A 54496-nucleotide genomic window follows, 5' to 3' on the forward strand; every position below is an offset into this window, starting at 1 on the left:
GAGCTCGTGCAGCAGGGCAAGGTCAAGCAGCTCGGGCTGAGCGAGGTGACCGGGGACGAGCTCCGCGAGGCGCACGCCGTGCACCCGATCGCGGCCCTCCAGTCCGAGTGGTCGCTCTTCAGCCGGGACGTTGAGCGCAGCGCCGTGCCCGCGGCCGTCGAGCTCGGGGTGACCCTCGTGCCGTACTCGCCGCTCGGCCGCGGCTTCCTGACCGGGGCGTTCGCCGACGCGGCCAAGGACCTGGGGGAGGACGACTTCCGCAAGCACCAGCCGCGCTTCACCGGTGAGAACGCGAAGACCAACGCCGCACTGCTGGAGCCGGTGCACAAGATCGCGGCGGCGCACGGCGTGACGGCCGCGCAGGTCGCCCTGGCCTGGGTGCAGCAGCGGGCCCAGGTACACGGCCTGACCGTGGTGCCGATCCCCGGTACGCGTAAGCGGAGCCGTCTGCTGGAGAACGTGGCGGCGACCCGGCTCACGCTGACCGAGCAGGAGCTGGAACTGCTGGAGCCCATCGCGGGCCAGGTGGCGGGGGACCGCTACCCGGACATGAGCAACACGGCCACCGCGCGGGAGTAGCACCTCAGGCCAGCCGGAGCGCGAAGACCGCGAAGCCCGCCGCGAGCAGCCCGGCCGCTGCCCGGCGGGCGTTCGCGGTCCGGCCGGTGGTCTGCCAGGGCGCCTCGAACCTGCGGGCGTACCGGGAGATCAGCACGAGCAGGCCCGCGAACACCGGCATCCACGCCAGCCGTGCCAGGATCCAGCCGATCGAGTCCGGGTCCGTGGTCAGCCCGGGCACGGCGCCGGCGAAGGAGGCCGGGACGGCGGCGGCCAGCATCGCCGTCTGGTGCCAGCACAGGATCGTCATCGCCGACAGGTTGACGACCACCACGGGCGCCCACAGCGCGGGGCGGCGCAGCGCCCGGCCGATCCGGCCGTGCAGCAGGACCGCCGCACCGCTCTGTGCCGAGGCCAGCGCGAGGACCAGCAGCGACGGCGGATGCGAATTGGTCCGGGCCTCGCCGGGCACGCCGACCATCGAGGCCGGGTAGTGGAAGGCGAGCAGCAGCACGGCGAAGAGGGCCGTGCCGCCGACGAGCAGGAGCCGGGCACCTCGCCGGGAGAGGCGGCCCTCGCCCCAGCTGACGCCGAGCTGATAGGCGAAGAGCCAGCCGGGCAGGATGTTCAGCAGGCTCAGCCAGGACGGCACGGCGTCCGCGAACGGCCCGTAGCGCAGGAAGTCGACCGCGGCGACCGAGCCGATCAGCGGGGCGGCCGCCCAGCCGCCGAGCCGCCGGGCCAGCCGTACGCAGTACGGCGTGAGTGCCGTGACCACGGCGTACACACCGACGAACCAGAGCGGCTGGATCACCAGCTTCGCCCCCGTACGCAGGGTGTCCTCGGGGACGCCGGCGGCGTACAGCACCGGGATCATCAGCGCCCACACGGCGGTCACACCGAGCACGGGCCTGCCCAGCCGGGCCATCCGGCCGCGCAGCCACGCGCCGGTGGTGGACGGACGGCGGTGGTAGGAGAGGACGGAGGCGTAGCCGCCGACCAGGAAGAACACGCCCAGCATCTGGAGCACCCAGCTCACCGGGGAGAACACGGCGAACGTGGAGAGCGGGCTGGCGTTGTGCAGGCCGCCCTCACTGTCCAGGCCGAACCCGCCGAGCAGCCAGTGACCGGCCGGTACGGCCATCAGCGCCAGGGCGCGCAGCCCGTCGACCGCGCGGTCGCGGTGGGCGGGAGTGCTCGCGTCGATCCGGGAGACCAGCTGCCGGGCGCTCATCGGGAGACCCCCTGGGCGATCGTGGTGAAGGCGGTGAGCGAGTCCGTGCCCGGGGCGAAGTAGCCGGTGTGGCCCTCGGCGTCCTCCGCGGGCACCCGTCGCGCCCCGAACCCCTCGCCGGCCGGGTCGGCGCCGTGACCCAGACCCGCCACCCGGACATGCGGCACGTCGTCGATCCAGTCGGTGTCGTCCTTGGCCGCCCAGACGCGTGCCCCGGTGTGCAGACCGGCCACGTCGTCCGCGCGCATCCCGGGGGAGCCGAGCACGACCAGGTCCGTGGCGCCGAGGCCGGAGGCCGCGAGCCCGCACACCACCGAGCCGTAGCTGTGGCAGAACACGACCGGCGCGGGCAGCCCGTCGGCCGCCAGCCCCGCCGTGAACCGGGTCAGCCGCTCCGCCCCGGCCTCGGCCAGCGTGCCCGTCGCGGCGTCCAGCCCGAGGCCGACCGGGGTGGTGTAACCGGCCCAGGCGATCACCGCGCTGCCCGGACCCGTGCCGGCGTACAGGGACTTGGCCATGCCCGCAGGGGTGCCGTACACATCGCCGCGCCGGTCGAAGGTCCCCGCGTCGATGTCCGAACCGGGCACCACGACGGACACATGCCGCGCGGAGCGCAGGTCCCCGAACACCTCGGCGACCTGGCCGCGCCCCCGCGGGTCGAAGGCGAGGATCTGCCGGCCGGGCGCGGCGAGTCCGGCGTACCGCGCATCGTCGGAGGCGCTCAGCGCAAGGGCGTTGGCGCGGTAGCGGAGCTCCAGCGGCGCCCCGTCCAGATTGCCGACGACCGACGGATGCCGCTCCAGCAGCACCTGCTGCTCGGCCGCACTCAACCCCCGGAAGAACGCTCGCACTTGCTCGGGCGTCGCACGGCCCGGATCCGGCAACTCCCGCCCCAGCACCCCGTCGGCACGCCACGAGGCGCTGCCGGGCGGTGGCCCCGTCACCGCCCGCTGCGTGTTCCCGGACGCCCAGCCGGCCGTCCCCGCCACCACGGTGGTCGCCAGTGCGACCGCGGCCAGCGTCCTCGCGAATCGGCGCATCGTGCCCTCCCCTTACGGATCCGGCGCACCGTTCGGTGTGCCGGAGAGGAAGGTAGGAAGACGATGGGTGACAGGGCGTCACACCGGGGAGCCAACCGTCCGGTGCTACCGGGGTAGGGGGTGTACGGGGGGACAGCCCCCCGTCGAGCAGGGGGCCGGCGGCAGGGGCGGCTACGCCTCGCCCGGAGCCACCAGCCCCGACTCGTACGCGAAGATGACGGCCTGTGCCCGGTCCCGGAGCCCGAGCTTCGCCAGCACCTTGCCGATGTGCGTCTTCACCGTCTGCTCGGCCAGCACCAGCCGCGCGGCGATCTCCTGGTTCGACAGGCCCCGGGCGATCAGCTCCAGGACCTCCGTCTCGCGCGGTGTCAGACCGTTCAGCCGCAGCGCCGGCCCGCCGGACGGCGGAGCCGGGCGCTGCCGTGCGAAGTCCGCGATGAGCCGCCGCGTCACGGACGGCGCGAGGAGCGCGTCGCCCGCCGCCACGACCCGCACCGCCGAGATCAGGTCCGCCGGCGGTGCGTCCTTCAGGAGGAACCCGGACGCGCCGGCGCGCAGCGCCTCGTAGACGTAGTCGTCGACGTCGAACGTGGTGAGCATCAGGACCTTCGGCCGGTGCACCACCCCCCTCGGCGGGCTCAGCAGCTCGCGGGCGGCGGCCAGTCCGTCCATCTCCGGCATCCTGACATCCATCAGGACGACGTCCGGGTGCACCGACCTGCTGACGTCGACGCCCTGGCGCCCGTCCGGGGCCTCGCCCACCACGTCGATGTCGCTCTGCGCCGACAGCAGCGCGGCGAACCCGGCCCGCACCATGGCCTGGTCGTCGACGATGATCACGCGGATGGTCACGATTCCTCCGGAGTCACGGATGGAGAGGGCGGCCGGTCCGGTGGCAGCGGGAGCCGCGCGGCCACCCGGAAGCCCCCGTCCGGCAGGGGCCCGGTGTCGAGTGTGCCGCCGGTCAACCGTACGCGTTCCCGCATGCCGACCAGCCCGTGTCCCGTCCCCGACGTCTCCAGCGGCGAACCCGGCTTCCCCGCCTCCTCGTTCACGACCAGCACCGTCAGATGACCGTCGCGCGCCGTGACCGACACCCGGGTCCGCGCGCCCGGCGCGTGCCGCACCACATTGGCCAGCGCCTCCTGCACGATGCGGTACGCCGACAGGTCCACCGCCTGCGGCACTCCGCCCCGCTCCAGCGCCTCCCGCACGTCCGTCGCCATCGACAGCTCGGCCGGGAGCCCCGTCCGTACCGTCGCCTCCACCAGCTGCTGCACCCGGTCGAGTCCGGGCTGCGGGGCGAGTTCGCCCCGGCTGCCGTCGCTGCGCAGGACCGACAGCAGCCGGCGCATCTCGGCCAGCGACTCCCGGGCCCCGGCCGCGATCGAGGCGAACTCCGCCCGCGCCTCCTCGGAGAGCCCCTCGACCCGGTACGGCGCCGAGTCGGCCTGCACCGTGATCACCGACATGTGGTGCGCGACCACGTCGTGGAGCTCGCGGGCGATCCGGGTGCGCTCCTCCAGCAGCGTGCGCTGCGCCCGCTCGGCCTCGCTGATCGTCTCCTGTTCGACGAGCCGTCGCTGGGCCTCGCTCCGCTCGCGTACCGCCGCCCCGATCACCAGCACCGCGCTGCTGAGGATGAACAGGAGGAGCGCGCTGGTGTTGCCGTGCGAGGTCCTGAACAGATACAGCAGAAGGCCCCCCGCGCCCGTCGCCAGCCAGACGCCGATGGCTGTCCGCCGGCTCTCCCGCAGCCCGAGGGCCAGCAGCACGAAGAGGTAGCCGACAAGGCCCGGAGGGGTCCACGGCCAGAGGGCGTCGGGGCGCAGCCCCTGGCCCAGCAGCACCAGGGCGCCCACGATGTCGGCGCCGAAGACGATCCACCAGGCCTGCAGCGGCCGGTGGGCCAGCATGAGCAGGGGAGCGGCCTGTCCGACGGCCAGGGCTCCGGCGAGCGCGCCGGGCACCCCGTAGTCGTTGGCCAGCACCTGGATCGTGACCGGGATGAAGATCGCGGTGAGCGCGACCACAGCCACGTACGGCAGCAGCCGCAGCCAGCGCCTCGGGGAGTCGGCGAACAGCGGGGTCGGCGGGTGGGACGCGTGGGACAGCCCGTGGGCGAGCTCGCGCAGATTGCGGCGGGCGGCGCTCAGCAGACCGTCGGTGGGCGGGGGCCCGGTGGGAGATGGGGGCATGATCGGGTCAGAGTAGGCGCGGAGTGTGCCGGGTGGCGTCATACCGGGGGGTGGACCGCCGGCCGCCCGCCCCGTACCCAGGTAGGGGACGGTGCCGTTCCGGGAGCGGGACGGCGGGGTGCGGCCTACAGCTCGGCGAGGAGCTCCGCCTTCTTCGCGCTGTACTCCGCGTCCGTCACCAGGCCCGCCTGGTGCAGGTCCCCGAGGTGGCGTATCCGTTCCGCGATGTCCGCGGGGTCGCGCCGCGCGCCGCCCACCGGGACCGGCGCGGTCGCGACCGGCACCGACTGGGTGCGGCGGACGGACTCCAGGACCGCCGCGGCGAAGGGCAGCGACTCGTGCACCGGCCCGTAGCCCAGGCCGAACACCACAGCGGCGGGATCCTGGTCCGGCTGGGCGCGGACGGGCGTCCCGCCGGGCACCGGGTCCGGTCCGGGTCCGTCCGCGTCGGAGTCCGCCGCCGCGCCGCGTGGCAGCAGCCGGAGATATCCCTCGAAGGCCTCGGGTGAACGCCACTCGATCCCGCCCAGCTCCGCCACGGGGAACGTCTGGTCGCCCGCCTTCCACTTGGCGCTCGACGCCCCCGTCCAGAACCACCGGAAGGAGACCAGGGCCCCGTCGAATCCGGCCCGGCCGTCGTACGCCTTGAAGTGCATCGGCGCCTCGGGCGCCGTCACCATGAAGCGTTCGGCGGGCAGGGACGCCTCGGATCCGAGCAGGGCGCGCAGCTCGTCGGCGTAGTACTCGGCGAGCGTCTCGCGTTCGGCGGGCAGCACCAGGCGGTAGGGGTCGTTCCCCTCCTTGAGCTGCCCGGCCGCAGCCGCGAGCAGTGGATCGGCACCTGGTCTCGGCACCGCGCGCAGGACCACCGTGCCCCGCTTGCCCGGGGTCAGCGTCACCGAAGACAACGCCGCGTACGGAATGCGGCGTTCACGCAGACTCTGGAAGAGCCTCGGCGTGCGGATTCCCCGTTCGAAGCGGATGAGCACGGAGTCGGTGTCGAACTCCCAGGTGGCATGAATTCCGGCCAGCACATCACCCATGTGCCTCATCGTATGTGGCACAGGCCCGCACGTCCCCCCTTCGGTACAGGCGCAATCGCGACCAAGCAGGCAGGCCGTTCGCCGCTCTCTACGCGCGTCAGACGTCTTTCTACGCGCGTCAGACCTCTGTCTCACCGGAAATCTCCCGATGGCACGCACCATCCGAGCTCGCACAGCTGACCGAGTCGTAGGCGCCCACGCCGATCGCGGCGAAGTTGCTGAGACTCTCCGTGCCCGGCTCGAAATAGCCGCTGTGCCCGATCGCGCCGTTCGCCGACACGATCCGCGCGCCGAAGGCCGGGTCGACCGGGTCGGCGCCGTGTCCGAGCCCGCCGACCGCCATGTTCGGCACGTCCGCGATCCAGTCGTCGCTGTCCCGCATCGCCCAGACCCTGGCCCCGGTGTGCAGGGCGCCGGCGCTGTCCGCCCGCATCCCGGGACTGCCGGCCACCGCGATGTCGGACACCCTGGACGGCAGCTCGCGTGCGGCCACGCCGCACAGCACGGAGCCGTAGCTGTGGCAGAACAGCGAGACGTCCGACGTGCCGGGCAGCGCGTCCAGGAGTCCGTTCAGCCGCTCCGCGCCCTCCGCCGCGAGCCCGCCCAGCGCGGAGTCCATGCCGATCCCGACGGGCGCCGTGTAGTCGGCCCACGCGATGACCGCCGTACGCGAACCGGGGAGCGCCGAGCGCTCCGCGGCGTACAGCGACTGCGCCATGCCGACGGGCGCCGCGTTCTTCTTGATGCCGGTGCGCTCCAGCGTCAGGAGATTCGTGTCGACCCCCGGGACGACGACCGAGACCCGCTCGGCCCGGTCGAGGTCGCCGAGCACCTCGGCCGCCCGGCCGCGGCCCGACGGATCGAAGGCGAGGAACTGCCGGTCGCCGGAGAGCATGGACCGGAAACGTGCCAGCCGGAGCGCGGCCTGATGGCGCCCGTCCGGTGAGAGACGTGTGTCCTGTGTCCGTTGTTCCTCGGCCGATTCCGCCTGCACCAGCGCGTGCCGGTTGGCCCGGTAGCGCAGGGTGACCGGAGCGCCGTTCAGATTCCCCACCACCAGCGGGTACTTGTCGGCCAGGGCGACCTGCTGGCCCACCGTGAGCGTCGCGAAGAAGTGCGCCAGCCGGTATGCCGGGGCGCTCACGTCCGGGAGGGCGTGACCGGCTATGCGGTCCTTCGCCCAGGATGCGAGCGCCGTCTCGCGCGGCGCTGACGAGTGCTGATGACGCACAGCGGTCCATCCGGTGGTCGCCAGCATCACGAACACGACCGCGATGGCGAGCAGAGCGCGCCACGCGGTGAGAGTGGGGGAGGAGTCGAAGGAAGTCACTGCGCCCCACCCTAGGAGACGCGCGCGTGGCGCCGTGGCAGGGGTGACACGGATCACTCGACCGCGGGGAATTGACCGTCCGTCTCTTACGCTCCGTGTGCGCCGGATCCACAATCCGACGCGGTCGAAGCCCGTCGCACACGCGAATCGGCATGCGGAGCAGGGGCATTGTGAGTTCGGCCATGCGGAAGCGGTGAGGGGTGCGGCACAGCTGTGCGGTCCGCGTAAACCTGCCTACGCGGCGCGCCAGCTCCCGGAGAGCGCAGGTCCGAGCTGGTCCAGGTGGAGTTCGGTCAGTTCCCGGAGCGCCTCCACCCCCGCGTCCTTCCGGCGGCCCCACAGCTGTCCGGTCATCCGCATCACCCCGGAGAACGCCGCGACGGCCACTCGGGGGCGCGGATCCGCCTCCGGGTCGATCCCCTCACGCTCCGCGATCAGCATGGCGGTCTGGTGCTCCAGGCCGATGTGGCGGCGCATATGGGCGGCGTGCAGCGCGGGAGTCGACTCGATCACCCGGTAGGCGCGCATCTGGAGTTCGACCGTGACGTCGTCGTCGCTCTCGGCGATGGTCTTCCAGGCGTCCAGGGCCGCCCGGCGCATTGCCTCGAAAGGGGCTTCCGTGGCGGGACGTTGACGCAGCTCCGCGAGGAAGCGCGCGTCCACCGCCTCCTGGACGGCGAAGGCGACGGCTTCCTTGTTGGCGAAGTAGCGGAAGAAGGTGCGCTGGGAGACGTCGACGGCGTCGACGATCTCGTCCACCGTCGTCCGGTCGTAGCCCTGTGTGGTGAAGAGCCTGAGGGCGGTGTGCAGCAGGGCTTCGCGGGTGCGCCTCTTCTTCCGTTCGCGCAACCCCGTCGGAGCCCCCGGCGTGGGAACCCCGGTTGTCTGCCTGCGTGTCACGTACCGGACCCCTTTTCCCTGCTTTTCCCTGATCAGCCTACCTGTGAGCTACGTGACAGTTACTGTCTTGTGAATTGGTTTGTCAAGTGTCAGTAGCTGACATAACGTCCTGCGCATGACTAGTCAGACCACTGTCGAGAAGGCACCGCGGGAGCCCGAAGACACCCTTGTTCCCGCACCGGTGAAAGGGCTGCGCGGCCATCCCTGGCTGACGCTCTTCGCCGTCGCCATCGGCGTGATGATGGTGGCGCTCGACGGCACGATCGTCGCGATCGCCAACCCCGCCATCCAGCAGGACCTCGGCGCCTCGCTCGCCGACGTCCAGTGGATCACCAACGGTTACATGCTCGCCCTCGCGGTCTCCCTGATCACCGCGGGCAAGCTCGGTGACCGTTTCGGTCACCGGCAGACGTTCCTCATCGGCATCGCGGGGTTCGCCGCCGCGTCGGCGGCCATCGGCTTCTCCGGCAGCGTCTCCCTGGTGATCTTCTTCCGGGTGCTGCAGGGACTCTTCGGCGCGCTGCTGATGCCGGCGGCGCTCGGCCTGCTGCGCGCCACCTTCCCCGCCGAGAAGCTGAACATGGCGATAGGCATCTGGGGCATGGTGATCGGCGCCTCGACCGCGGGCGGGCCCATCCTCGGCGGCGTGCTCGTGGAGCACGTGAGCTGGGAGTCCGTCTTCTTCATCAACGTCCCCGTCGGAGTGATCGCGCTCCTCTTCGGCCTCGTGATCCTCAGGGACCACCGCGCCGAGAACGCCCCGAAGTCCTTCGACATCGGCGGCATCGTCCTCCTGTCGCAGGCGATGTTCTGCCTGATCTGGTCGCTGATCAAGGGCTCCGAGTGGGGCTGGGGCGACTGGAAGACCCTCGGCTTCCTCGGCGCCGCCCTCGTCCTGTTCCTCGTGTTCGCGCTCTCCCAGAAGAACGTCCGCGAGCCGCTGATCCCGCTGGCCATGTTCCGCTCCGTGCCGCTGTCCGCCGGTGTGGTCCTTATGGTGCTGATGGCGTTCGCCTTCATGGGCGGCCTGTTCTTCGTCACCTTCTACCTGCAGAACGTCCACGGCATGAGCCCCGTCGACAGCGGTCTGCACCTGCTGCCGCTGACCGGAATGATGATCGTCGGCTCACCGCTCGCCGGCGCCGCGATCACCAGGTTCGGGCCGCGTGTGCCGCTGGTCGGCGGCATGGTGTCCGTCGCGATCGCCATGTTCGGCATGTCCCAGCTGAGCATCGGCACCGGGACGCTGACCATGTCGCTCTGGTTCGCGCTGCTCGGCTTCGGCCTCGCGCCGGTCATGGTCGGCGCGACCGAGGTCATCGTGGGCAACGCCCCGATGGAGCTCTCCGGTGTCGCGGGCGGACTCCAGCAGGCCGCCATGCAGGTCGGCGGAAGCCTCGGCACGGCCGTGCTCGGCGCCGTCATGGCCGCCCAGGTCGACGCGAAGCTCGACGACAACTGGAAGGCCGCGGAGCTCCCGCCGGTCGACTCGGCGCAGCTGGACCAGGCCTCCGCCGCCATCAAGGTCGGTATGCCGCCGATCGCACCCGACACCCCGCCGGAGATCGCGGCGAAGATCACGGGCGTCGCCCATGACACCTTCGTGTCGGGCATGAGCTCGGCCTTCATGGTCGCGGGCATCGTCGCGGTGGCCGCCGCCCTGGTCGCCACGCTCACCAAGCGGGGCAAGAACGCCGAGGCCGGAATGGGCGCGGGCCACATCTGAGCCCTCGAAGACACCTGGCCCGCTCCGGGCCGCACCTGTGCCCCAGGCGTCAACACAGCGCACCCGACAGCCCCGCCGGACAGTTCCGGCGGGGCTGTCGCCTATCAGGGTGGTCCGCAGGCCGGCCCCTTCCCGGCCCATACTTCCGCAGGTCAGAGTGCGGACATGGCGAGCCGCCCGGCTCGCTCGACCACGGGGGTTGATCCACCATGCGCAAGACCGTCCTCGCCGCCACCCTGGCGGCCACCGCACTCGTCCCGGCCACGGCCCTGTCCTCCGGCGCCGCGCCGGCCGCCCACCACGGACCCGCCGGCCAGGAGCGCTCCCGCAGCGCCCCGCAGTCCGCCCCGGCGGGGCTCGCGCCGTGCGGCGCGGGGCAGCTCTGTCTCTGGGCGAAGTCCGACTTCACCGGGGACAGGCAGGTCCATGAGCTGTCCACCGTGGACATCGAGAGCTGCGTCCCCCTCCCGGAGGGACGCCACGCCCAGGCGCTCGTCAACCGCACCGGGCGGCCCGTCACCACCTATCAGTCGGCCGAGTGCGCGGAGACCGGCGAGTTCGAGACGTACCCGGGAGGCGGCACCTGGGTACCCAGGTCGCCGTACGCGGTCCGGGCCTTCAAGATCTGGGAGAGCTGAGCGAACGCCGAAGGGCGGCGGGCCAGGGCCCGCCGCCCTTCTTCCGGAACCGTGGGCTCCTTACGCGTCGCCACCCTCCGGGCCGGGGCCCGCGGCGGCCACGTCCAGCAGCTCGTAGCGGTCCAGCGCCGTCTTCAGCGCCGAACGGTCGATCTTGCCTTCCTTGGCCAGCTCCGTCAGCACCGCGAGCACGATCGACTGCGCGTCGATGTGGAAGAAGCGGCGGGCCGCTCCCCGCGTGTCGGCGAAGCCGAAGCCGTCCGCTCCCAGCGACTGGTAGGCACCGGGAACCCAGCGCGCGATCTGGTCGGGCACGGAACGCATCCAGTCCGAGACCGCCACGAACGGGCCCTCGGAGCCGGAGAGCTTCTGCGTCACGTAGGGGACGCGCTGCTCCTCCTCCGGGTGGAGCAGGTTGTGGCGCTCCACGTCCACGGCCTCACGGCGCAGCTCGTTCCAGGAGGTCGCCGACCAGACGTCCGCCTTCACGTTCCACTCGTCGGCGAGGATCCGCTGGGCCTCGACCGCCCACGGGACCGCCACGCCGGACGCCAGGATCTGGGCCGGGATCTCGCCCTGCTCACCGGCGCGGTAGCGGTGCACGCCCTTGAGGATGCCCTCGACATCCACGTCGGCGGGCTCGGCCGGGTGCTGGATCGGCTCGTTGTAGACGGTGAGGTAGTAGAAGACGTCCTCGCTGTCCTCGCCGTACATCCTGCGCAGACCGTCCTTGACGATGTGCGCGATCTCGTACCCGAACGCCGGGTCGTAGGAGACACACGCCGGGTTCGTCGAGGCGAGCAGCTGGGAGTGGCCGTCGGCGTGCTGCAGCCCCTCACCGGTCAGCGTCGTACGGCCGGCGGTCGCGCCCAGAACGAATCCGCGCGAGAGCTGGTCGGCCATCTGCCAGAACTGGTCACCGGTCCGCTGGAAACCGAACATCGAGTAGAAGACGTACACCGGGATCAGCGGCTCACCGTGCGTGGCGTAGGCCGAGCCCGCGGCGATCAGCGAGGCCGTGCAGCCGGCCTCGGAGATGCCGTCGTGCAGCATCTGGCCGGTCGGCGACTCCTTGTACGCGAGGAGGAGCTCACGGTCCACGGACTCGTACTGCTGACCGAGCGGGTTGTAGATCTTCGCGCTCGGGAAGAACGCGTCCATACCGAAGGTGCGGTACTCATCGGGTGCGATCAGCACGAAGCGCTTGCCGATCTCCTTGTCCCGCATGAGGTCCTTCAGTACACGGACGAACGCCATGGTCGTGGCGATCGACTGCTGACCCGAACCCTTCTTCGCGGTCGCGTACGCCTTGTCGTCCGGAAGGGGCAGCGGCTTCGCCCGCACCACACGCGTCGGGACGTAACCGCCCAGGCCCTGGCGGCGGTCGTGCATGTACTGGATCTCTTCCGAGTCGCGACCCGGGTGGTAGTATGGCGGGTTGCCGTCCTCCAGCTGCTTGTCCGCGATCGGGATGTGCAGACGGTCACGGAAGCGCTTCAGGTCGTCCGCCGTGAGCTTCTTCATCTGGTGGGTCGCGTTGCGGCCCTCGAAGTTCGGTCCGAGCGTCCAGCCCTTGACCGTCTGCGCCAGGATCACCGTCGGCTGCCCCTTGTGGGCCTTGGCCGCCGCATACGCCGCGTAGACCTTGCGGTGGTCGTGACCGCCGCGGCCCAGGTGCAGGATCTGGTCGTCGGACATGTCCTTGACCATGTCCCGCAGCCGCGGGTCGTCACCGAAGAAGTGGTCACGGATGTACGCCCCGGTCTCGGTCGCGTACGTCTGGAACTGGCCGTCCGGGGTCGTGTTCAGCTTGTTGACCAGGATGCCCGTGCGGTCCTGCGCGAGCAGCGGGTCCCAGGTGCGGTCCCAGACCAGCTTGATGACGTTCCACCCGGCGCCCCGGAACTGCGACTCCAGCTCCTGGATGATCTTGCCGTTGCCGCGCACCGGGCCGTCGAGGCGCTGCAGGTTGCAGTTCACCACGAAGGTGAGGTTGTCCAGGCCCTCACGGGCGGCGATGGAGAGCTGGCCGAGGGACTCGGGCTCGTCCATCTCGCCGTCGCCGAGATAGGCCCAGACGTGCGACTTGGAGGTGTCGGCGATGCCGCGCGCCTCCATGTAGCGGTTCATCCGCGCCTGGTAGATCGCACCGAGGGGGCCGAGGCCCATCGAGACGGTCGGGAACTCCCAGAAGTCCGGCATCGACCGCGGGTGCGGGTAGCTGGAGAGCGCGTGGCCCGCCTTCGACTTCTCCTGGCGGAAGCCGTCGAGCTGGGCCTCGCTCAGCCGGTCGAGCAGGAAGGCGCGGGCGTAGATGCCCGGGGACGCGTGCCCCTGGAAGAAGATCTGGTCGCCGCCCAGGCCGTCGTCCTTGCCGCGGAAGAAGTGGTTGAAACCCACGTCGTACAGCGAGGCGGAGGAGGCGAACGTGGCGATGTGGCCGCCGACACCGATCCCGGGGCGCTGGGCGCGGGAGACCATCACCGCGGCGTTCCACCGGGTCGCGTTGAGGACCTTGCGCTCGATCTCCTCGTCGCCCGGGAAGAAGGGCTCGTCCTTCGTGGCGATCGTGTTGACGTAGTCGGTGCTGCGCATCTCGGGCACGGCCACGCGCTTCTCGCGCGCGCGCTCGATGAGCCGGAGCATCAGATAGCGGGCCCGCTCACGGCCGCGCTCGTCGACGGCGGCGTCGAGGGAGTCGAGCCATTCCTGGGTCTCTTCAGGATCGAAGTCCGGGACCTGGCTCGGAAGGCCGCCAATGATGATCGGGTTGCGATCGGATCCGGAAGCCACGCTGTTCCTTCGCTGTTCGGTGGTGCTCTTCGGGGGCCTGTACGCGGGGAACGTACCCCCGGGCGGCTGCTGCACGCCGCCTCCATCGTGTACCGCGAGGAGCCGGACGTCATCTCTACTGTGGGGTAACACGAGGTTCCAGGACGCCGTGTCCGGGCACCAGTACCAGCAGCGCGAGAGCAGTCCTGCCCAAACCGCAACCATACGCCCAACCCGGCCAAGCGTTCCCAAAGCCCGTTCGAATCCGAATGCCGGAGCGAAACGGCATAAGCTGAGGAAGGACGTAAGACCGACAGGCGGTCGGTCTAAAGGGTCCGGACACCATTTCCGGCCCCGCGAGAGACATGCCGGTAGTTGCGGCGACGTGGCAGGGAACGTCACCGTTTAGGCGGTCTCGGACGCCGGGTACTTGCGCGATTCGCCGAGCCCGTGTGGACTACGGCCAATGCCCCGCGCACGCGCGTGGCTGAAGCATTTTCCGAAACATGATCAGGAGGCAACCCGTGAGCGCGACCGCGGACCACGCGGAGGAACGGACCAACACGGCCGCAAGGCTTGGGTTCGAACCCGGACAGGTGGTCCAGGAGATCGGCTACGACGACGACGTCGAGCAGGAGCTCCGTGAGGGCATTGAGGCCACAATCGGCCAGGAACTCGTCGACGAGGACTACGACGACGTCGCTGACGTCGTCCTGCTCTGGTTCCGTGACGAGGACGGCGACCTTACGGACGCGCTGGTGGATGCCATTGGTCTGATCGAGGACGGCGGGGCGGTCTGGTTGCTGACGCCCAAGACCGGCCGCGACGGATACGTCGAACCGAGCGACATCAACGAGGCTGCCCAGACAGCTGGTCTCGCCCAGACCAAGAGCATCAGCGCGGGCAAGGACTGGACGGGCAGCCGTCTGGTCACTCCCAAGGGGGCCCCGGCCAAGCGCTGAGAGCTCTTTCACCACCGCGGGCCCCCGACGGCATCACGCCGTCGGGGGCCTTCGTACGCGCCGGTGCGGACCTGCCCGGGTACCGCCCGGGACGCTGCGTAGGGTGGGTGTCACCCGGACGGCCCAGGCCGGGGAAGTGTGACGTTCGTGAAGGGATGCGTATTACATGGCGATCGAGGTCGGCACGAAGGCTCCGGATTTCGAGCTGAAGGACAACCACGGGCGCACCGTGAAGCTCTCTGATTTCCAGGGTTCTCACGGTGCCAAGAACGTGGTGCTGCTCTTCTACCCCTTCGCCTTCACCGGTGTCTGCACGGGGGAGCTGTGCGCGCTCCGCGACGAGCTGCCCAGGTTCGAGAACGACGACACCCAGCTGCTCGCCGTCTCCAACGACTCGATCCACACCCTGCGCGTCTTCGCCGAGCAGGAGGGGCTGGAGTACCCGCTGCTCTCGGACTTCTGGCCGCACGGGGAGACCTCGCGGGCATACGGCGTCTTCGACGAGGACAAGGGCTGCGCGGTGCGCGGCACGTTCATCATCGACAAGGAGGGCGTGGTCCGCTGGACCGTCGTCAACGGCCTGCCGGACGCGCGTGACCTGAACGACTACGCCAAGGCACTCGACTCGCTCTGATCCCGGGCGCTCCGGAGTCCGTGATGTGCGGGATCCGGGGTTTGCGACCTGCCGGATGCGGGGATCTCCTGGCGGCGACCGGCCAAAAGCCTGTTTTGGCCGGGAACCGGTCACTAGGATCCAATCGTTGATCCGATGCCAACGCACGACGGGGGCGCTGGTGTCTGCCGGCCCTCTCAAAACTTTTGGAGGACTCGTGGGAGTCAGCCTCAGCAAGGGCGGCAACGTCTCGCTGACCAAGGCCGCGCCGAACCTGACCGCGGTCATCGTGGGTCTGGGCTGGGATGCCCGGACGACCACCGGCGGTGACTTCGACCTCGACGCCAGCGCGCTGCTGACGAACGTCGAGGGCAAGGTCGGCAGCGACGGGAATTTCGTCTTCTTCAACAACCTCAAGAGCCCCGACGGCTCGGTCGAGCACACCGGCGACAACCTCACCGGTGAGGGCGAGGGCGACGACGAGGTCATCAAGGTCAACCTGGCCGGCGTCCCGGCCGACGTCGACAAGATCGTCTTCCCGGTCTCGATCTACGAGGCCGAGAGCCGTCAGCAGAGCTTCGGCCAGGTCCGCAACGCGTACATCCGCGTGGTGAACCAGGCCGACAACAGCGAGCTCGCCCGCTACGACCTGAGCGAGGACGCCTCGACCGAGACCGCCATGGTCTTCGGCGAGCTCTACCGCAACGGCGCGGAGTGGAAGTTCCGTGCCATCGGCCAGGGATATGCCTCGGGTCTGCGCGGCATCGCGCAGGACTTCGGCGTCAACGTCTGAGCCGGTCCGGAGGATCCTCCGGACACCCACAGCTCCATCGCGTCCGGCGCCGCACCATGTGCGGCGCCGGACGCGCTCGGCAGAGCGCCCGCGTCCGTCTGGCGCCCTGCCGGGCCGCAATACCGTCCATCGACTCGGGGAGGACACACCATGGGCGTCACGCTCGCCAAGGGAGGCAACGTCTCCCTCTCCAAGGCCGCACCGGATCTCACTCAGGTGCTGGTCGGGCTCGGCTGGGACGCACGATCCACGACGGGAGCCGACTTCGACCTCGACGCCAGCGCACTGCTGTGCCAGTCGGGCCGGGTCCTCGGCGACGAGTGGTTCGTGTTCTACAACAACCTCACCAGCCCCGACGGCTCCGTCGAGCACACCGGCGACAACCTCACGGGGGAGGGTGACGGCGACGACGAATCCGTCATCGTGAACCTCACGCAGGTGCCGGCGCACTGCGACAAGATTCTTTTCCCGGTTTCGATCCATGAAGCCGACAATCGTGGGCAGACATTCGGTCAGGTGGCCAATGCCTTCATCCGCGTGGTGAACCAGGCGGACGGCCAGGAGCTGGCACGGTACGACCTCAGCGAGGACGCGTCGACGGAGACGGCGATGATCTTCGGTGAGCTCTACCGCTACGGCGGCGAGTGGAAATTCCGTGCAGTCGGACAGGGGTACGCGTCAGGGCTGCGGGGCATCGCTCTAGACTTCGGGGTCAACGTTTCGTAAAGCCGCGCACGGCGCGGGGGAGCCCCGTACTCAACCGGGGGAGACCCGTTACATACACGATGGGGTAGCCAGTGCTTCTGAAAACCTTCGGCTGGTCGTTCGCGGTTACCGCGCTCGGCCTGGTCGCAGCGGTGTTCTACGGGGGGTGGCAGGCATTCGGCGTCGTCGCGATCCTGTCGGTCCTGGAGATCTCGCTGTCCTTCGACAACGCGGTGATCAACGCCGGAATCCTGAAGAAGATGAGTGCCTTCTGGCAGAAGATCTTCCTCACCGTCGGCGTGCTCATCGCGGTCTTCGGTATGCGGCTGGTCTTCCCCGTCGTGATCGTGGCCATCAGCGCCCAGCTCGGACCCATCGAGGCCGTTGATCTCTCGTTCAATGACCCCGAGCGGTACAAGGAACTGGTGACGGACGCCCACCCGTCCATCGCCGCCTTCGGCGGGATGTTCCTGCTCATGATCTTCCTCGACTTCATTTTCGAGGACCGTGACATCCAGTGGCTGCGCTGGATCGAGCGCCCGCTCGCCAAGCTCGGCAAGGTCGACATGCTGTCGGTCTGCGTCGCGCTGATCGTCCTGCTGATCGCGGCCATGACCGTCGCGACCCACGCCCACCAGCACGGTGGCGGGCACGCCGACAAGGCCGAGACCGTGATGCTCTCCGGCATCGCGGGTCTGATCACGTACCTCGTGGTCGGCGGTCTCTCCGGATTCTTCGAGAACAAGCTCGAGGAGGAGGAGGAACGCGAGCACGAGGCCGAGGAAGAGGCCAGGAAGTCCGGCAAGTCCCCCTCCGCGGTGGTCCTCGCCGGCAAGGCCGCGTTCTTCATGTTCCTCTACCTCGAGGTCCTCGACGCGTCCTTCTCGTTCGACGGTGTCATCGGCGCCTTCGCCATCACCAACGAGATCGTCCTGATGGCGCTCGGCCTCGGTATCGGCGCCATGTACGTCCGTTCGCTCACCGTGTACCTGGTCCGCCAGGGCACCCTGGACGACTACGTCTACCTGGAGCACGGCGCGCACTACGCGATCGGCGCCCTCGCGGTCATCCTGCTCGTCACCATCCAGTACGAGATCAACGAGCTCATCACCGGTTCTGTCGGGGTCATCCTGATCGCCTGGTCCTTCTGGTCCTCGGTGCGGCGCAACAAGGCGATCGCCGCGGCCGGCGGCGACGGCTCCGATTCCAAGGCGGAAGTGTCCTCCGGGGTGTGACCCGGTAAGGATTGAGGAACGCTCTCTCTGCGGGGCGGCCACGGTGGCGGTTCTCCGGGAACACCCGGACCCGGCCCGGAGGCCGCCCCGCAGTGACGTGCGGGGTGTGAGCCGCAGGTGCGGGGCCGGGCGGTACTACCGATACAAATGGGGGTTGGGATGGCCTTCTGGGACGGCCTGTTTCCGCGGCGGGCCGCGCAGTTCGAGTCGGGTAACTCCGCGACGAACTCGATCGTGCTCTCCAAGCGCAACGCCACGGTCTCGCTGAACAAGCAGGGCGCCCTGTCGGGCAACCTGCGCGTCAACCTGTCGTGGCGGATGCGTACGTCGGACTTCGGCGGAAGGTCGCGGCAGAGCGGCCGGCTGCTGCGTCCACTGAAGCTCTTCCAGCCCGACGTGGTCCAGGCGCACACCCAGGGCATGGTCAACGTCGACCTGGACCTGGGCTGCATGTACGAACTGGCGGACGGCACCAAGGGCGTTGTGCAGCCCCTGGGCAACCTCATCGGTGACCTGAACGTGGCGCCGTACATCAGGCTCAGCGGTGACGACCGCTTCGGGGCGCCGTCGGGCGAGACGGTCTACGTGAACCTCGACAAGCGCGACGAGCTCAAGCGCCTGCTGTTCTTCGTGTACATCTACGACCAGACTCCGGCCTTCGACCGTACGCACGCCAAGGTGACGCTCTATCCGGGCAACGGCCCGCGCATCGAGATCGAGCTGGACGAACGGGCCCCGCAGGCCCGCTCCTGCGCGGTGTTCACGGTGGAGAACGTCAAGGGCGAGCTGATCGTGCGCCGCGAGGTGAAGTTCGTGTACGGCTTCCAGTCGGAGCTGGACCGGATGTACGGCTTCGGCATGCAGTGGGGACGCGGCTACAAGACGCGGGCCTGAGTGCGCGCCGTGAAGGGCGGCTGCGCCTCCGGTTCACGACCGGAGGAACTGCGGGCCCTGCGGGGGAAGCACGAAATTCGGGTCCGCGGCGTGCGCCGCCGCCGCTGCGGGCTGCGGGTAGCCGTACGTCGGCTGGGCCGGGGCGGGCTGCGGGTAGCCGTAGGCGGGCTGAGGGGCCGCCGCGGGCTGCTGCGGGTAGCCGTAGGCTGGCTGGGGCGCCACGGACGGCTGGGGGTAGCCGTACGCGGGCTGCTGGTGCTGGACCGTGGCCTGGGAGTCGGGCGAGGGCGCGGTGGCCTCCGGCGCGGACCCGTCGGGAGCGCTGGGCACGGCCGCCGGACCGGCTTCGGAGGCCGCCTCCGCCTCGTCCACCGAGATCCCGAAGGCGGTGGCCAGCCCGACGAGGCCCGTCGGGTATCCCTGCCCCACCGCCCGGAACTTCCAGCCGTCACCGCGCCGGTACAGCTCGCCGCAGATGATGGCCGTCTCCTCGCCGGTCTCCGCACGCACATCGAACATCGCGAGCGGCTCACCGTCGGCGGACGCCGCGTCGTACAGCGATATCCGCAGGTCCGTCACGCGTTCGAACGCCTCTTCGTCGCAGGACGCGGCGATGACCACCTGCTCCACGGAGGGGTCGAGCGCCGACAGGTCCGCCTCGATCGTGTCCGTGAGCCCTTCGGGAGCGCTGCGCTTGGGCAGGCGCCGCACGAGGCCCGACGGGTGCCGCGGCTGGTTGTAGAAGACGAAGTCCTCGTCGGAGCGCACTTGCCCGGAGGGGCCGATCAGCAGGGCGGAGGCGTCCACATCAGGGACCCCGGCCCCCGGGGTCCATCGCAGCACGGCCCGTACGGCCATGGCGTCGAGAGGGACGTTCGAGCCCTTCAGCATCGCGTGCGTCATGGCGGTCATCCTGCCTGCTGGGGTGGTGTCCGGACAACGCGGGGGTACGAACCAGTAGGCCAGGCAGGGTTCGCGAGGGGCACGCAGGCGCGCCGCACGGGGTATGAGATACGCCGGGGACACCTGAAGTTCATAAGGACGGGGAACCGGCGACACCTCCCCGAACGTACTATTACCGGCCATACGTTTATCCGGCCCATCAGGCAGTACGGGGGAATCACATGCGTCATTTCGGGCATATCTCGCCCGCTGTCCGGGAGGATCTGTTCTTCAGGGAGCCGTGTGCATTCGACGCGGATTCCTCCTCCCGCCTGCTGTCCACGGCCCTCGGGGCCACGCTCTACAGCCCCGCGAACCGGCCCAGGCTGGCCGATGACGTGATCAAGCAGGGCGGTCAGGGTGTGGTCTCCATGGTGCTCTGCCTGGAGGATTCCATCGACGACGCCGAAGTGGTCGGTGCCGAGGCCAACCTGGTCCGGCAGTTCGCCGACCTCGAGGCGCGGGACGCCGACGTGCCGCTGCTCTTCATCAGGGTCCGCGAGCCGGAGCAGATTTCCGACCTCGTACGACGGCTCGGCAGCTCCGCCCGATTGTTGTCCGGATTCGTACTTCCGAAATTCACGGAGGAGCGGGGCGAGCTCTTCCTGGAGGCGCTCACCGCGGCCGAGGCGAGCGGCGGGCACCGGCTTTTCGCGATGCCCGTCCTCGAATCGCCCGAGCTGCTGCACCTGGAGACCAGGGGCGAGACCCTGCGGGGAATCTCCCGCACCGTCGACAAGTACCGCGACCGGGTCCTGGCGCTGCGGCTCGGCGTCACCGACTTCTGCTCCGCCTACGGTCTGCGCCGGGCCCCCGACATGACGGCGTACGACGTCCAGATCGTCGGCGCCGTCATCGGCGACGTCGTCAACGTCCTGGGCCGGTCGGACGGCACCGGCTTCACCATCACCGGTCCCGTGTGGGAGTACTTCCGGCTCCAGGAGCGGATGTTCAAGCCTCAGCTGCGCCGCAGCCCCTTCGGGCAGGCCGAGGAGCTGCGCACCGCGCTCATCGAGCACGACCTCGACGGGCTGCTGCGTGAGATCGAGCTGGACCGGGCCAACGGCCTGCTCGGCAAGACCTGCATCCATCCGTCGCACGTCCTGCCTGTGCACGCGCTGTCGGTGGTCAGCCACGAGGAGTACAGCGACGCGCAGGACATCCTGCGGCCGGAGCGGGGCGGCGGCGGAGTGCTGCGCTCCGCGTACACGAACAAGATGAACGAAGTGAAGCCCCACCGCGCCTGGGCCGAGCGGACCCTCCTGCGGGCCGAGGTCTTCGGCGTGGCCCGCGAGGACGTCGGCTTCGTGGAGCTCCTGGCCGCCGGCGTGACGGCCTGAGCGCGGACATGGGCGTATACGGGCGAGCGGACGAGCAGATACGGGAAGAAGAGGCAGTGGACGTGGAGTGGTCGGGTAACTGGGTCGCGGAGCGGCTCGGGGTCGAGCTCGTCGGCGACGGGGAGCTCCGGGAGCTGCTGGGCCTCGCCCTGCGCCGCAATCCCAAGCGGGCCCACCTGCTCGTGTCGAACATCCTGGGCAAGCACGTGCCGCAGCGGCCGTCCGTCGTCCACGGCGTGGGCTTCGAGCTCGGCGAGCGGGTGCGGAACCTGCTGGGGGAGGCGGAGGCCCGCCGCGCGGTCGTCCTCGGCTACGCGGAGACGGCCACGGGCCTCGGCCACGCCGTCGCGGACGGGCTCGGGGTGGCTCCGTACCTCCACTCGACCCGGCGCCCCGTCGCCGGCGTCGCACAGGCCGGCGGTTTCGAGGAGGCGCACTCGCACGCCACCTCCCATCTGCTGCTGCCGGAGGACCCGGACCTGCTGAGCGCGTCGGCGGAGGGCTCGCCGCTGGTCCTGGTCGACGACGAGTTCTCCACCGGCAACACCGTGCTCAACACCGTCCGTGCCCTCCACGCGCGCTACCCCCGCGACCGGTACGTCATCGTCGCCCTGGTGGACATGCGCTCCGAGGCCGACCAAGGGCGGCTCGCCGAGTTCGCCGAGGAGATCGGTGCGCGCGTCGACCTGGTGGCCCGCGCCCGGGGCACCGTGCGCCTGCCCGACGGAGTCCTGGAGAAGGGCCGGGACCTGGTGGCCGCGCACGAAGCCGGACATGCGCCGGACGAGCCCCCCGCGCCACGGACCGCCCCCGCACGCGTCGCCCTGGACTGGCCCGCCGGCGTACCCGACGGCGGACGCCACGGCTTCACGCCCGTCCACCGCGCGGCCCTGGAAGCCGCTCTGCCGGGCATGGCCGCCCGGATCGCCGACGCCGTGGGCGACGCCCGCAAGGTGCTCGTCCTCGGCTTCGAGGAGCTGATGTACGCGCCCCTGCGGCTCGCCACCGCGCTGGAGGACGCCACCACGGCCGAGGTGCGCTACTCCACCACCACCCGCTCGCCCGTCCTCGCCGTCGACGACCCCGGCTACGCCATACGCAGCCGCCTCGTCTTCCCCGCCCACGACGACCCCGCCGACGGGCCGGGCGACCGGTACGCGTACAACGTCGCGGGCGCGGGCTTCGACGCCGTCGTCGTGGTGGTCGACTCCACCGCCGACACCCCCGCCCTGCACGCCCCGGACGGGCTGCTGGCCCGGCTCGCCGGCCACACCGACCAGGTCGTGCTCGCGGTCGTCCCCTCGTACGTGCCGTCGCCGACCCCCCACAGGCAGGAAGCCGCCATGCTGCCCGAACCCCTCCGGGGACCCGCCTTCTCCTCCTACGCGGCGGACGACGTCGGCTGGCTGCTCCAGGACCTCTCCGACACAGCCCTGGAAGCCCCCACCGAGGAGCGCGAGGAGGCGATCCAGAGCGGCGGCGCACACTACGCCGAGTCGCTGCCAGTCGAGTACCAGCCCAGCCCGCAGTACCAGGAGCTGTTCAAGGCGGCCCTGGACACCTCGGCGGCCCGCATCGCACGGGCCGTCGGCACCGTCACCGAGACCGTCCTGGCGGAGAGGGGCCCCCGCCCCGTCCTGGTCTCCCTCGCCCGGGCCGGCACCCCCGTCGGGGTCCTCATGCGCCGGTGGGCCCAGCACCGGCACGGCCTCGACCTGCCGCACTACGCCGTCTCCATCGTCCGGGGCCGGGGCATCGACGCCAACGCCCTGCGCTGGCTGGCCGCCCACCACGACCCGGCGGACGTCGTCTTCGTCGACGGCTGGACCGGGAAGGGCGCCATCACCCGCGAACTCGCCGCCGCCCTGGAGGAGTTCGGCGGCTTCAACCCGGAGATCGCCGTACTGGCCGACCCGGGCGGCTGCGTACGGACGTACGGGACGCGCGAGGACTTCCTCATCCCGTCCGCCTGCCTCAACTCCACGGTGTCCGGGCTGATCTCCCGTACGGTCCTGCGCTCCGACCTGGTCGGCCCGCACGACTTCCACGGCGCGAAGTTCTACAGCGAGCTCGCCGGCGCCGACGTCTCCGGCCTCTTCCTGGACACGGTCGCCGCCCGCTTCGACGAGGTCGGCGACGCGGTGGACGCCGAGGCGAAGGAGCTGCTCGCCGCGGACCGCGCCCCCACCTGGGAGGGCTGGGCCGCCGTCGAACGCATCAGCGAGGAGTACGGCATCCACGACGTGAACCTGGTCAAGCCCGGCGTGGGCGAGACGACCCGGGTGCTGCTGCGCCGCGTTCCCTGGAAGATCCTGGCCAAGCGGGGAGCCGGCGCCGACCTCGACCATGTGCGGCTGCTCGCCGAGCAGCGCGGCGTCCCGGTCGAGGAGGTCGGAGAACTCCCGTACACCTGCGTCGGACTGATCCACCCCAAGTACACCCGCGGCGCCACCGGCGCGGACGGCACGGCGGTGACGGCGAAGTGAGCGAGACCGCGAACACGCCCGACGACGCGACCACGGGCACCTCCGGGGACGACCCCGTGACGCTGGTGGCCAGCGACCTGGACCGCACCCTCATCTACTCGGCGGCCTCGCTCCAGCTGACCATGCCGGACGAGCAGGCCCCCCGCCTGCTCTGCGTCGAGGTCTACGGCGGCGCCCCCCTCTGCTACATGACGGAGACGGCCGCAGCACTGCTCGACCAGCTGGCCCGCACCACGGTGTTCGTCCCGACCACCACCAGGACCCGGGAGCAGTACGGCCGCATCCACCTGCCCGGGCCCGCCCCCCGGTACGCCATCTGCGCCAACGGCGGGCACATCCTGGTCGACGGCGTCTCCGACCCGGACTGGCAGGCCCATGTGGCCCGCCGTATCGCCGGGGAGTGCGCCTCCCTCGGCGAGGTCCGTGCCCACCTCCAGGCGGCGGGCGACCCCTCCTGGCTGCTCAAGGAACGGGTCGCCGAGGACCTCTTCGCCTACCTCGTCGTCGACCGCGGAGCCCTCCCCGAGGGCTGGGTCAAGGAGCTGTCCGCCTGGGCGGACACCAAGGGATGGACCGTCTCACTCCAGGGCCGCAAGATCTACGCCGTCCCCAAGCCGCTCACCAAAAGTGCCGCCATGCACGAGGTGGCCCGCCGCAGTGGTGCCACGCTGACGCTCGCCGCAGGGGACTCGCTCCTGGACGCCGACCTCCTGCTCGCCGCCGACCGGGCCTGGCGCCCGGGCCACGGCGAGCTGGCCGACTGCGGCTGGGGCGCACCCAACACCGAGGTGCTCCGGGAGAGGGGCGGCGCCGCGGGCGAGGAGATCCTCCGCCGCTTCCTGCGCGCCGCCGACCCCCGCGGGTGAATTGCTGAGCGCGCGCGAGCGATCTTCGGCAAGCTGGTCGGGCCGCCGACCGGAGGAGATGCGCATGACCAAGGGCAACAACACCAAGATCACCGACGAGCTGTACGCGTACACACTGGCGCACAACCCTCCGCTGGACGTGGTGCAGCGCGAGCTCGTGGAGACCACGTACGCCGAGCTGCCCGACCAGGCGGGTATGCAGTCCGCACAGGAGCAGGGCCCGCTGCTCGCCTTCCTCGTCGGGCTGACGGGGGCCCGGTACATCGTGGAGGTCGGCACCTTCACGGGCTTCTCGGCCCTGTCCATGGCCCAGGCGCTGCCCGCGGACGGCGTGCTGATCGCCTGCGACATCTCCGAGGAGTGGACGGCGTACGGCCGCGAGGCCTGGGAGAAGGCCGGCGTCGCCGACCGGATCGACCTGCGGATCGCGCCCGCCCTGGACACCCTGCGCGCGATGCCGGCCGAGCCGCACATCGACATGGCCTACCTGGACGCGGACAAGGGCAACTACATCGCGTACTGGGAGGAGCTGGTCCCGCGCATGCGCCCCGGCGGGCTTGTCGTCACCGACAACGTGCTCTTCCACGGAGGCGTCACCGACCCGCTGGCGACCGGGGCCACGGCCGCCATCAGGGGCTTCAACGACCATGTCCGCGCCGACGACCGGATGGAGAGCGTCATGCTGACGGTGGCGGACGGACTGACGCTCTCGCGCAAGAAGTAGCGGGGCTGCCCCGGCGAGGGCAGATGGGGGCCGGCCGCACCAGCTGCCAGGTGGGGGCCGGCCTCAGCGGCCGCCTGGTGGGGGCCGGCCGCACCAGCTCAACGGACCACGCCCCTGGAGGCGTGCCGCCGAACGGGATGCGAAAGCGGCAACCCAGCGCATCCAACACCGTTCGGGACGCGCCCAGAACACATCAGTGGGTCCAGGACTCACTCATGCACACTGGATAGGAACGGTCAGCCGCAGCAACCCCCACCGCAGCAGCCGCCCCCGCCCGAGGGTGCGGCAGCGGGCGCGGAGGAGGCAGAGCCGCCGCCCACCGCCACGGTGGAGAGCAGCTTCACGGTGTCCTCGTGCCCGGCGGGGCAGGAAGCGGGATCGGATGACTCGGCCATCGGGCGGCTGAGTTCGAACGTCTCGCCGCAGGGGCGGCAGCGGTACTCGTAACGAGGCATGGCCCCAGATTAGAGCCTCTTCGCCTTCGCGACCTCGGGCATCGGGGCGCGGGGGCGGCGCTCCTCCCTCGCGACCTGCTCGGGGTGGCGGGCGCGCCAGTACGGATTGTCGTGGGGGAGACCGCCGGTGACCCTTCCGTACATGCCGAACATCATCAGCAGCAGCCCGACCACGAAGCTGAACAGCACGTTCTGCATGCGGAAGGCCAGGAAGTTCATCCCGGTGTCCAGCAGCGCCAGATTCACGAAGCCGCTGAGGATGAAGGCGATGCCCAGGACCATGTTCAGCGTCGAGGCGAAGTTCCCGCCGATGACCATGCCGACGAAGAGCAGCAGCCCGACACAGATGGACAGGATGCTCAGCGCACCGTTGGTGTTGAGGCCCGCCACCGTGTCGCCGCCGGTGTCGAAGAAGCCGATACGGTCGATGAGCCCCAGGATGCCGAAAGCGACGAGCAGAAGGCCCATCAGGCCCGCCCCCACCCGGTAGACCCGGCTGAGGCGGTGGTCGACGGGCAGATGGTCGTCGAGGACGGCCTTGCGGTGGGCGGGCTTGCCCGGCCGGCGCGTGGGATGCAGGACGTGAGTGGCCATGACGGCCTCCTTCGGCCGAGTGCGGCCAGGGACGCCTCAGCGGAAGCCGCTGCGTACCTCCAGGATCGGTCCACGGGCCGCCGGGGACAACTCAGCCCCTGCCCGCCCGCCCCGGCGAGCTCAGGTGCCGCCGCCCAGCTCCTCGCGGATCGCGGAGACCACACGGGTCGCCGTCTGCCGCACGGCCTCGGTCTCCGTGAGGAAGTGCCAGTAATCGGGGTGGCGCCCGTCCAGCCCCTCGATCGCCCGCTCCAGCCGCGCCACGGCGTCGTCCAGCGGGCGGGCATGACGCGGGTCGGGCGTGTTGCGCCCGGCCATGGCGAGACGCTGGGCGTCCCGGATCGCGAACCGGGTGCGATCGATCTCCGCCTGCGGGTTCTTCGCCACCGCGTCGAGCCGCTGCAGCCGGTCCCCGGCTGCGGACACCGCCTCGTCGGTCGCGTTGAGCAGCGCCCGGACCGTACTCAGCCGGGACGTCGCATCCGGCCAGCGCTGCTCGGACCGTGCCTCGGCGGCCTCCGCCAGCTTCGCCTCGGCCTGCCGGACACTGACCGCCGCCTGCTCGGGAACCGGCTGCAGGTCCTGCCAGCAGGCGGCCGAGAAGCGCCGCCGCAGCTCGCTGAGCACCGGCTCGACCTGCCCGGCGCGCGTGGTCAGCGCCTGGGCCCGGGTGCGCAGCGACACCAGCCTGCGGTCGATCTCGGCGGCCCGCGCGGGAAGCTGGTCCGCCTCCGCACGGATCGCCTCGGCGTCCCGCAGCACCTTGTCCGCACGCTGCAGGGTCTCCGCAACACCGTGCTGTCCCGCGCCCTGGTTGAGCTTGGTCAGCTCCGGGGCGAGGGCCGCGAGCCGGGCCGCGAGATCGTCCGCCCGCAGCCCTGACGCGCGCACCGCGTCCAGCGCGTTGCTCGCCGCGAGCAGCGCCTGGCGGCCACGCTCCACAGCGGGAGCGAGCCGCGCGAGCTGGGTCTCCGCACTGCTGAGCAGCGTCCCGAGCCCCTGGGCGAACCGGTCGAGCTCACCCTTGACCCGCACGAGATCGTCCTTGGCCCGGGTCAGCTGGGTCCGCGCACCGGCCGCCGCCGAAGGCTCCAGATCGTCCCGGTCGAGGTCATGGGCGTCCACCGCGGTGATGTACTCGTGGCTGACCTCGTCGATCCGCCGGCCCAGCGCCGCGAAGTCGTCCGCGGCCTTGCGGGCGCGGGGCGAACTGTCCACCGCGGTGATCGTCTCGATCGAGATCCGCAGATCGCGCTGAGCGGTGTCCAGCTCGTAGAAAGCGGCAGCCGCCGCGTCCTTCGCCGCCTGCGCGTCGGCCCGCTGGTTCTCCCCACGCCCCCCGAACCAACGGCGCGTACCCCCGCCGGCGAAGGCGCCGGGCAGCGTGGCGACGACCAGGGGGACCGGCAGCAGCATCAGCACCAGGACGTCCCTGACGGCGGAACCAACACTCGCTTTCGCCTGCGGCCGCGTGTGTGTCGCCGTCACATCCCTCTCCCGTGCCGATTCGCCCTGCCCGGTTCATTCTCGCACCAGTTAGGACGAACGCACGGGCCGGTTAGTTCGCACTTCGGACGGTGACTTCACCGTTGTCGCTGCGCGCCTTCACCACGTGCTTGCTGCTTTCGCTGCGGGGCACCTTGACGGAGACGTCACCGTTGTCGGCCTCGGCGGACACCGCGTACGCACTCTTTCCGGCCGGCAGGTCGATGGAGATGCTCCCGTTGTCACTCACCGTGTCCACCAGGTTCGGGACCCGGGTGAACCCGATACGCACCGACCCGTTGTCCGAGCGGGCGACCACGGAGCTCCCCGAGATCCGCTCGGCCTCGACGGAGCCGTTGTCGGAGGTCAGCTCCAGCGGCCCGGAGATGTCCCGAACGTCGACGCCGCCGTTGTCGGCGGAGATCTTGAGCGGGGCACTGAAGCCGGCGGCGGTGATCTTCCCGTTGTCCCCCTGCACGGTCAGGGCCAGCCCGCGGGGCACCTTCACCTCATGGTGCGCCTCGCAGTTGCTGATCACCGCCCGGCACTTCACCTCGAGCCGCAGCTCGTCCCCTTCGAGCTTCCACACGGGATCCGGCCCACTGCCCAGCACGACCCACCCGTCGACCCGCCGGGTGACCTCGATCTGCTCCACGTCGGCGGGCACGAGATCGAGGGTCGAGTTGTCGGCGTCGATGGTGAGCGCGTCCCCACTGAACGCGAACGACTTGTGTTCGGCGGCAGCGTCGTCAGCATTCGCACTCCCACAGCCACTGAGCGCGGCCACGAGGAGCACGGTGCCGGCGGCGGCCACGAGTGCGTCGGTGCGTCGTGTACGGATGGTCATGGTGTCGGGTCCCCCTGAGAGCGCCGGCGTTGTGGCTACACCGTATGTACGGGCCCACCCCCGCGACGATCCGGACGGCTACCGTCTCGGGGGTGGGGGTAACCCCCGTACGCGGGTCCGAGGGCCCGGCCGTGCCCGGCGGGAACCGGATTGCCGCCGGGGGGCGGGGGGCATGTAACCTGTTGCCTCATCCACGGGTGCGTAGCTCAGGGGTAGAGCGCTGCTCTTACAAAGCAGATGTCGGCGGTTCGAAACCGTCCGCGCCCACCAGTGCGAAGGCCCCCAACCGATCATGGTTGGGGGCCTTTGACATCTACTTCTGACATCAACGGGTGTGGTCATCCACGGTCGGGACCTGCCGCTTCAGCATGCGATCGAGGTGACTCACGGTCTCGCGCTGCGTGTCCTGGACGACGTGGGCATAGATGTTCATCGTGACCGCGATCTGACTGTGCCCGAGGATCTCCATCACGACGCGGGGCGGGACGCCGGCAGCGGTCAGCAGTGTCGCGCAGCCGTGCCGGGCATCGTGCAGCCGGATCACGCGGAGCCCTGCACTCCCGGCGACCCGGAATCGACACTCCCGGTGACGGACCTAGGCTCCGGCCTGTGACCGAGGACAGGCACCGCCCAGCGAACTTCCGCGTCCACCTCGTGCCAGCCGTGCTGGCTCTGGCCAACCCTCCGTGACAGCAGACGGTGTAACTCGACCCGTCTCTTTCACGTGCTCTTCGACGACTTCTGCGACGCCGACCAACCAGAGACGTACCTCGGTACCAGTCTGCGGACCGAGGAAGAGGCCGAACTCATGCGTCAGCTGGGCGCCGCCCTCAACGCCGCAGGCTCCGGACGACACCGACGACCAGTACCTGCAAGCGACAGCATGGCCGAGAGTTGTGGCAGTGGCCGGGGCCGTTCGCTTGCCGACCAGGGGCACCGCTCCGGGTTCTCATTCCGCTGCGGGTAGCGGTTCAGCGAAGTCAGTGAGGGCCGGGTCGGCAAGCGCTTCACTTGGTTTCGGAGACACAGCCGTCTCGGCCGGCCTCACGGCCGGGTCAGCCGGGCTTGACCGCCAGCGTCGCAAAATAGTTCGACATGTATGGAGCGGATGCGTTGGATTGGTGCGGCGCTTCCGTGAAGCCGGTGAGGACGAACCCCGCGGCGAGTTGCCCGCCGATCTGGTCGGTGAGGGTGTGGCTGTACTCAAGAGGGGCATCCGCGCCGAACTTCGTGGCGCGTTCCTCGGCGGAGTACTGCGTGACATCGCTGTAGGGCAGCTTGTGCACGACGATCAGCTCGCCGCGCTCGTCGAGCGCCTCGTGGTCGAACAAGTACGCATCAGGGTTGAGGAAGCCCACGAGCAGAGTTCCGCCCGGCCGCAGGACGCGGAAGCACTCACGCCACACCGGTGCCAAGTCCGGTACGAACAGGTTGGACACCGGATGGAACACGACGTCGAATGCTGCGTCGCCGAAGGCGCTGAGGTCGCGCATGTCGCCCAGGACGGTCCGCAGCTCAAGTCCGTCGCGGGCTGCCACCATCTCGTCCTGGCCGAGCTGGCGGGGTGAGTTGTCGAATACCGTGACCCGCGCCCCTGCGGCGGCAAGGATCGGACCCTGCTGGCCACCGCCGGAGGCCAGGCACAACACGTCCTTGCCGGTCAGGTCCCTCGGCAGCCAGGAGCGGTCGACCGGCTCATGCCCGATGAGAACAATCGACCAGTCGCCCGTGCGGGCGCGCTCGACATCCTCAGCACTCACCGGCCTCGACCACTCGTTGCCGTCTTGGACACACTTGTCCCAGGCTGCCCGATTGTGGGCAACGGGGTCGACAACAATGTCCTGCACGTGCGGCTCCCTGCTACAGCCAAGCGGATACCTGCGGTACTGACAGTTCGGTGCCGCCAGCCAACACGATCGCGGGGGAGGGCTCAACGAATTTGGCGGGCATCGAGGTGTCCACGGCTCGACGGGTGGTCCCTCACATCGCCGACCGCCGCACCAGAACCCCTCCCGGGCCTCTGAAGTGGTGTCCCGGTATCGCGTGGCAGTGCGCACTGCCGCCCCGTCGTGTCTACGAGTCACCCGGGCACGGCTTCTTCCGGGCGGTCGGCACGGTCGAGGAGCTCGCGGAGCGGTGCGCCGGCTGGTTCGAGAACCTGTTGAGCCGCCCTGTCGTCCGCGTTGAATGGCCGTTCAAAGACGGGCAGTATGCGACCCGCTGGGAGTTCGCCGACACGGGCGAAGTCCTGGCGACGCGCGGCCCAGTGCCTGCCGACGGCTCATCCCCGGCCCGTTGCTTCCCTGTCCGTCCCTGATCCGGCCTGACGTCGAGCACGCCCACGAGGGGCAGTGCGCGCGGCCGGCTCTGGCAGGTCATCTGCTGGCCATCGACGAAGCCCGACCATCGGTTAGGTCCCGGACGACTCTCCGGGCCGCCCCCAGACAGGCCGGGGATGCAACCATTCATTTCAGAGCTGGAACCCCCGGAAGCCGACCGCGCGTTTGAGACCTTAGAGGTCGGCACTGACAACGGCTCGGTGGGCGATGGGTAGTTGAGCGCGGATTCGCCCACCTGCACTGGTTCCGCCGAATACGGATCCGCTGGGAGATCCGCGACGACATCCACGAAGCCTTCCTCACCCTCGGATGCGCACTCATCTGCTGGCGGCGACTGCGCGCTCCGACAACAATTGCCGTGGGCCAGCCAGGGCTCTGACCGCCTCGGTTCACCGGATCGGCGGTGGCATGGTGGGGAGCCGCCCGCTTGCTCGTGCAGCCTGGCCTGTCAAGGACATTCAGGAGTTCTGATGGCAGTAGAGATCGTTTACGAGACCCACGCCACCACCACCGACAACGAGGCCGGCATCGCCACCGGCTGGCTCCCGGGCCGGCTCTCGGACCTGGGCTGCCGCCAAGCCCGGGAGCTGGGGGAGCGCCGACCCGGCGAAGGCTTCGCAGCAGTGTTCGCCTCCGACCTGCACCGAGCCGTCCAGACAGCCCGGATCGCGTTCCCCGACGGTCGGCCCCCGATTCGCCAGGACATCCGACTACGTGAATGCAACTACGGCGAGCTCAACGGACACCCGCTCTCCCTCATCGCCGCCCAACGAGCCCAGCACATCGACGAACCGTTTCCCGGAGGCCAGAGCTACCGCCAGGTCGCCACGGCCACCCGCGCCTTCCTCCACGACATCGCCACCAAATGGGACGGCGGCAGAATCCTCGTGATCGCCCACTCTGCTAACCGATGGGCACTGGAACATCTGCTCGCCGGAACACCGCTGGACGAACTGCTCCAAGCACCGCCCGCCTGGCGGCCGGGCTGGCGCTACACGCTGCCTGCCGACTGGCCCGCCTCAAGCTGCCACCAGGGCCAGTTGTGAGTTCCTCGTACTGCACGGCGTGCAGCCCGTGGCCGTATGCCTCCAAGGTCTGGGTGCGTACGCCCTCGTGCCCGTTGCGAGCCCTTGCGTGAGCCCGCAGGAGGCAAGCTGGGATCAACTCCACCCGTTCGCCGACGTCATCACCGAACGCTTCACGTGCCTGGGCCTCGTCCCGCTGCCCCACCCTCGGTGGCGGCAGAAATCCGCCTGCTCACGGCCCCCGGGTGGCCTACCGTTCCACGCATGACTCCGATCAGCCCCCAGAAGCCGCTGACCTCAGACGACGCACAGTCGTTGCTCGCGATGCTTCCTGCCCGAGTCGAAATCGAGCGAGGCATGAGTGAGCGGGAACTTGACCAGGTCGAGGAGCGCTGGGGGTTCCGTTTCGCTCCGGAGCATCGGACGCTGCTGGGCGCGGGACTGCCGACGGGAAGCAGTAGCTGGCCCGATTGGAGAGACGGCGACCCGAAGGATCTGGCGGAGCGTCTGGCCTGGCCGGTGAACGGGGTGCTCTTCGACGTGGAACACAACCGGTTCTGGCACCCGGAGTGGGACCCGCGGCCGGCGGACACCCAGGACGCGCTGAAGGTGGCTCGCACACACTTGGCTACGGTCCCGGTGATGGTGCCCATCTTTTCCCACAGGTGCCTGCTGGCCGATCCGGACCGCACTGGTACGCCAGTGTTGTCGATGTATCAGACTGACATCATTTACTACGGAACCGATCTGGCCGACTACTGGCACCACGAGTTCGGTCGCCCCGCTCCGACTCCCGAAGACCATCAGTACGCCTCGATTCCGTTCTGGTCCTACTTCTTGCACTGACCCCGCTCGGGTAGAGACCTCAGGGCGAGGCCTGAGTGGCGGCCGCTCCCCATCCTCTGGATTTGGCCCGTTCGCATCGCCGGCACGGCAGTAGAGTGCAACGGTGACCGCAATGCCGGAAGACCGGCCGCCACTGATCAGCGACGACGACCGCGACACGGCCGTGCGACGTTTGCAGGAGGCGTACGCCGAAGGGCATATCTCGCACGACGATTTGGACGAACGCCTGCACCAGGTGCTCACCGTCACGTCGCGCAGTGAGCTCGTGTCGGTTCTGGCCGCGCTCCCTGCGGAGAAGGCGGTCACCACGTCCACGATCGCCGCCGCCGGTGGACGGATTCAGCGGCGCGGCGTATGGCGGGTACCTCGGAGCCTGAAAGTCGAGTCCGCATTCGGCAGGGTGTATCTGGACCTGTCCCGGGCGGTCATCGAGCATTCGGTGGTCGACATCGAGTTGCAACTCGGCACCGGCAAGGCCAAGATCACGGTGCCCCGCGACGCGGTCGTCGACCTCGAAGGTCTGCACACCGGGTGGAAGGACTCGCGTTACAGGACCACGCGGCGCTCCCGCCCCGGTGGGCCGGAAATCCGAATCTCCGGAACCATGGGATTCGGACGGTTGAAGATCCGCCACGCGTGGCGTTGAGGTTCCATTCGTCATCAGGAACGTTCCGATCGGTACTTCTCGGTCCCCGCCTGTGGCTCGGGGACCCTCCAGGGCCGTGGCGGGGCCCGGCCGCGTCGACCGAGACGTCAGCCCTTGAGGTGCTGTGTAGCGCGGCCGTATGCGCTGCGAATGCCGGAGGCTCCGGGTTAGGAGCACACTGGGCGTATGGCCCTACCGAAAACGCATCACTGCTCGGCCTGCTCGAACGGGGCCGCCACGGACGAAGTCCTTCACGAGGACCTCGTTGTCGGAGCACCTCTGTCCATGGAGGACCTCACCGACACGCAGCGCCACGATCGCTTCGCCCTGAAGTACGCCCACGACAGCTGCCAGGTCAGAGAGGTCCGGCGAGTCCCGCACGACAGCTTGAGTGGCTACGCCTGGTCCGTCCGTTTCACCGAGAGCCCGTGACATTTCGCCGAATGCGCTGACCCTCAACCCTTCCCGGGTGCGGCATCAATTCCTGGGGCCGCACCCGGGGTGGCCGTATCCGCACGTCCAGGCGTCCGGAAGCGATGAGTTTCGCCGTGGTTTCCAGTCTTTACCCACATACGCGACGCATCGCAGCCGAGGAGAGCACCATGGCCGCCACCTACACATTCGACGTGTTTTCCAGCCTCGACGGCTTCGGTGCCGCCGGCGGCAACTGGACCGGCTACTGGGGTAGGCAAGGCCCCGAGCTCCTCGACCGCCGCCTCGATCTGTACCGCGAGGACCAGCGGATGGTCTTCGGGGCCAACACGTATCGCGCGTTCGCGCAGATGGTGGCGTCCAGCAGCGAGGAGTCCGACGTACACGACCCGTGGGTCACGCGGATGAGGAGTCTGCCGGCAACGGTGGTGTCGGCCACGCTGGACGGGCCCCTCGACTGGCCGGACGCGACCGTTGCGGGCGGCGACGCCGTCGACGTCGTCGCTCGGCTCAAGAAGGAGTCCGAGGTGCCGTTGCGCTCGCACGGCAGCCTGTCGATGAACAGGGCGCTGATGGCCGCCGGTCTGGTCGACCGCGTCCAGGTGACGCTCTTCCCTGTGATCACCGGGCAGACCGGGCTGGACCCGATCTTCCAGGGGGCGGCCGACTTCGACCTTGAGCTGATCGAGCACCGGACGCTCGACGGCCACACCCAGGAACTCGTCTACCGGCCCTCCCTGCATGTCTGAGCTGAGAGTGGGCGGTGGCCCGGTGCCGGCAGCAGATGCGGCGGACGGCTGTGTACGGGGATTCCGGTCGGCGGAGCGAGCCGGGCCGGGGACGTGCTGTTCTCCGTCGCGCGGTCAGGTTCCAACCTTGACGCAGGGGCGGGGGCAACCCCCGCCCCGCGTATGCCAGGAAGCCCTCAGGCGCCGGCGCCCCCGTCGACCGGCACCATCGCGCCGGTCACCACCGAGGCGCGGTCGCTGAGCAGCCACGCGGCTGCCTCGGCCACTTCGCGGGGCTCGGCCATGCGCCCGAGAGGGGTCGCCGCCTTGTTGCGCTCGATGATGCCCGGGGACACGGCCTCCCACGCGTCGATCATCTCCGTGGCGGTGCCGCCGGGGGTGATGCCGTTCACCCGGATCCCCTGAGGGCCCCAGGTCACAGCCGCGGTCTCGGTGATGCTGTTCAGCGCGCGCTTCATGGCGCCGTACGCGGGGAGGGCGGGGTTCGCGCGGCGGCTGCCGATGCTCGAGGTGTTGACGATCGCTCCGCCGCCGTTCCGTCGCATGAGCGCTGCCTCGGCGGTCATGGCGGTCCAGTGCGAGCGGAAGTTCACGGCGAACTGCTCGTCGATGTCCTCGTCACTCGTGGTGTCGAGCGGGCCGGGCTGCTGGATCGCCGCGCCGTTGTTGAAGGCGCCGTCGAGCCGTCCGTGCAGCTCCTCGACGCGGTCGACCGCCGCGCGGATGCTCGTACGGTCGGCGAGGTCGAGGGTGACGGCGTCGGCGCCGCCGCCGTCGGCGCGGATCTCGGTGACGACGCGGTCGAGGGCGTCCGTGCTGCGGGCGGCGAGCACGACGGAGGCGCCCTCGGAGGCGAAGAGCCGGGCCGCGGCCGCCCCGATGCCACGGCTGGCGCCGGTGATGAACACGACCTTGCCGGCGAGCAGGCCGATGGGTGCGATGTCGGTGTGGTTCGTCATGAGGGCAGTGTCGGTCCGGCCACCGGGCCGGATGCAGGCACAAGCTGTACCAGGATCCGTCGCCGCGCATTGTGCAGACTTGGACCATGAACAAGCAGGAGCTCGGGGCGTTCCTCCGCAGCCGTCGCGAGCGGCTCCGGCCGGAGGACGTCGGCCTCCCCTCCGGACCGCGGCGTCGGACGCCGGGTCTGCGCCGCGAGGAGACCGCGGTCCTCGCGCACATCTCCACGGAGTACTACGTCCGGCTGGAGCAGGGAAGGGCGCCGCGGCCGTCGGGCGAGGTCCTCGCCGGGATCGCCGGCGCGCTGCGGCTCACCGACGCCGAGTCCGACCATCTCCATGTCCTCGCGGGCACCGCACCGACCCGCACCAGGTTGCACCGGCGCGACGTCCGGCCGAGCATCCTCGCGCTCATCGAGCGGCTGCCGCAGACGGCGGCCATCGTCGTGTCCGCCGCGTTCGAGGTGCTCGCGTGGAACGACCTCGCGGCCGCGCTCATGGAGGACTTCGGCGGGCTCGCCCCCGACGACCGCAATCTCGCACGCCGGGCGTTCCTCGGACAGGCAGGGCCTGGGGCGACGCTGTACGGGGTCTCCGACGCGGCCGAGTTCCGGCACCACGTGGTCAAGGATCTGCGTGCGACTCTCGCCCGGTACCCGACGGACCCCGAGATTACGGGCCTCGTTGACGAACTCCGCGACGCAAGCCCCGACTTCGTCCGCCTCTGGGAGCGGCACGATGTGCAGGCCGCGCCGATGCTCACGAAGACCTTCCGTCACCCGGTCGTCGGGGAGATCACCGTCGACTGCGACTCACTCGCTCTCGCGGACCGTGACCAGCACCTCGTGCTCTACAGCGCACCCAAGGGGTCCCCTGACGCCGAGGCCCTGGCTCTTCTGGACGTACTCGGAGCCGAGGCCGGTGACTATCGGCGGTAGCGTCGCACCGGCGGTGAAGGCGAACCCCGGAAACCGGCGGGATCTTTGCTGATCCGGTCGGCCGAGGAGGGGTGCTTCAGGGGGGTGTGGCGTTCCTCACAGTGAAAGCACAGGTAGTGAAAGCAACTGCACCCATTCGTCTTTTCTGTCTGCCTCGGGGTGGTGTCACCGGTACGAGGGAGTGAAGAAAGTGTGACGGCCGACCGCTCTCCTGGTCATACGATCACCTCAAGTCGCGTATGCGTGTCCCATTCCGCTGCGACCCCTTCTCTCTTTTTCGGACCTCGAAGGGCTCTAGTGAAGATTCGCCAGATACTTGCCACAGCTGTTGCCGCCGCAGTGACCACGCCTGTGCTGCTGCTGTCGGTCACCCCCGCGTTCGCCGACGACAAGCCGGCAGCGCAGACGCAGGAGAAGCCGTCCGTCGCGGAGCTGGAAAAGGCCGCCGCCGCAGCGCAGACGGCGTACGACGACGCCGTGGCGGCCGAAAACGCCTTCAAGACGGCGTTGGACGAGGCGCTGTCCGACACCGCCCCCCTGGCCGTGGCCGCCAAGGCTGCCGAGGCAGTGGCGGCGGCCGCCGGTACGGCGAAGACCGACGCCGACCAGGCGGTCGTGAACGCCAAGGCCGAGGTCGAGGCACTCCCGGAAACAGCGACCGACGCGGAGAAGCTCGCCGCTACGGAGAAGCTCGCCAAGGCCGAGACCGCCGCCGAGGCCGCCGCTGAGGCCAAGGACGCCGCCGAAGCCGAGGTCGTGACGGCCCGGACCGCACTCGCCGTCGACCAGAACGAAGCCCGCCAGAAGCTGAGGGAGGCGACGAAGGCCACCGAGGCCGCACTCGCCGACAAGACCGCCGCCGACGCGGCGCTCGCCAAGGCGAAGGAAGAGGAGGCCGAGGGCGGCGAGGGCGGTGGGGAGGACGACACCTGCGTCCCCGAGGCCAAGCTCACCACGGTCGTCACGGGTCTGCCGTCCACGGTCGTCGCCGGCACGAAGGTCAACTTCAAGCTCCGGGTGACCAACGGCACCGAGAAGACGATGGACGAGGTGTTCCCGTTCGTCTACGCCCACGCGACCGACCGGAGCGGGCTCAACGACCTCGACCACCTGGTGCACCTGCAGTGGTCGACCGCCTCGTCCTCGAAGTGGAAGAACGTCGACAACGAGAACTACATCGAGAAGATCAGCCCGCTGAAGGCCGGCGCCCACGCCGACATCAAGCTGCGCCTCACGGTCGACGCCTCGGCCCCCGCGGGCAACGGCGTCACCTTCGTCGCGGGTGACTACTGGAACGACAACGGCACCTGCGGCGGAAGCCCGGACCTCGAGGGCTACGAGTTCATGATCGCCGCCGCCGGCAGCAAGCCCGGCAAGGTCGACGACGCCAAGCCCAGCACGACCAAGCCGAACACCTCGGACGTCAAGCCGCAGAGCGCCGGGTCGGCCAGTCCCGCGGGCGGCAGCCTCGCCGCCACCGGCTCGTCCTCCGCCACCTCGCAGCTCGCGCTCGCGAGCGGTGCGGCCCTGGCGATCGGTGCGGGCGCGGTGTTCGTCGTACGCCGTCGCAAGGCAGGTTCGCACGCCTGACGCATGGGGGCGGGGCGCCGGCCAGGCGCCCCGCCTCGCGCTTGTCCGCTCGGAGGGCCCGACACCGGACGGTGTCGGGCCCTCCGTGGTGACACGGCCTCTCTAGCCCGATTCTTGACGGAGCGTCAGTATCGATCGGAGCGGTACAGCGGCGTCGAGAAGGGCGCGGGAGCGGGCCGCGATGCTCGCGTCCCGGGCGGCCAGCGCGGCTCCGGCCTCCTCCCTGCCGGGCCCGCGTCGCAGGCTCGGCATCAAGGCCCGGAGCGGCTCGATCCGGTAGCCGGCGCTGCGCAGCTGGTGCACGATCCGGGCGTCCCGGGTCTGTACGGGTGAGTACCGTCGCGTCCCTCGTGGAGGCACCCGGTCCGGAACGGCCAGCCCCTCGGCGTCCCAGTGCCGCAACGTGGACGGGCGCACTCCGAGCGCGGCGGCGAGTTCGGAGACGCCCATCGAGTCCGACGGGCGTACGTCTTCGATCAGTTCGGCGGAGATCGCCGTCACGGCCTCCTTGGCGAGTTCCAGGTCCCTACGCTCCCGGTCGAGCCGGGCGTGTGCCGCGTCGAGCAGTGCGAGTGCCTCACCGACCGGACGTGTGTGGACAGCGCGCACGATCCGCTTGGCCTCGACCGGGCCCGTGGCGGCAGCGAGCGCCCGGTAGGCCAGCGCCGAGTGGACGTGCGCCTCCCCGTGGACCCGGTAGCCCGAGGCCGTACGCGTCGCCGGCGGCAGAACTCCGTCGCGTTCGAGGTTGCGGATCTGCTGGACGGAGTACCCCGCCCGCCGCGCGACATCTACCGTGCGCATTTCCGACGACTTGAGGGTTGACACCCGCCGCTCCTCCGGATTCCCGTCCAAAGCCTCCACAAGCACCTTAGTGAAACGCTTGAGCACATGACCATCGACGAGATCACCGACTTCGTGGAAGGCCTCGGCGGCGTCCTGGCCGTCAGGCCTGCACCCGGCGACGGAACACCCGAGATCAGTTGGGGGGACACGTTCTTCTCCTACGCGCCCGACGGCGTCGCGCCGAAAGCGACCCAGCCGTTCGCGACGATCGTGACGAAGAACTACCCGGGCGACGAGCAGTCGCGCCTGGACCGCCCGGACACCTTCCGCGTCAACGTCGCCGCCGGGAAGGACACGTTCAGCGACTGGACCGGCCACGCGCCGCGCGAGCCGGCCCCGGAGGGCGACCCGAGCGTCACCGACACCGTGATCGCACACCCGGTCTACGGGTCCGTCGGCTGGCTCGCGGTGGTGAATCCGGGCGGGCGGACCGATGAGGCGGTGCGCCGACTGCTGCGCGAGGCCCATCACCTCGCACGCGTGCGTCATGAGCGACGGACCGGCTCGGCGCCGAGCTCGTAGGAGCCGCCACCCTCAGACGCGCTCCAGCGGGCGGTGCGGGGCCGGTGGTAGCTCGACCTCCACCGCGTCGTACGGGCGGACCGGGCCGCCGTGGCGCACCACGGCCATGACGCCGGACCTGAACGTGAAGTCCCCCGACACCGGATCGATGGCGAACATCTCCCCGAGTAGGCCCTGCCGGAAGTCGTTGATCTTCGCGCACGGGTTGCGCAGGCCCGTCACCTCCACCACCGCCTCCGCGCCGAGGTGCAGCAGGGTGCCCGTCGGAAGGAACTGGTGGCGGATCGTCTCGCCCGCGTGGACGTCCCCCTCGACGCCGAGGCCGGCGAGCAGCGTGCTGGAGGGGCGGTCGGGCTTGCTGAACACGTACGTCCCGTTGCTGCTCACCGCTGCGACCCGGCCTGCCATGTTCCACCCCGCCCGTCGGCCCGTGCACTTCGGGCCATCCTGAGGAGGCCCGGCGTCAACGCGGGCCCACAGCCGGGCGTCCCAGGATCGCCGCCCACGGGAGCTCCCGTACTTCCGGGCCCTGCCGCGGTTCGTACAAGGGCCAGACGTCCGCCCCGTACACCAGCTCGACGCCCGCTTTGCGCAGTGTCCCGATGTGCCCCTCCCACGCCGGGTGGCGCGCGTGCGCGGCGTTGATCCGGGGGAACACCACCACCGGGACGCCGGCCGTGCCGAGTGCCTCGCTCACCTGCGTAAGGGCCTGGTTGTCGGCGATACCCGTCGCGAGCTTGGCCACGTAGTTCGCGCTCGCCGGTGCGACGACGTAGCAGTCGGCCACCGGGTGCGGGCGGGGCTCCGCGGGCAGGCGGGGCGTGTCCCGCACCGGCAGGCCGGTCAGCGACTCCAGCCGGTCCCACTCCCCGTTCGCCCTGAGCCATCGCCCGGCGTTCGGTGTGAGCGTCACGGCCACCTGCCAGCCCAGCGCGATGGCCGGCTCGACCAGCCCGGTGCGCAGCGTCTCCACCCCGTCGGTGGCCGTGCCGATGACTCCCAGTACCCCGCGGCTGCCTGCTGTCACTGCTTTCTCCGCCCTGCGTCCCGTTCCGGCCACCCGGCCTGTCCCCCCACGCCCGGGCCCCGCGAAGCCGACGGCCGGCGTACTTCCGCGACCACCACCCTAGAGCCGGCCGCCCGCCGCTGAGCGGCACTTCACGTGGCGCTCCGGCGAGCGGTGGAACGGTGCGCGGTGGAGACCACGACGGTGTTCGCGCCGACGATCACGGCTATGGCGAGCCAGGCGAGGGCGTCGAGGCGCTGTCCGAGGACGACGAGACCGACCAGGGCCGCGAAGACCGGGTTCACGCTCATGAATACGCCGAAGAAGTGCGCCGGGACGCGGCGCAGCGCCACCACGTCGGTCAGGAAAGGCACCGCGGAGGAGAGCACCCCGGCTGCCAGGGCGCAGCCCAGCGCGGCGGGCGTGGGCGGGCGGTGCCACAACGCCCACGCCCCGACCGGCAGGTAGAGGGCGCCGGAGACGGCGGCCGCGGCCGCCGAGCCCTCCAGGCCGGGCAGGCGGGCTCCCACGGTGCGGTTGAGCAGGATGTAGCAGGCCCAGCACGTCGCGGCCAGCAGGGCCAGGCCGATCCCCAGGTAATCGGTGGAGGGCGTGGGGCGCGTGAGGACCGCGATCGCGCCGGCGGCCGCCAGCGCGGCGACCAGGTCGGCACGGCGGCGGGAGCCCGACAGGGCCACGGTCAGCGGGCCGAGGAACTCCAGCGTGACGGCCATTCCGAGCCCGATCCGGTCGATCGCCAGATACAGGGACAGGTTCATCCCGGCGAACACCAGCGCGAGGCCCAGCACGGGACGCCACTGCGCCGGGGTGAAGTGCCGCAGCCGAGGCCTGCCGACAGCCCCCAGCACGAAGGCGGCCACCCACTGGCGTACGGCCACCACCCCGGCAGGCCCCAGCACCGGGAACGCCAGCGCCGCGACCGAGGCCCCCGTCTGGTTGGACAGGCCACTGCCCAGCATCAGGGCTACCGCGGCCCCGCGCCCCGCGCGGTCCGTGGGAGGGCACGCGAGGCCGGCTGGTGAGGCGGGCCGGGGCACCGCATCGGGGGTGTCGAGCTTCATGCCCCTCACCCTGGGAGCGCAGTCGCCATACGCAAAATGCATCCAGCCGCTCACCTATACGCTGAGCGTATGGATGAGACGCGTAACAGGGCGGCCGCCCTGGAGCTGAAGCACCTGCGGTGCCTGGTCGCCATCGTGGACACCGGAAGCTTCACCGACGCCGCCCACGAACTCGGCATCTCCCAGGCCGCCGTCTCCCGCACACTCGCCGGTCTCGAAAGCCTCCTCGGGGTGCGGCTGCTGCACCGCACCAGCCGCAGCGTCGCCCCCACCGCCACGGGCGTGCAGGCGCTGGCCCGCGCCCGCATGCTGCTCGCCGGTGCCGACGAACTCGTACGGGAAGCGACCACCGGCCACACCCGCCTGCACATCGGCCACGCCTGGTCCGCCTTCGGCCCGCACACCACCGAGTTCCAGCGCCGCTGGCACGAACAGCACCCCGAGACGGAGCTGCGCCTCATCCGCCACAACACTCCTACCGGCGGCCTCGCCGAAGGGCTCTGCGACCTCGCCGTCATCCGCGCCCCGATCGACCTGAAGCCGTGGTCCCACGCGTGCATCGGCCACGAGGCCCGCCATGTCGCTCTGGCCTCCGACGATCCGTGGGCCCGCCGCCGCAGCATCCGCCTGGCCGAGATTCCCGGCCGCACCCTGGCCATCGACCGCCGGACCGGCACCACCGCCCTGGACCTGTGGCCGGAGGAGGAGCGGCCCTCGGTCGAGTACACCCACGACATCGACGACTGGCTCGCCGCCATCGCCACCGGCCGCTGCATCGGGCTGACCCCCCAGGCCACCGCCGCCCAGTACCGCCGCGACGGCATTACCTACCGCCCGCTGCGCGACGCCGAGCCGATCCCCGTCCACCTCATCTGGCGCGCCCACACCACCCACCCCGCCACCCACACCGCGATCGCCCTCGCCACCCGGCTCTACCGCGAGGGCCGCTCAGTCTGAGATGCCGAGGTCCTGGCGCATGAGCCGGTGCATGGCGGTGAGTTGCGGATCAGCCGCCTTGAGGTCCAGGAGCAGCCGGTCGGCCGTCTCGCTCTCGCGGGACAGACCTCGGTCGACGCGCTTGAGTGCGGCGTCCACCCCGGCGAGGACCACGTTGAGCTCGCGGGACGCGGCCAGGACGACACCGGGGACGATCATCTGGGCCTCGGCGTACCGGTCGCGGTAGTCGCGCCGGGCTTCTTCCAGCCTCGCCCGGTCGTCGTCGGTGCAGACCCCGTCACGCACGCGGTGCAGGGCGTCCTTGAGGAGGGTGTGGAAGTGGCGGGTCGCACGGTTCATCGAGGTGTACGCGGTGCGCCGGTCCTCGAAGTTCCTCCGCCTCTCCTCGGCCAGCTCGTCCGCCGTGCGCTGGCGCCTCGTCACCCAGCTCGTCATCACCGGGGCGAAGAGCGTGCCGAGCACGCCGACGACTGCGGCGACCATGGCTGCTACGGCTGCACTCATACGGGTGACCCTAGGTCACAACAGGCGGCTGTCGGAACGTAGTTCGTGGGGCCGTCGGCTCATCTCCTGGACCAGCCCGGCGTCCACGATTCGCCCTCCGCCTTCGGCCGTACCGCCGCGAGGTACGCGCGCAGTGCCGCGAGCGCCGGGTGGGGGTTGCTCCGGCGGCGGACCAGGGCGGGGGCGTGGGGGCAGACCGGGGCCGGGCCGCGGACCGGGATGCGGCGGAGGTCGTGGCCGGCCGGCCAGACGTGGCGGTCACCGGCGCCCACGAGCGTGGCCAGGTCGTCGGAGTCCGCCAGCGCGTCCAGCAGGGTGGCCGAGCCGATCGCGTGCATGGGCGTCTTCAACACGCTCTTCGCCACCCATCGGCTCGAACGCGTACCGGCCGACCGTGTGGCGCGCGTCCTGACGGCGTGGACGGTGACGAGCACGGCGGGGATCGCGGCGGTCACGGCGGTATGGGGTGTGCCGGCCGCCCGTCGTCGGCGCCCGGCAGCCATCGCGGCAGCGGCGGTCCTGCTGCTGACCACACCGTTCCTGCTGCGGCGCCGGCCGCCGGCAGGCCCGGAAGGCCCCGGGATGCGAGGCGACGAGGCACGGGGGACCGTGGAGGCATGTCCGGACATCCGCCTGTGATCGTGTACCCGCCCTCACCGACCGGTGGGCGACGGGTGACCGTGCGCGGGCAGATCGTCGGGCTGGCGCACGGGCGCGGGGACGTGGCCTCGTTCCTCCGGCGGGCCGGGCTCGCCGAGGGGGCCGAGGAGATCGACCTGGACCAACCGGAGTTGATCGAGTGGCGGGGCGGAGACCTCGAGACCTGGGGGTGAGCCCCGTGAAGCGTCGTGGAGCACACCGCTGTCACCCGAACGGGCGCGGCCGGGTCGTGGCCGGTGAGGTCGTCGCACAGGGTCGGATCTGCGCGCCGTGATGCGGCGCGGCCCGTCGAGTGGAGGAATCCCATGGCCCAGTCAGCGTCCGCCCCCGGCTCCTCGCGCCCCTCCGCCCCCGGCAGCCCGTGGGCGGCCACCGGGGTCCTGTTCGCGGGGATCGTGCTCCTCGTCGACGGCATCCTCGCCATCGTCAAGGGGGTCGCGGGCATCGCGTCCGACGAGGTGTACACACGCATCAGCAACTACACGTTCAAGTTCGACATCACCACCTGGGGCTGGATCCACCTGATCCTCGGGGTGCTCCTGGTGCTCGTCGGATGGAGCATCCTCAAGGGCGCGGCCTGGGCGTGGGGGGTGGGCGTCGGGCTGGCGGCCCTGAACCTGATCGCCAACTTCATCTGGCTGCCGTACCAGCCGGTGTGGGCGATCATCTCCATCGCGCTCGACACCTTCGTGATCTGGGCCCTGTGCGCCCACCGGGCGAAGCCGGTCATCTGACGTGAACCCGGGGCGAGGCGGCTCGGAGCCGGACGCGGTCACGGCGCTCGCCGCCGACGCGTACGTCTACGGATCCCCGCTCGTCCGTCAGCTGTCGGCAGTCCAGGCCTGTCTCCAGGAGGGCTGCGGGACGCCGGCACCCGCGCCCTTCAACGACTTCGCCCACGCGGACGGGCCCGCCACGCCTGGCAGGCACACCCCGTACGCCCCGGCCGACCTCGTCGACGCGCTCGCCCAGCTCGACCTCTCCGGAGGGCCGGTCAGGCTGCACGTCCCGGACACCGGCGGGGCGTACTACGTCCTCCAGTTCGTCGACGCCTGGGGCAACGCCTTCGCCTACCTCGGCACCCGGGCCACCGGCACGGACGAGGGCGACTGGATGGTCGTGCCGCCCGGCTGGGCCGGCACCGTCCCCGACGTGGTGTCCGGGGTGATCGACGCGCCCACCTCCGTCGTCTCCGTGCTCGGCCGGCTCGCCTGCGACGGACCGGAGGACATGCCCCGGGTCAGGGCGCTCCAGCAGGAGCTCACGCTCACGCATCTCGGCGACCGCGCCCACCGGACCGGGCTCCCGGCGACCGAGCCGGGGGTTCCGGGCGAGCTGCGGTTCTTCGAAGAGCTCCGGGTCTGGATGGCCGACTTCCCGCCCGCCGCCGCCGACCGCGCCTACCAGGACCGGTTCCAGCCCCTGGGGCTCCTGGAGGAGGGGATCTCGCCGTACGTGTCGGCGGGGCCCGGCCTCGTACGCGCGCTGCGGCGGGGGCTCGCGCTGGGAAGGCTGCGGGTGGAGCAGGCGGCCCGCCCGCACACCGTCGCGGCCGAGGGCGCCCCGGGTGCCTGGCGGATGATTCCGCACCTGCGCGACTACAACCTGGACCACTTCGGAGTCGGCACGCTCCGCTCACCGGAGTGGAAGATCCTCGACCGGGAGGCGTCGTACCTGGTGAGGGCGGTGGCGGCCCGGCGGGGGCGCTGGCTGCCCCATGGGTACGAGGCGGTGTACGCACACACCTCGCGCGACTCCCTGGGCCGCCCGCTCGACGGGGCCCACAGCTACGCGTTGCACTTCACACAGCCGCCGCCGGCCGGGGCGTTCTGGTCGCTGACCGTGTACGACAGCCCGGGCGGCCACCTGGTGACGAACGCCGCGGACCGGTACGCGATCGGGGACCGGACGCCCGGGCTCGTCCACGGCGACGACGGATCGCTGACGCTGAGCCTGTCCGCGGATCCGCCTGCGGACGCGGCCGGTGCGGCGAACTGGCTGCCGCTGCCGGCCGGCGGTTTCCGTCCTGTGCTGCGACTCCACCTCCCCGGCCAGGCGGTTCTCGACGGGAGTTACGTCGTCCCGGCGCTCCAGCGGCTCGGGGACGGGCCGGGTCCATAGGTCCGCAGGCGCGTTGTCAGTGGCGCGTCGCACACTGGAGACATGTGCCGCAGCATCAAGACGCTTCGTCCACCGTCCATCCCCGATGAGGCCACCGAGGAGGAGATGAGAGCCGCCGCCCTGCAGTACGTGCGCAAGGTCTCGGGCTTCCGTGCGCCCGCCGCGCACAACCAGGAGGTCTTCGACCGCGCGGTCGAAGAGATCACCGAGGCCACCCAGCGACTGCTGGACGGCCTGGAGATCCGGGGCGCCGCCCGGGTCTGAGCGACCCGCACGGGGACGTCAGGGCCCTGCCGGGGCTCCGGCGACCGGTGCGGCTGAGGTGTGCGCGGGGCGGCGGACGACGACCGCCGCGAGTGCGCCCGCCAGGAACAGGGCGAGGACGGAGACGGCCGTGCCCAGCCATCCCGCGCCAAGCCACTGGCCGCCGAAGTAGCCGAGGCCCACGCTGTAGACCGCCCAGGCAACTCCGGCCACGGCCGACCAGGGCAGGAACTCCTTCACCTTGCGGTGAGCGGCGCCCGCGCCCAGGGAGACGACGGAGCGGCCGGCCGGGGCGAAGCGGGCGACGACGACCAGCGCCCCTCCGCCGCGGCTCAGGGCCGCGCCGAGGCGCTCCTGGGCGGAGGTGAGGCGGCGGGACCGGGCGATGGCACGGTCGAGGCGTTCGCCACCGCGCCAGGCGAGGCGGTAGGCGACGAGGTCGCCGAGCACGGAGGCGGTCGCGGCGCAGAGGGTCAGCACCAGCAGTGAGGGCACGTGGCGGGTGGCCTCACCGGCCGCGGCGGTGACCGTGGTCGTGCTCGCGGCCGCGGCGGTGGCCGCGGTGATCACCAGGACGCCGCTGGGGAGGACGGGCAGGAAGACGTCCAGGAGTACCGAGAGGGCGACCACCGCGTAGATCCATGGGCTGCCTGTCAGCGCACCCACACTCTCGAGCACTTTCTACTCCCCGTTCCCGTGTTCCGTGTCAACGCCGCGACGTCGCAGGGGAGCGGCAGGAGCGGCAGGGCCAGCTGTACAGCGTACGCCTGCTGTTCATCCGGTTCACCTGGTATTCACCGGCTCGGCGGCCGATGTCGCGCAGGTCACGTACGGCCCCGGCCCCCCTCGGGAGGAGGGGGGCCGGGGCGTGGGGAGCGTGGGGTCAGACCGAGACGGCCGGGGCCTTCTCGCGGGCGGGTTCGCTCTCGCTCGCGGAGCCGCCGCGCGAGGTGAACAGCCGGTCCAGGGCGATGGCGCCGGGGCCGGTGAAGACCAGCAGCAGGAAGGCCCAGCAGAAGACGGCCGAGGCCTCGCCGCCGTTCTGCAGGGGAAACAGCGACTCGGGCTGGTGCACCTTGAAGTACGCGTAGGCCATGGAGCCGGAGGAGACGAGAGCGGCGATGCGGGTACCGAGGCCGAGCGCGACCAGGATGCCGCCGACGAGCTGGATCACCGCGGCGTACCAGCCCGGCCAGGTGCCGGCGGGGACGGTGCCGCCGCCCATGGAGCCGCCCAGGACTCCGAAGAGCGAGGCGGCGCCGTGGCAGGCGAAGAGAAAGCCGATGACGACGCGGAAAAGGCCGAGTGCGTAGGGCTGGGCCCGGTTCAGGCGTATGAACATGGGGGGTGGGGCTCCTTCGGTCTGGGGACGTGAACCGATCGGGGCCCATCAGGTTAGGGTGACCTCACTATTACTTGCAAGTTCAACATTCTGTCGACTGGCTGAAAATTGGTCATTCGTTCGAAGTCAGTGAGCGCTCCAGAACCGTCTCGAGCTGTGCTCCCGTGGGCCTGGCTCTGGCCTGAACCAATGTCAGCGCGGCTTTCCGGCCGTGCAGGGTGAGGGTCATCAGCTGATTGCCGAACCACGGCCCACCCGTCTTGCGCCAGCGCATGGGCGGGCTTCCCGTCCGTCCGTGGAGCGCCAGCGCACGCCCGAGCCACCGGCCCACCCGGCTCCAGCCGAAACGGAAGCCGGCGCGTACGTACCCGGGGATGGAGTTGTGGACGGGAGAGCAGGTCAGTTGCAGGACGTGTGCGGCGGGAGCGCCGTCCGGGGCGGAGCCGGACCACTGGGGTTCGGCGATGTACGCATGGTGCACATCGCCCGAGAGCACGCAAACCGTCGCGGGCGCGTCCGGCCCGCTGCCCGCCTCCCTCAGCAGCTCCGACAGGCGGCGGAAGGACTCCGGGAACGCGGCCCAATGCTCCAGGTCACCGGCCCGCCGCACCTTCTCCCCGCGGCGCGCCCAGCGTTCGCCCCGGTCCCCTCGGCACAGTGCGGCGTTCCACGTCTCCGCCTCGTGTATGAGAGGCGGCAGCAGCCACGGCAGCGAGGTGCCGATGAGCAGATGGTCGTACGCGCCGGGGTCCGCGAGCACCTCGTCGCGCAGCCACCGCTCCTCCTCCTCGCGGAGCATCGACCGCTGCTGCTCCTCCAGGGTCCGGGCCGCCCGGGTGTCCACCATCAGCAGCCGTACTCGGCCGAAAACACGCCGGTAGCTCCACCGGGTCAGTGTGGGGTCGGCGTCCGCCGCCGCCGCGTGGTCGCGCAGGGTCTCGGTGCCGTCCGGGGCGGCGCGCACGGCCGCGTAGACCGGGTCGGCCTCCAGGGCGTCGGGGGAGAGGTTGCCGAGGTGCTGGTAGACCCAGTACGACATGAGCCCGCTGACGATGCGCTCGTGCCACCACGGCGTGCGACGCATGTCCTGGACCCAGGCGGCGCTGGTGTTCCAGTCGTCTATGACGTCGTGGTCGTCGAAGATCATGCAGCTGGGGACCGTGGAGAGCAGCCATCGCACGTCCGGGTCGCGCCAGGACTCGTCGTAGAGGTGGGTGTACTCCTCGTAGTCGGCGACCTCCGCGCCGGGATCCTCGTCGAGATCACGGCGGGCGGCGAGCCGTCGCTGGGTGGCCTGCGACGTCTCGTCCGCGTACACCTGGTCGCCGAGGAGCAGGAGGACGTCCGGGCGTACGGCGCCGGGCTCGGCGGCGAGACGGGTGGCCAGCGCGTCGAGCGCGTCCGGGCCGATGGCGTCGTGCCCGTGGGCGGGCGGGGCCGCCCAGCGGCAGGACCCGAACGCGACCCGGACCGGATCCACGTCGTCCGGCCGGTCCACGGCGGGCGTACTGATGGTGCTCGGCGGGAAGCGGGAGTCCTCGGGCGGCCATACGCGGTGGCCGTCGAGCAGCACCTCGTACGGAGTGGTCGAGCCGGGGGTCAGGCCCGTCACCACCACCAGGGCGTAGTGGTGCCCCTGGACGGCGAACGTGGGGGAGGCCCCGCCCGCCCCGTCCGCGCAGCGGACCTCCGCCGTGCAGGGCCTCGTCGCCTCCACCCAGACCGTCGCCCGGGAGCCGGACTCCCAGTCGACGTACCTCAGCAGTGGTCCCAGGCGTAGCCCGGCCATGTGTGCCCTCCTCGCGTCGCCGTCGTCGATGGCTCCGTAGGGTACGGGGCGACGGAGGAGGGCGGGTTCCGCCGGGGCGGGAGGGCGGTCAGCAGCCGTTCAGGACGGACTGCAGGGCGCTCTTCTCGGTGGAGTCGACGGTGAGGTCGTAGTAGTGCTTCACGTGCACCCAGGCGCGGGCGTAGGTGCAGCGGTAGGTGGTGCGTGACGGGAGCCACTCACCCGGGTCCTGGTCGCTCTTGGACTGGTTGACGTTGTCGGTGACCGCGATGAGCTGAGGGCGGGTCAGGTCGTTGGCGAAGGACTGGCGCTCCGCGTTGGTCCAGCCGCTGGCGCCGGAGCGCCAGGCCTCGGCGAGCGGGACCATGTGGTCGATGTCCAGGTCGGACGCGGCGGTCCAGGTGGCGCCGTCGTACTCCGAGTACCAGCTGCCGCCGGTCGCGGCGCAGGCGGAGTCCTGGACGACCCCGGTGCCGTCACGCTTCAGCACCACCTCGCGGGTGTTGCACGCTCCCGACTGGGTGATCCAGTGCGGGAACTTGTCGCGGCTGTAGCCGGACGAGGAGCCCTCGGTGGAGACGGTGAGCTGACCCAGATACGTACGGGCGGTCGAGGCGCTGACCGGGGTGGGCATCGCGGCCTGGGCGGTCGGGGCCGTGAGCAGCCCGGTGGTGGCGGCGAGCGCGGCCGAGGCGGCGACGACGGCTATGCGACGCGCGTAGATACCGGACATGTGAACTCCCTTGGTGTGGGGGGATGTCGAGCGGGCGACCTGTCGAGCCCGACCATCGTGGCGGCGCCGGGTTTCGTCGGGGTGGTCGCCAGGTAACAGAGTGACGACATGCGCACGTCACATCAAGAGGTAGGACGGTCGGTCTGACGTCCCGTCCGAAGGTTGTTCGAGTACGGAGGTTGACGGATCGCCAGCCCTTAGGGTTGCCGGGTGCTGCTTCCGGTCGGTCCCGCCCTCGGTGTCGTGCTCGCCGTGCTCCTGGTGTGCGCTGCCGCCGTCGCCGCGTGGGCCTCGCTGGGCAGGTCCCGTGAGATCGCCGTCGCCGGGCTGCGGGCCGCGGTCCAGCTGGCCGTCGTCTCGCTGCTCATCGGCTGGGTGGTGCGCTCCCTGGGGCCCCTGCTCGGCTTCCTGGTGCTGATGTTCGCGGTCGCGGTGCGCACCGCGGGCCGGCGGATCACCCGTAACCGCACCTGGTGGTGGGCCGCCGTGCCGATCGCGGCGGGCGTCGTGCCGGTGGTGGTGGCGCTGCTGCTCACCGGGCTCCTTCCGGTGCGGGGCATCGCCCTGATCCCGGTCACCGGCATTCTCATCGGGGGCGCGCTCACCGCGACCGTACTCGGCGGGCGCCGCGCGCTGGACGAGCTCGAGGTGCGGCGCGGGGAGGTGGAGGCGGGGATGGCGCTCGGTCTGCTCGACCGGGACGCCAGGCTGGAGATCGCCCGCCCCGCCGCTTCGGACGCACTGCTGCCGGGGCTGGACCAGACCCGGACCGTGGGGCTCGTCACCCTGCCCGGGGCCTTCGTGGGCATGCTGCTGGGCGGTTCCTCACCGGTGGAGGCGGGCGCCGTTCAGCTGTTCGTCCTGGTGGCGCTGATGGCGGTGCAGACGGTCGCCGTCGCACTGGTGCTGGAGCTGGTCGCCCGGGGGGTGCTGCACCGGGAGTGAGACGAGGACGGCCCCGCTCGGGCTGTAAGCCGAGCGGGGCCGTCCTCGAAGGGCGGACCGGGGAAAGGGTTACGGGGTGTCGATGTGCAGACGGATCGAGCCGTCCGCGCCCGTCTCCACCCGGAGTCGCGTCAGGTCCTCGACGTGGGCGTCGGGGGAGAGTGCCGCCGCGCGCGGGCCGACGCCCACGACGCGCATGCCGGCCGCCCGGCCCGCCGCGATGCCCGCCTCGGAGTCCTCGAAGACGATGCAGTCCGCCGGGTCGAAGCCCAGCTCGGCCGCGCCCTTGAGGAAGCCCTCGGGGTCGGGCTTGCTGGCGCCGACCATCTCCGCGGTCACGCGGGTCTCCGGCACCGGAAGGGCGGCGGCCGACATCCGGGCCTGGGCGAGCGCCTCGTCGGCGGAGGTCACCAGTGCGTGGGGGAGGCCGGCGATCGAGGCCATGAAGGCGGTGGCGCCGCCGATGGGCACCACGCCGTCCGTGTCGGCGGTCTCCTCGGCGAGCATGATCCGGTTCTCCGCGTAGTTCTGCTCCATGGGGCGGTCCGGCAGCAGGGCGGCCATCGTGGCGTACCCCTGCCGGCCGTGGACCACCTTGAGCGCCGCCTCGGGGTCGAGCCCCTGTGCGATCGCCCAGCGGCGCCAGCAGCGCTCCACCACCGCGTCGGAGTTCACAAGAGTGCCGTCCATGTCCAACAGGAGGGCGCGGGCTTCGAGGACGGTGGCCGACATCGGCATGCTCCAGAGCGCGGGGGAACAGCTCGTAGCTGCGGTGAAGAAAACAAGTAGCCCCGCCCGCCGGTCAGGGAGAACGAGCGGAGGCTACTTTGTTCCACCACGATACAAAAAGGTGCGCCGAAACGCCAGTCCTGCGGCCCGGGGCGTCGTGGAGCCCGCACCGACGGGCACCCGCGCCCGGCCGCTCAGGACCGGCGCCCGTCGCCGCTCGTCTGCGCCTCCAGGGCGCGGCGGGTCTCCGGGCCGTAGACACCCGTGGGGTCGCCCTCGACCGACACCCACCGCTGGAACTCGGCGACGGCGTCCTCCACCCGCTCCGAGTAGTCGCCGTCCTCCGGCCCCCGGTAGACCCAGACCTCCTGCAGGCGCCGCTGGAGCTCGAAGACCTCCGCGCCGCGGTCGCCCCGCCGCAGCGTGCCCCCGGACGCCTCCTCGACGGGCGGCGCCGCCACGGCCGTGGTGGGGGCGGGCGCCTTCGTCGCGGACACGGAGGGCGACGGCGACTTCGAAGCGGTGGCCGAACGTGACGCCGACGGGCTCTCCGAAGGCGAGGCGGACGCCGAGGGTGATGCCGACGCGGACCCGGACGGTGTGGCCGAAGGGGACGCGGACGGGGACTCCGACACGGACGCGGCCGGCCCGTCGCTCGTGGCCGGCGCGCTCGTCGTGATCTCGGTCAGCGCCGTGTCCCGGCGGTCCTCCTCGTCGAACAGCCCGCTCGCGAAAGCGGCCGTGCCCACCACCGCGGCCACCGCCGCCCCCACGGCCACGACGGCGAACGGCCGCCGGCGGCGCGGTCGCACCGGGTCGGGGCCACCACCCGCATAGGCCGCGGCCGTACGCCGACGGGTCTCGTCCGCGGCGACCGCGCCGGGCGGTGCGCCCGGCGCGGCCCCGGGCCCCGGCGCTCCGTCCCCCACGCCGTCCAGGAACAGCGGCATCGTCGTCTCCGCCGCCGGGGCGCCGGAGTCCTGGGTGTCGTCGCTGCTCAGCGTCACATACGGCCGGATCCGCAGCGGGTCGAAGTCCTCGGCCGCCGCGATCTCCGCCGACCGGGCGTCCCGCTCGGCCGTACGGGCCCCGCAGGCGCACCCCGCCCCCGGTCTCGCGCCCCGCTCGCCACCGCACTCCGGGCATACATGTCCGGTCATTGTGGGTTCCCCTCCCCATCGAACTGCCTGCGATTATGCAGGCCGCCGCGGGGACGGCCAACGCCCGTACCGCCGCTCGGCAGGCCATAACGGAACAGAGCGGACAGGATGGAGGGAAGCGGACCCGAGGAGATGCTCATGGCCCAGCAGTTGAGCCCGCCACCTCTGGCGGAAGGTGAGGGGCGGTCCCGACGGAACGTCCTGGTGTCCATCGGCGCACTGCTCCTCGGCATGCTGCTCGCCGCACTCGATCAGACCATCGTGTCCACCGCGCTGCCCACGATCGTCAGCGAACTGGGCGGCCTGGACCACCTGTCATGGGTGGTGACCGCCTACATGCTGGCGGCGACCGCGGCGACCCCGCTCTGGGGCAAGCTCGGCGACCAGTACGGGCGCAAGAAGCTCTTCCAGACGGCCATCGTCATCTTCCTCGTCGGCTCCGCGCTCTGCGGCATGGCCCAGAACATGCCGCAGCTGATCGGCTTCCGCGCCCTCCAGGGGCTCGGCGGCGGCGGACTGATGGTGCTGTCGATGGCCATCGTCGGCGACATCGTCACCCCCCGCGAGCGAGGCAAGTACCAGGGCCTGTTCGGAGCGGTGTTCGGGGTGACCAGCGTGCTGGGACCGCTGCTCGGCGGCTTCTTCACCGAGCACCTCAGCTGGCGCTGGGTCTTCTACATCAACCTGCCCGTCGGCGTCGTCGCGCTGCTCGTCATCGCCGCTGCCCTGCACATCCCGGTCCGCCGCACCAAGCACACCATCGACTACCTGGGCACCTTCCTCATCGCCTCCGTCGCCACCTGCCTGGTCCTCGTCGCATCACTCGGCGGGACCACCTGGGCCTGGGCCTCCCCGCAGATCATCGTCCTCGCGGTCCTCGCGGTGGTGCTGCTCGTCGGGTTCATCGCGGCCGAGCGCCGGGCGGCCGAACCCGTGCTGCCGCTGAAGCTCTTCCGGAAGCGGACCTTCACCCTCGTCGCCGTCATCAGCTTCGTCATCGGCTTCGCCATGTTCGGCGCCATGACCTACCTGCCGACGTTCCTCCAGGTCGTGCACGGCATCACCCCGACCATGTCCGGTGTGCACATGCTGCCCATGGTCCTCGGCCTCCTGATCACCTCGACCGGCTCCGGCCAGATCGTCAGCCGGACAGGCCGCTGGAAGGTCTTCCCGATCGCCGGCACCGCCCTCACCGTGGTCGGCCTGCTGCTGCTCCACACCCTGTCCGAGAACAGCTCCACCTGGACGATGAGCCTCTGCTTCTTCGTCTTCGGCGCCGGACTCGGCCTGGTCATGCAGGTGCTCGTGCTGATCGTGCAGAACTCCGTCGGCTACGAGGACCTCGGCGTGGCCACCTCCGGGGCGACCTTCTTCCGCTCCATCGGAGCGTCCTTCGGCGTGGCCGTGTTCGGCACCATCTTCACCAACCGGCTCTCCGGCAAACTCGAGGAGGCGCTCAGCGGCCGCTCCCTGCCGCCCGGTGTCGACGCCGGGGCCCTGGCCGCCGACCCCCGGGCCATCGGCCGGCTCCCGGCCGACCTGCGCCCCTCGGTGCTGAGCGCCTACTCGACCTCGATCACCGACGTCTTCCTGTACGCCGTGCCCGTGGTCCTCGTCGCCTTCGTCTTCGCCTGGTTCCTCAAGGAGGAGCCCCTGCGTGGATCGGTGACGGCGCCCGACACCAGCGAGACCCTGGCCTCCAACCCGGTCCAGCGCTCCTCGTACGACGAATGCGCCCGCGCCCTCTCGGTGCTCGCCACCCGTGAGGGGCGCCGGGAGATCTACGAGAAGATCACCGAGAAGGCCGGATACGACCTGCAGCCCGCCGCCAGCTGGCTGCTGCTGCGCATCAAACGCCACGGCACCGTCGAGCCCGGCCGGCTGGCCGAGGTCGCCCCCGTGCCGCTGAGGGTGATCACCTCGGCCGCCCGC

General features: G+C 70.8%; 57 protein-coding genes and 1 tRNA gene (2 of these 58 only partly in view). 30 read left to right on the top strand and 28 right to left on the bottom strand.

Annotated elements, in window-relative coordinates; translation table 11 throughout:
• Positions 1–579: the 3' portion of an aldo/keto reductase gene (locus ACIQM3_RS15505; RefSeq protein WP_401623975.1), read on the top strand. 441 nt of this gene lie to the left of the window's left edge; 579 of the gene's 1020 nt are visible here — the last part of the coding sequence; the start codon falls outside the window, past its left edge; it ends in the stop codon at positions 577–579.
• 4 nt (positions 580–583) lie between these two features.
• Here the strand turns inward: ACIQM3_RS15505 and ACIQM3_RS15510 are convergent, their stop codons facing one another.
• The 7 genes from ACIQM3_RS15510 to ACIQM3_RS15540 form a co-directional block, all read right to left on the bottom strand.
• On the bottom strand, positions 584–1792 hold the full coding sequence (locus ACIQM3_RS15510; protein WP_401623977.1) for an acyltransferase: 1209 nt from the start codon (positions 1790–1792) through the stop codon (positions 584–586).
• On the bottom strand, positions 1789–2832 hold the full coding sequence (locus ACIQM3_RS15515) for an alpha/beta hydrolase (RefSeq protein ID WP_401623979.1): 1044 nt from the start codon (positions 2830–2832) through the stop codon (positions 1789–1791). Before ACIQM3_RS15515 ends, ACIQM3_RS15510 begins: the two co-directional genes overlap by 4 nt.
• A 171-nt stretch (positions 2833–3003) precedes the next feature.
• Positions 3004–3684 carry a response regulator gene (locus ACIQM3_RS15520; RefSeq protein ID WP_401623981.1) on the bottom strand — a complete coding sequence of 227 codons (681 nt, stop codon included), beginning with the start codon at positions 3682–3684 and terminating at the stop codon, positions 3004–3006.
• Positions 3681–5030 (bottom strand): sensor histidine kinase, encoded by a 1350-nt coding sequence (locus tag ACIQM3_RS15525; RefSeq protein ID WP_401623983.1) that lies wholly within the window; start codon positions 5028–5030, stop codon positions 3681–3683. The genes ACIQM3_RS15520 and ACIQM3_RS15525 overlap by 4 nt, the downstream gene beginning before the upstream one ends.
• 125 nt (positions 5031–5155) lie before the next feature.
• Complete coding sequence (locus ACIQM3_RS15530) at positions 5156–6073, bottom strand: DUF4429 domain-containing protein (protein WP_401623985.1); 918 nt, start codon at positions 6071–6073, stop codon at positions 5156–5158.
• Between the two features lie 118 nt (positions 6074–6191).
• On the bottom strand, positions 6192–7403 hold the full coding sequence (locus ACIQM3_RS15535; RefSeq protein WP_401623987.1) for an alpha/beta hydrolase: 1212 nt from the start codon (positions 7401–7403) through the stop codon (positions 6192–6194).
• 234 nt (positions 7404–7637) lie between these two features.
• Positions 7638–8303 carry a TetR family transcriptional regulator gene (locus ACIQM3_RS15540; RefSeq protein ID WP_401623989.1) on the bottom strand — a complete coding sequence of 222 codons (666 nt, stop codon included), beginning with the start codon at positions 8301–8303 and terminating at the stop codon, positions 7638–7640.
• A 238-nt stretch (positions 8304–8541) separates the two neighbouring features.
• Here ACIQM3_RS15540 and ACIQM3_RS15545 point away from each other — a divergent pair, with 238 nt between their 5' ends.
• The gene (locus tag ACIQM3_RS15545; RefSeq protein ID WP_401624365.1) at positions 8542–10029 is read left to right on the top strand and encodes an MFS transporter; all 1488 of its coding nucleotides are present in this window, start codon (positions 8542–8544) and stop codon (positions 10027–10029) included.
• Between the two features lie 209 nt (positions 10030–10238).
• Positions 10239–10667 carry a peptidase inhibitor family I36 protein gene (locus ACIQM3_RS15550; protein WP_401623991.1) on the top strand — a complete coding sequence of 143 codons (429 nt, stop codon included), beginning with the start codon at positions 10239–10241 and terminating at the stop codon, positions 10665–10667.
• 60 nt (positions 10668–10727) lie between these two features.
• Here ACIQM3_RS15550 and aceE read toward each other — a convergent pair whose 3' ends face one another.
• Positions 10728–13460, bottom strand: a complete 2733-nt coding sequence (aceE, locus tag ACIQM3_RS15555) for a pyruvate dehydrogenase (acetyl-transferring), homodimeric type (RefSeq protein WP_401623993.1) — start codon at positions 13458–13460, stop codon at positions 10728–10730.
• Between the two features lie 503 nt (positions 13461–13963).
• Here aceE and ACIQM3_RS15560 point away from each other — a divergent pair.
• From ACIQM3_RS15560 to ACIQM3_RS15585, 6 genes are all read left to right on the top strand, one after another.
• Positions 13964–14401 carry a DUF3052 domain-containing protein gene (locus ACIQM3_RS15560; RefSeq protein WP_031092598.1) on the top strand — a complete coding sequence of 146 codons (438 nt, stop codon included), beginning with the start codon at positions 13964–13966 and terminating at the stop codon, positions 14399–14401.
• Positions 14402–14567: 166 nt separating this feature from the next.
• Positions 14568–15035: a peroxiredoxin gene (locus tag ACIQM3_RS15565; RefSeq protein WP_401623995.1), complete on the top strand. Its 468-nt coding sequence runs from the start codon at positions 14568–14570 to the stop codon at positions 15033–15035.
• 196 nt (positions 15036–15231) lie between these two features.
• The gene (locus ACIQM3_RS15570; protein WP_401623997.1) at positions 15232–15807 is read left to right on the top strand and encodes a TerD family protein; all 576 of its coding nucleotides are present in this window, start codon (positions 15232–15234) and stop codon (positions 15805–15807) included.
• A gap of 150 nt (positions 15808–15957) precedes the next feature.
• The gene (locus tag ACIQM3_RS15575) at positions 15958–16533 is read left to right on the top strand and encodes a TerD family protein (RefSeq protein WP_401623999.1); all 576 of its coding nucleotides are present in this window, start codon (positions 15958–15960) and stop codon (positions 16531–16533) included.
• 71 nt (positions 16534–16604) lie between these two features.
• Positions 16605–17747, top strand: coding sequence for a DUF475 domain-containing protein (locus ACIQM3_RS15580; protein WP_401624001.1), 1143 nt, complete (start codon positions 16605–16607; stop codon positions 17745–17747).
• Between the two features lie 159 nt (positions 17748–17906).
• Entirely contained in the window at positions 17907–18641 is a 735-nt protein-coding gene (locus ACIQM3_RS15585; protein ID WP_401624003.1) for a Tellurium resistance, read from the top strand.
• A gap of 33 nt (positions 18642–18674) precedes the next feature.
• On the opposite strand, the gene ACIQM3_RS15590 is transcribed toward ACIQM3_RS15585, so the two are convergent.
• A complete protein-coding gene (locus tag ACIQM3_RS15590; protein WP_401624005.1) occupies positions 18675–19553 on the bottom strand; it encodes a TerD family protein in 879 nt (292 codons plus the stop codon).
• Positions 19554–19765: 212 nt separating this feature from the next.
• Here ACIQM3_RS15590 and ACIQM3_RS15595 point away from each other — a divergent pair, with 212 nt between their 5' ends.
• The 4 genes from ACIQM3_RS15595 (at position 19766) to ACIQM3_RS15610 (ending at position 24999) form a co-directional block, all read left to right on the top strand.
• Positions 19766–20923 (top strand): HpcH/HpaI aldolase/citrate lyase family protein, encoded by a 1158-nt coding sequence (locus tag ACIQM3_RS15595; RefSeq protein ID WP_401624006.1) that lies wholly within the window; start codon positions 19766–19768, stop codon positions 20921–20923.
• A gap of 8 nt (positions 20924–20931) precedes the next feature.
• Positions 20932–23409 (top strand): phosphoribosyltransferase, encoded by a 2478-nt coding sequence (locus ACIQM3_RS15600; RefSeq protein WP_401624008.1) that lies wholly within the window; start codon positions 20932–20934, stop codon positions 23407–23409.
• Entirely contained in the window at positions 23406–24275 is an 870-nt protein-coding gene (locus tag ACIQM3_RS15605) for an HAD family hydrolase (protein WP_401624010.1), read from the top strand. The genes ACIQM3_RS15600 and ACIQM3_RS15605 overlap by 4 nt, the downstream gene beginning before the upstream one ends.
• 64 nt (positions 24276–24339) lie before the next feature.
• Positions 24340–24999, top strand: coding sequence for an O-methyltransferase (locus ACIQM3_RS15610; RefSeq protein WP_401624012.1), 660 nt, complete (start codon positions 24340–24342; stop codon positions 24997–24999).
• A gap of 236 nt (positions 25000–25235) precedes the next feature.
• On the opposite strand, the gene ACIQM3_RS15615 is transcribed toward ACIQM3_RS15610, so the two are convergent.
• The 4 genes from ACIQM3_RS15615 to ACIQM3_RS15630 all read right to left on the bottom strand — a co-directional run bounded on the left by ACIQM3_RS15615 (position 25236) and on the right by ACIQM3_RS15630 (position 28380).
• Entirely contained in the window at positions 25236–25454 is a 219-nt protein-coding gene (locus ACIQM3_RS15615) for a zinc ribbon domain-containing protein (protein ID WP_401624014.1), read from the bottom strand.
• Between the two features lie 9 nt (positions 25455–25463).
• Positions 25464–26048, bottom strand: a complete 585-nt coding sequence (locus ACIQM3_RS15620; RefSeq protein WP_401624016.1) for a DUF4383 domain-containing protein — start codon at positions 26046–26048, stop codon at positions 25464–25466.
• A 120-nt stretch (positions 26049–26168) separates the two neighbouring features.
• The gene (locus ACIQM3_RS15625; RefSeq protein WP_401624018.1) at positions 26169–27536 is read right to left on the bottom strand and encodes a hypothetical protein; all 1368 of its coding nucleotides are present in this window, start codon (positions 27534–27536) and stop codon (positions 26169–26171) included.
• A gap of 70 nt (positions 27537–27606) precedes the next feature.
• On the bottom strand, positions 27607–28380 hold the full coding sequence (locus ACIQM3_RS15630) for a DUF4097 family beta strand repeat-containing protein (RefSeq protein WP_401624020.1): 774 nt from the start codon (positions 28378–28380) through the stop codon (positions 27607–27609).
• Positions 28381–28575: 195 nt separating this feature from the next.
• Between ACIQM3_RS15630 and ACIQM3_RS15635 the strand changes: the two genes are divergently transcribed.
• Positions 28576–28650: transfer RNA gene (locus ACIQM3_RS15635), tRNA-Val, on the top strand.
• Between the two features lie 55 nt (positions 28651–28705).
• Here the strand turns inward: ACIQM3_RS15635 and ACIQM3_RS15640 are convergent.
• Together ACIQM3_RS15640 and ACIQM3_RS15645 are read right to left on the bottom strand one after the other, a co-directional pair.
• Positions 28706–28924, bottom strand: coding sequence for a tyrosine-type recombinase/integrase (locus tag ACIQM3_RS15640; RefSeq protein WP_401624022.1), 219 nt, complete (start codon positions 28922–28924; stop codon positions 28706–28708).
• Positions 28925–29435: 511 nt separating this feature from the next.
• Positions 29436–30227 (bottom strand): class I SAM-dependent methyltransferase, encoded by a 792-nt coding sequence (locus ACIQM3_RS15645; protein ID WP_401624024.1) that lies wholly within the window; start codon positions 30225–30227, stop codon positions 29436–29438.
• Between the two features lie 962 nt (positions 30228–31189).
• Between ACIQM3_RS15645 and ACIQM3_RS15650 the strand changes: the two genes are divergently transcribed.
• From ACIQM3_RS15650 to ACIQM3_RS15670, 5 genes are all read left to right on the top strand, one after another.
• Positions 31190–31765: a histidine phosphatase family protein gene (locus tag ACIQM3_RS15650; protein ID WP_401624026.1), complete on the top strand. Its 576-nt coding sequence runs from the start codon at positions 31190–31192 to the stop codon at positions 31763–31765.
• A 243-nt stretch (positions 31766–32008) separates the two neighbouring features.
• Positions 32009–32590 carry a hypothetical protein gene (locus ACIQM3_RS15655; RefSeq protein ID WP_401624028.1) on the top strand — a complete coding sequence of 194 codons (582 nt, stop codon included), beginning with the start codon at positions 32009–32011 and terminating at the stop codon, positions 32588–32590.
• A gap of 103 nt (positions 32591–32693) precedes the next feature.
• Positions 32694–33236, top strand: coding sequence for a DUF1707 domain-containing protein (locus ACIQM3_RS15660; RefSeq protein WP_401624030.1), 543 nt, complete (start codon positions 32694–32696; stop codon positions 33234–33236).
• 186 nt (positions 33237–33422) lie between these two features.
• The gene (locus ACIQM3_RS15665; protein ID WP_401624032.1) at positions 33423–33668 is read left to right on the top strand and encodes a hypothetical protein; all 246 of its coding nucleotides are present in this window, start codon (positions 33423–33425) and stop codon (positions 33666–33668) included.
• A 170-nt stretch (positions 33669–33838) separates the two neighbouring features.
• Positions 33839–34417, top strand: a complete 579-nt coding sequence (locus ACIQM3_RS15670; protein ID WP_401624033.1) for a dihydrofolate reductase family protein — start codon at positions 33839–33841, stop codon at positions 34415–34417.
• A gap of 176 nt (positions 34418–34593) precedes the next feature.
• Here the strand turns inward: ACIQM3_RS15670 and ACIQM3_RS15675 are convergent, their stop codons facing one another.
• Positions 34594–35376 (bottom strand): SDR family NAD(P)-dependent oxidoreductase, encoded by a 783-nt coding sequence (locus tag ACIQM3_RS15675; RefSeq protein ID WP_401624035.1) that lies wholly within the window; start codon positions 35374–35376, stop codon positions 34594–34596.
• 86 nt (positions 35377–35462) lie between these two features.
• Between ACIQM3_RS15675 and ACIQM3_RS15680 the strand changes: the two genes are divergently transcribed.
• Together ACIQM3_RS15680 and ACIQM3_RS15685 are read left to right on the top strand one after the other, a co-directional pair.
• Positions 35463–36314 (top strand): helix-turn-helix transcriptional regulator, encoded by an 852-nt coding sequence (locus tag ACIQM3_RS15680; RefSeq protein ID WP_401624037.1) that lies wholly within the window; start codon positions 35463–35465, stop codon positions 36312–36314.
• A 297-nt stretch (positions 36315–36611) separates the two neighbouring features.
• Positions 36612–37904, top strand: a complete 1293-nt coding sequence (locus ACIQM3_RS15685) for an LAETG motif-containing sortase-dependent surface protein (protein WP_401624039.1) — start codon at positions 36612–36614, stop codon at positions 37902–37904.
• Between the two features lie 102 nt (positions 37905–38006).
• On the opposite strand, the gene ACIQM3_RS15690 is transcribed toward ACIQM3_RS15685, so the two are convergent.
• On the bottom strand, positions 38007–38708 hold the full coding sequence (locus ACIQM3_RS15690) for a MerR family transcriptional regulator (RefSeq protein WP_401624041.1): 702 nt from the start codon (positions 38706–38708) through the stop codon (positions 38007–38009).
• An 87-nt stretch (positions 38709–38795) separates the two neighbouring features.
• On the opposite strand from ACIQM3_RS15690, the gene ACIQM3_RS15695 reads away from it, so the two are divergent.
• Positions 38796–39272, top strand: a complete 477-nt coding sequence (locus ACIQM3_RS15695) for a DUF6194 family protein (RefSeq protein ID WP_401624043.1) — start codon at positions 38796–38798, stop codon at positions 39270–39272.
• Between the two features lie 12 nt (positions 39273–39284).
• Here ACIQM3_RS15695 and ACIQM3_RS15700 read toward each other — a convergent pair whose 3' ends face one another.
• From ACIQM3_RS15700 to ACIQM3_RS15710, 3 genes are all read right to left on the bottom strand, one after another.
• Positions 39285–39680, bottom strand: a complete 396-nt coding sequence (locus tag ACIQM3_RS15700) for an MOSC domain-containing protein (RefSeq protein ID WP_401624045.1) — start codon at positions 39678–39680, stop codon at positions 39285–39287.
• A 55-nt stretch (positions 39681–39735) separates the two neighbouring features.
• A complete protein-coding gene (locus ACIQM3_RS15705; RefSeq protein WP_401624047.1) occupies positions 39736–40299 on the bottom strand; it encodes a flavoprotein in 564 nt (187 codons plus the stop codon).
• Positions 40300–40430: 131 nt separating this feature from the next.
• Complete coding sequence (locus tag ACIQM3_RS15710) at positions 40431–41360, bottom strand: EamA family transporter (protein WP_401624049.1); 930 nt, start codon at positions 41358–41360, stop codon at positions 40431–40433.
• 69 nt (positions 41361–41429) lie between these two features.
• Between ACIQM3_RS15710 and ACIQM3_RS15715 the strand changes: the two genes are divergently transcribed.
• On the top strand, positions 41430–42317 hold the full coding sequence (locus ACIQM3_RS15715) for a LysR family transcriptional regulator (protein WP_401624051.1): 888 nt from the start codon (positions 41430–41432) through the stop codon (positions 42315–42317).
• Here the strand turns inward: ACIQM3_RS15715 and ACIQM3_RS15720 are convergent.
• Both ACIQM3_RS15720 and ACIQM3_RS15725 read right to left on the bottom strand, forming a co-directional pair.
• Positions 42309–42821, bottom strand: coding sequence for a hypothetical protein (locus ACIQM3_RS15720; protein WP_401624053.1), 513 nt, complete (start codon positions 42819–42821; stop codon positions 42309–42311). The two genes, ACIQM3_RS15715 and ACIQM3_RS15720, sit on opposite strands and share 9 nt — an antisense overlap.
• A gap of 59 nt (positions 42822–42880) precedes the next feature.
• Positions 42881–43159 (bottom strand): hypothetical protein, encoded by a 279-nt coding sequence (locus tag ACIQM3_RS15725; protein ID WP_401624055.1) that lies wholly within the window; start codon positions 43157–43159, stop codon positions 42881–42883.
• Between ACIQM3_RS15725 and ACIQM3_RS15730 the strand changes: the two genes are divergently transcribed.
• The 5 genes from ACIQM3_RS15730 (at position 43158) to ACIQM3_RS15750 (ending at position 45866) form a co-directional block, all read left to right on the top strand.
• Entirely contained in the window at positions 43158–43460 is a 303-nt protein-coding gene (locus ACIQM3_RS15730; RefSeq protein WP_401624057.1) for a hypothetical protein, read from the top strand. The two genes, ACIQM3_RS15725 and ACIQM3_RS15730, sit on opposite strands and share 2 nt — an antisense overlap.
• Positions 43439–43654 (top strand): hypothetical protein, encoded by a 216-nt coding sequence (locus ACIQM3_RS15735; protein ID WP_401624059.1) that lies wholly within the window; start codon positions 43439–43441, stop codon positions 43652–43654. Before ACIQM3_RS15730 ends, ACIQM3_RS15735 begins: the two co-directional genes overlap by 22 nt.
• 132 nt (positions 43655–43786) lie before the next feature.
• On the top strand, positions 43787–44215 hold the full coding sequence (locus ACIQM3_RS15740; RefSeq protein ID WP_401624061.1) for a hypothetical protein: 429 nt from the start codon (positions 43787–43789) through the stop codon (positions 44213–44215).
• 1 nt (position 44216) lies between these two features.
• Positions 44217–45602 carry a DUF1254 domain-containing protein gene (locus ACIQM3_RS15745; RefSeq protein WP_401624063.1) on the top strand — a complete coding sequence of 462 codons (1386 nt, stop codon included), beginning with the start codon at positions 44217–44219 and terminating at the stop codon, positions 45600–45602.
• Positions 45603–45644: 42 nt separating this feature from the next.
• Positions 45645–45866 carry a DUF2277 domain-containing protein gene (locus ACIQM3_RS15750; protein WP_401624065.1) on the top strand — a complete coding sequence of 74 codons (222 nt, stop codon included), beginning with the start codon at positions 45645–45647 and terminating at the stop codon, positions 45864–45866.
• Between the two features lie 18 nt (positions 45867–45884).
• On the opposite strand, the gene ACIQM3_RS15755 is transcribed toward ACIQM3_RS15750, so the two are convergent.
• From ACIQM3_RS15755 to ACIQM3_RS15770, 4 genes are all read right to left on the bottom strand, one after another.
• Positions 45885–46544 (bottom strand): DedA family protein, encoded by a 660-nt coding sequence (locus tag ACIQM3_RS15755; protein ID WP_401624067.1) that lies wholly within the window; start codon positions 46542–46544, stop codon positions 45885–45887.
• A gap of 205 nt (positions 46545–46749) precedes the next feature.
• Entirely contained in the window at positions 46750–47208 is a 459-nt protein-coding gene (locus ACIQM3_RS15760) for a DoxX family protein (RefSeq protein WP_401624069.1), read from the bottom strand.
• A 112-nt stretch (positions 47209–47320) separates the two neighbouring features.
• On the bottom strand, positions 47321–48997 hold the full coding sequence (locus tag ACIQM3_RS15765) for an alkaline phosphatase D family protein (RefSeq protein WP_401624071.1): 1677 nt from the start codon (positions 48995–48997) through the stop codon (positions 47321–47323).
• Positions 48998–49085: 88 nt separating this feature from the next.
• Positions 49086–49730, bottom strand: coding sequence for an HNH endonuclease family protein (locus ACIQM3_RS15770; protein WP_401624073.1), 645 nt, complete (start codon positions 49728–49730; stop codon positions 49086–49088).
• 210 nt (positions 49731–49940) lie between these two features.
• Here ACIQM3_RS15770 and ACIQM3_RS15775 point away from each other — a divergent pair, with 210 nt between their 5' ends.
• Entirely contained in the window at positions 49941–50675 is a 735-nt protein-coding gene (locus tag ACIQM3_RS15775; protein WP_401624075.1) for an ABC transporter permease, read from the top strand.
• Between the two features lie 69 nt (positions 50676–50744).
• Here ACIQM3_RS15775 and ACIQM3_RS15780 read toward each other — a convergent pair whose 3' ends face one another.
• Positions 50745–51407, bottom strand: a complete 663-nt coding sequence (locus ACIQM3_RS15780; protein ID WP_401624076.1) for an HAD-IA family hydrolase — start codon at positions 51405–51407, stop codon at positions 50745–50747.
• A 191-nt stretch (positions 51408–51598) separates the two neighbouring features.
• The gene (locus tag ACIQM3_RS15785) at positions 51599–52564 is read right to left on the bottom strand and encodes a peptidoglycan-binding protein (protein WP_401624078.1); all 966 of its coding nucleotides are present in this window, start codon (positions 52562–52564) and stop codon (positions 51599–51601) included.
• A 132-nt stretch (positions 52565–52696) separates the two neighbouring features.
• Between ACIQM3_RS15785 and ACIQM3_RS15790 the strand changes: the two genes are divergently transcribed.
• Positions 52697–54496 carry the 5' portion of a DHA2 family efflux MFS transporter permease subunit gene (locus ACIQM3_RS15790; protein WP_401624367.1) on the top strand. Its footprint extends 252 nt past the window's final position, so the window shows 1800 of its 2052 coding nt (coding positions 1–1800); it begins with the start codon at positions 52697–52699; its stop codon lies off the right edge, out of view.

This window comes from Streptomyces sp. NPDC091271, from assembly GCF_044757505.1.
Taxonomy (GTDB): Bacteria; Actinomycetota; Actinomycetes; order Streptomycetales; family Streptomycetaceae; genus Streptomyces.

Bases quoted from the DNA above. Each gene is read 5' to 3' on its own strand.
- ACIQM3_RS15510 (WP_401623977.1), bottom strand. From the start codon at position 1,792: ATGAGCGCCCGGCAGCTGGTCTCCCGGATCGACGCGAGCACTCCCGCC.
- ACIQM3_RS15515 (WP_401623979.1), bottom strand. From the start codon at position 2,832: ATGCGCCGATTCGCGAGGACGCTGGCCGCGGTCGCACTGGCGACCACC.
- ACIQM3_RS15525 (WP_401623983.1), bottom strand. From the start codon at position 5,030: ATGCCCCCATCTCCCACCGGGCCCCCGCCCACCGACGGTCTGCTGAGC.
- ACIQM3_RS15530 (WP_401623985.1), bottom strand. From the start codon at position 6,073: ATGGGTGATGTGCTGGCCGGAATTCATGCCACCTGGGAGTTCGACACC.
- ACIQM3_RS15545 (WP_401624365.1), top strand. From the start codon at position 8,542: ATGATGGTGGCGCTCGACGGCACGATCGTCGCGATCGCCAACCCCGCC.
- ACIQM3_RS15550 (WP_401623991.1), top strand. From the start codon at position 10,239: ATGCGCAAGACCGTCCTCGCCGCCACCCTGGCGGCCACCGCACTCGTC.
- ACIQM3_RS15565 (WP_401623995.1), top strand. From the start codon at position 14,568: ATGGCGATCGAGGTCGGCACGAAGGCTCCGGATTTCGAGCTGAAGGAC.
- ACIQM3_RS15575 (WP_401623999.1), top strand. From the start codon at position 15,958: ATGGGCGTCACGCTCGCCAAGGGAGGCAACGTCTCCCTCTCCAAGGCC.
- ACIQM3_RS15585 (WP_401624003.1), top strand. From the start codon at position 17,907: ATGGCCTTCTGGGACGGCCTGTTTCCGCGGCGGGCCGCGCAGTTCGAG.
- ACIQM3_RS15590 (WP_401624005.1), bottom strand. From the start codon at position 19,553: ATGACCGCCATGACGCACGCGATGCTGAAGGGCTCGAACGTCCCTCTC.
- ACIQM3_RS15595 (WP_401624006.1), top strand. From the start codon at position 19,766: ATGCGTCATTTCGGGCATATCTCGCCCGCTGTCCGGGAGGATCTGTTC.
- ACIQM3_RS15600 (WP_401624008.1), top strand. From the start codon at position 20,932: ATGGGCGTATACGGGCGAGCGGACGAGCAGATACGGGAAGAAGAGGCA.
- ACIQM3_RS15610 (WP_401624012.1), top strand. From the start codon at position 24,340: ATGACCAAGGGCAACAACACCAAGATCACCGACGAGCTGTACGCGTAC.
- ACIQM3_RS15615 (WP_401624014.1), bottom strand. From the start codon at position 25,454: ATGCCTCGTTACGAGTACCGCTGCCGCCCCTGCGGCGAGACGTTCGAA.
- ACIQM3_RS15620 (WP_401624016.1), bottom strand. From the start codon at position 26,048: ATGGCCACTCACGTCCTGCATCCCACGCGCCGGCCGGGCAAGCCCGCC.
- ACIQM3_RS15630 (WP_401624020.1), bottom strand. From the start codon at position 28,380: ATGACCATCCGTACACGACGCACCGACGCACTCGTGGCCGCCGCCGGC.
- ACIQM3_RS15650 (WP_401624026.1), top strand. From the start codon at position 31,190: ATGGCAGTAGAGATCGTTTACGAGACCCACGCCACCACCACCGACAAC.
- ACIQM3_RS15655 (WP_401624028.1), top strand. From the start codon at position 32,009: ATGACTCCGATCAGCCCCCAGAAGCCGCTGACCTCAGACGACGCACAG.
- ACIQM3_RS15665 (WP_401624032.1), top strand. From the start codon at position 33,423: ATGGCCCTACCGAAAACGCATCACTGCTCGGCCTGCTCGAACGGGGCC.
- ACIQM3_RS15670 (WP_401624033.1), top strand. From the start codon at position 33,839: ATGGCCGCCACCTACACATTCGACGTGTTTTCCAGCCTCGACGGCTTC.
- ACIQM3_RS15675 (WP_401624035.1), bottom strand. From the start codon at position 35,376: ATGACGAACCACACCGACATCGCACCCATCGGCCTGCTCGCCGGCAAG.
- ACIQM3_RS15680 (WP_401624037.1), top strand. From the start codon at position 35,463: ATGAACAAGCAGGAGCTCGGGGCGTTCCTCCGCAGCCGTCGCGAGCGG.
- ACIQM3_RS15690 (WP_401624041.1), bottom strand. From the start codon at position 38,708: ATGCGCACGGTAGATGTCGCGCGGCGGGCGGGGTACTCCGTCCAGCAG.
- ACIQM3_RS15695 (WP_401624043.1), top strand. From the start codon at position 38,796: ATGACCATCGACGAGATCACCGACTTCGTGGAAGGCCTCGGCGGCGTC.
- ACIQM3_RS15700 (WP_401624045.1), bottom strand. From the start codon at position 39,680: ATGGCAGGCCGGGTCGCAGCGGTGAGCAGCAACGGGACGTACGTGTTC.
- ACIQM3_RS15710 (WP_401624049.1), bottom strand. From the start codon at position 41,360: ATGAAGCTCGACACCCCCGATGCGGTGCCCCGGCCCGCCTCACCAGCC.
- ACIQM3_RS15715 (WP_401624051.1), top strand. From the start codon at position 41,430: ATGGATGAGACGCGTAACAGGGCGGCCGCCCTGGAGCTGAAGCACCTG.
- ACIQM3_RS15720 (WP_401624053.1), bottom strand. From the start codon at position 42,821: ATGAGTGCAGCCGTAGCAGCCATGGTCGCCGCAGTCGTCGGCGTGCTC.
- ACIQM3_RS15730 (WP_401624057.1), top strand. From the start codon at position 43,158: ATGGGCGTCTTCAACACGCTCTTCGCCACCCATCGGCTCGAACGCGTA.
- ACIQM3_RS15725 (WP_401624055.1), bottom strand. From the start codon at position 43,159: ATGCACGCGATCGGCTCGGCCACCCTGCTGGACGCGCTGGCGGACTCC.
- ACIQM3_RS15735 (WP_401624059.1), top strand. From the start codon at position 43,439: ATGTCCGGACATCCGCCTGTGATCGTGTACCCGCCCTCACCGACCGGT.
- ACIQM3_RS15740 (WP_401624061.1), top strand. From the start codon at position 43,787: ATGGCCCAGTCAGCGTCCGCCCCCGGCTCCTCGCGCCCCTCCGCCCCC.
- ACIQM3_RS15750 (WP_401624065.1), top strand. From the start codon at position 45,645: ATGTGCCGCAGCATCAAGACGCTTCGTCCACCGTCCATCCCCGATGAG.
- ACIQM3_RS15760 (WP_401624069.1), bottom strand. From the start codon at position 47,208: ATGTTCATACGCCTGAACCGGGCCCAGCCCTACGCACTCGGCCTTTTC.
- ACIQM3_RS15765 (WP_401624071.1), bottom strand. From the start codon at position 48,997: ATGGCCGGGCTACGCCTGGGACCACTGCTGAGGTACGTCGACTGGGAG.
- ACIQM3_RS15770 (WP_401624073.1), bottom strand. From the start codon at position 49,730: ATGTCCGGTATCTACGCGCGTCGCATAGCCGTCGTCGCCGCCTCGGCC.
- ACIQM3_RS15780 (WP_401624076.1), bottom strand. From the start codon at position 51,407: ATGTCGGCCACCGTCCTCGAAGCCCGCGCCCTCCTGTTGGACATGGAC.
- ACIQM3_RS15785 (WP_401624078.1), bottom strand. From the start codon at position 52,564: ATGACCGGACATGTATGCCCGGAGTGCGGTGGCGAGCGGGGCGCGAGA.